This window comes from Azospirillum sp. TSH20 (assembly GCF_003115935.1).
Lineage (GTDB): Bacteria > Pseudomonadota > Alphaproteobacteria > Azospirillales > Azospirillaceae > Azospirillum.
Genome location: NZ_LGQU01000060.1, coordinates 1 through 40734, shown reverse-complemented (window position 1 = coordinate 40734; position 40734 = coordinate 1). Strand labels below are relative to the sequence as shown.

Annotated in this window: 34 protein-coding genes and 1 pseudogene; 24 read left to right on the top strand and 11 right to left on the bottom strand. The window is 68.7% G+C overall.

Annotation, left to right across the window (positions count from 1 at the left end):
- The first annotated feature begins 302 nt into the window (after window positions 1-302).
- From TSH20_RS17485 to TSH20_RS17455, 7 genes are all read left to right on the top strand, one after another.
- Window positions 303-1034, top strand: coding sequence for a FadR/GntR family transcriptional regulator (locus tag TSH20_RS17485; protein ID WP_247871714.1), 732 nt, complete (start codon window positions 303-305; stop codon window positions 1032-1034).
- 263 nt (window positions 1035-1297) lie between these two features.
- Window positions 1298-2209 (top strand): 5-dehydro-4-deoxyglucarate dehydratase, encoded by a 912-nt coding sequence (gene kdgD / locus TSH20_RS17480; RefSeq protein WP_109075907.1) that lies wholly within the window; start codon window positions 1298-1300, stop codon window positions 2207-2209.
- A gap of 163 nt (window positions 2210-2372) precedes the next feature.
- A complete protein-coding gene (locus TSH20_RS17475; RefSeq protein ID WP_109075906.1) occupies window positions 2373-3761 on the top strand; it encodes an MFS transporter in 1389 nt (462 codons plus the stop codon).
- A gap of 67 nt (window positions 3762-3828) precedes the next feature.
- The gene (locus TSH20_RS17470; protein ID WP_109075905.1) at window positions 3829-4917 is read left to right on the top strand and encodes a mannonate dehydratase; all 1089 of its coding nucleotides are present in this window, start codon (window positions 3829-3831) and stop codon (window positions 4915-4917) included.
- Window positions 4918-4958: 41 nt separating this feature from the next.
- Window positions 4959-6296 (top strand): glucarate dehydratase, encoded by a 1338-nt coding sequence (gene gudD, locus TSH20_RS17465; protein ID WP_109075904.1) that lies wholly within the window; start codon window positions 4959-4961, stop codon window positions 6294-6296.
- 205 nt (window positions 6297-6501) lie between these two features.
- Window positions 6502-8025, top strand: coding sequence for a galactarate dehydratase (gene garD / locus TSH20_RS17460; protein ID WP_109075903.1), 1524 nt, complete (start codon window positions 6502-6504; stop codon window positions 8023-8025).
- A gap of 90 nt (window positions 8026-8115) precedes the next feature.
- Window positions 8116-9216 (top strand): lactonase family protein, encoded by a 1101-nt coding sequence (locus TSH20_RS17455; RefSeq protein WP_109075902.1) that lies wholly within the window; start codon window positions 8116-8118, stop codon window positions 9214-9216.
- 30 nt (window positions 9217-9246) lie between these two features.
- Here TSH20_RS17455 and TSH20_RS17450 read toward each other — a convergent pair whose 3' ends face one another.
- Both TSH20_RS17450 and TSH20_RS17445 read right to left on the bottom strand, forming a co-directional pair.
- Window positions 9247-10941, bottom strand: a complete 1695-nt coding sequence (locus TSH20_RS17450) for a cache domain-containing protein (protein ID WP_109075901.1) — start codon at window positions 10939-10941, stop codon at window positions 9247-9249.
- 131 nt (window positions 10942-11072) lie between these two features.
- A complete protein-coding gene (locus tag TSH20_RS17445) occupies window positions 11073-12008 on the bottom strand; it encodes a LysR family transcriptional regulator (protein ID WP_109075900.1) in 936 nt (311 codons plus the stop codon).
- A 309-nt stretch (window positions 12009-12317) separates the two neighbouring features.
- On the opposite strand from TSH20_RS17445, the gene TSH20_RS17440 reads away from it, so the two are divergent.
- From TSH20_RS17440 to TSH20_RS17430, 3 genes are read left to right on the top strand one after another with little or no spacing between them, the layout of a single operon-like run.
- Entirely contained in the window at window positions 12318-13667 is a 1350-nt protein-coding gene (locus tag TSH20_RS17440; RefSeq protein ID WP_109075899.1) for a citrate:proton symporter, read from the top strand.
- A 34-nt stretch (window positions 13668-13701) separates the two neighbouring features.
- The gene (locus TSH20_RS17435) at window positions 13702-15045 is read left to right on the top strand and encodes an acyclic terpene utilization AtuA family protein (protein ID WP_109075898.1); all 1344 of its coding nucleotides are present in this window, start codon (window positions 13702-13704) and stop codon (window positions 15043-15045) included.
- Window position 15046: 1 nt separating this feature from the next.
- The gene (locus tag TSH20_RS17430) at window positions 15047-15361 is read left to right on the top strand and encodes a hypothetical protein (protein ID WP_109075897.1); all 315 of its coding nucleotides are present in this window, start codon (window positions 15047-15049) and stop codon (window positions 15359-15361) included.
- Between the two features lie 4 nt (window positions 15362-15365).
- Here the strand turns inward: TSH20_RS17430 and TSH20_RS17425 are convergent, their stop codons facing one another.
- Window positions 15366-16196 carry a molybdate ABC transporter substrate-binding protein gene (locus TSH20_RS17425; RefSeq protein ID WP_247871609.1) on the bottom strand — a complete coding sequence of 277 codons (831 nt, stop codon included), beginning with the start codon at window positions 16194-16196 and terminating at the stop codon, window positions 15366-15368.
- A 90-nt stretch (window positions 16197-16286) separates the two neighbouring features.
- Window positions 16287-17189, bottom strand: a complete 903-nt coding sequence (locus tag TSH20_RS17420; RefSeq protein WP_109075896.1) for an EamA family transporter — start codon at window positions 17187-17189, stop codon at window positions 16287-16289.
- 109 nt (window positions 17190-17298) lie between these two features.
- On the opposite strand from TSH20_RS17420, the gene TSH20_RS17415 reads away from it, so the two are divergent.
- On the top strand, window positions 17299-17796 hold the full coding sequence (locus TSH20_RS17415; RefSeq protein WP_109075895.1) for an Lrp/AsnC family transcriptional regulator: 498 nt from the start codon (window positions 17299-17301) through the stop codon (window positions 17794-17796).
- A gap of 12 nt (window positions 17797-17808) precedes the next feature.
- Here the strand turns inward: TSH20_RS17415 and TSH20_RS17410 are convergent, their stop codons facing one another.
- A complete protein-coding gene (locus TSH20_RS17410; protein ID WP_109075894.1) occupies window positions 17809-18915 on the bottom strand; it encodes a hypothetical protein in 1107 nt (368 codons plus the stop codon).
- 170 nt (window positions 18916-19085) lie between these two features.
- On the opposite strand from TSH20_RS17410, the gene TSH20_RS17405 reads away from it, so the two are divergent.
- Complete coding sequence (locus TSH20_RS17405; protein WP_109075893.1) at window positions 19086-20072, top strand: aldo/keto reductase; 987 nt, start codon at window positions 19086-19088, stop codon at window positions 20070-20072.
- Between the two features lie 6 nt (window positions 20073-20078).
- On the opposite strand, the gene TSH20_RS17400 is transcribed toward TSH20_RS17405, so the two are convergent.
- Complete coding sequence (locus TSH20_RS17400) at window positions 20079-21053, bottom strand: MBL fold metallo-hydrolase (RefSeq protein WP_109075910.1); 975 nt, start codon at window positions 21051-21053, stop codon at window positions 20079-20081.
- Window positions 21054-21182: 129 nt separating this feature from the next.
- Here TSH20_RS17400 and TSH20_RS17395 point away from each other — a divergent pair, with 129 nt between their 5' ends.
- From TSH20_RS17395 to TSH20_RS17355, 8 genes are all read left to right on the top strand, one after another.
- Window positions 21183-22385, top strand: coding sequence for an AAA family ATPase (locus TSH20_RS17395; protein WP_109075892.1), 1203 nt, complete (start codon window positions 21183-21185; stop codon window positions 22383-22385).
- A gap of 124 nt (window positions 22386-22509) precedes the next feature.
- The gene (locus TSH20_RS17390; RefSeq protein ID WP_109075891.1) at window positions 22510-23604 is read left to right on the top strand and encodes a putative sulfate exporter family transporter; all 1095 of its coding nucleotides are present in this window, start codon (window positions 22510-22512) and stop codon (window positions 23602-23604) included.
- Between the two features lie 211 nt (window positions 23605-23815).
- The gene (locus tag TSH20_RS17385) at window positions 23816-24145 is read left to right on the top strand and encodes an HPF/RaiA family ribosome-associated protein (RefSeq protein WP_109075909.1); all 330 of its coding nucleotides are present in this window, start codon (window positions 23816-23818) and stop codon (window positions 24143-24145) included.
- A 171-nt stretch (window positions 24146-24316) separates the two neighbouring features.
- Entirely contained in the window at window positions 24317-25123 is an 807-nt protein-coding gene (locus TSH20_RS17380) for an alpha/beta hydrolase (protein WP_158282012.1), read from the top strand.
- Window positions 25124-25338: 215 nt separating this feature from the next.
- Window positions 25339-26292, top strand: coding sequence for an AraC family transcriptional regulator (locus TSH20_RS17375; RefSeq protein WP_109075889.1), 954 nt, complete (start codon window positions 25339-25341; stop codon window positions 26290-26292).
- Window positions 26293-26514: 222 nt separating this feature from the next.
- Complete coding sequence (locus TSH20_RS17365) at window positions 26515-31575, top strand: AAA family ATPase (protein ID WP_109075888.1); 5061 nt, start codon at window positions 26515-26517, stop codon at window positions 31573-31575.
- Entirely contained in the window at window positions 31572-33083 is a 1512-nt protein-coding gene (locus TSH20_RS17360; protein WP_109075887.1) for a response regulator, read from the top strand. The genes TSH20_RS17365 and TSH20_RS17360 overlap by 4 nt, the downstream gene beginning before the upstream one ends.
- Window positions 33083-33733 carry a response regulator gene (locus tag TSH20_RS17355; protein WP_109075886.1) on the top strand — a complete coding sequence of 217 codons (651 nt, stop codon included), beginning with the start codon at window positions 33083-33085 and terminating at the stop codon, window positions 33731-33733. Before TSH20_RS17360 ends, TSH20_RS17355 begins: the two co-directional genes overlap by 1 nt.
- A gap of 151 nt (window positions 33734-33884) precedes the next feature.
- Here the strand turns inward: TSH20_RS17355 and TSH20_RS17350 are convergent, their stop codons facing one another.
- The gene (locus tag TSH20_RS17350) at window positions 33885-34322 is read right to left on the bottom strand and encodes an EamA family transporter (RefSeq protein ID WP_109075885.1); all 438 of its coding nucleotides are present in this window, start codon (window positions 34320-34322) and stop codon (window positions 33885-33887) included.
- Between the two features lie 37 nt (window positions 34323-34359).
- On the bottom strand, window positions 34360-34923 hold the full coding sequence (locus TSH20_RS17345) for a histidine phosphatase family protein (protein WP_109075884.1): 564 nt from the start codon (window positions 34921-34923) through the stop codon (window positions 34360-34362).
- A gap of 55 nt (window positions 34924-34978) precedes the next feature.
- On the opposite strand from TSH20_RS17345, the gene TSH20_RS36160 reads away from it, so the two are divergent.
- Window positions 34979-35104, top strand: a complete 126-nt coding sequence (locus tag TSH20_RS36160) for a hypothetical protein (RefSeq protein ID WP_282183575.1) — start codon at window positions 34979-34981, stop codon at window positions 35102-35104.
- A 9-nt stretch (window positions 35105-35113) separates the two neighbouring features.
- Here TSH20_RS36160 and TSH20_RS17340 read toward each other — a convergent pair whose 3' ends face one another.
- Window positions 35114-35944, bottom strand: coding sequence for an SDR family NAD(P)-dependent oxidoreductase (locus TSH20_RS17340; protein WP_109075883.1), 831 nt, complete (start codon window positions 35942-35944; stop codon window positions 35114-35116).
- Window positions 35945-36051: 107 nt separating this feature from the next.
- Here TSH20_RS17340 and TSH20_RS17335 point away from each other — a divergent pair, with 107 nt between their 5' ends.
- The 3 genes from TSH20_RS17335 to TSH20_RS17325 all read left to right on the top strand — a co-directional run bounded on the left by TSH20_RS17335 (window position 36052) and on the right by TSH20_RS17325 (window position 39929).
- Window positions 36052-37014, top strand: a complete 963-nt coding sequence (locus TSH20_RS17335) for a LysR family transcriptional regulator (RefSeq protein WP_109075882.1) — start codon at window positions 36052-36054, stop codon at window positions 37012-37014.
- Between the two features lie 60 nt (window positions 37015-37074).
- Window positions 37075-38718, top strand: coding sequence for a caspase family protein (locus tag TSH20_RS17330; RefSeq protein WP_247871608.1), 1644 nt, complete (start codon window positions 37075-37077; stop codon window positions 38716-38718).
- Between the two features lie 125 nt (window positions 38719-38843).
- Entirely contained in the window at window positions 38844-39929 is a 1086-nt protein-coding gene (locus tag TSH20_RS17325; protein ID WP_109075880.1) for an FUSC family protein, read from the top strand.
- A gap of 27 nt (window positions 39930-39956) precedes the next feature.
- Here TSH20_RS17325 and TSH20_RS17320 read toward each other — a convergent pair whose 3' ends face one another.
- Entirely contained in the window at window positions 39957-40202 is a 246-nt protein-coding gene (locus tag TSH20_RS17320; protein ID WP_109075879.1) for a hypothetical protein, read from the bottom strand.
- A 38-nt stretch (window positions 40203-40240) separates the two neighbouring features.
- A pseudogene (locus tag TSH20_RS17315) lies at window positions 40241-40734 on the bottom strand (glyceraldehyde-3-phosphate dehydrogenase); the annotation flags it as partial.

Genomic DNA, 40734 nt, shown 5'->3' with positions numbered 1-40734 from the left:
GCTCTCGCACAAAGCTATGCTTTGTGCTGACGCGGCAGGCGGACCGTAGGTCCGCTGAGAGCGGGGGAGGTTAGGTGGGGGTCTAACGATGCCGCAATCCGCGTTCATCTGCTGGGCATGCCATCTATCACGTCATCACTCATCATACAAGTCCGCAACCGCCAACCCGCCCATATGCGCCAATATCGTGCTGCCGCCCTGGTTTGCTTGTCTATTGTCGTATAGGTTTTGTGGGTGTTAACTTTCCGGGTGGCGTGGTGACGGGCGTTCGGCCCGGAGCCTCAGGTTGGGTGAGGATGGTGATGACAGCGCGCAGGCGCCGGGATCCGCTGGCGAAGCAACTGGTGGATGCCCTGGCCGAACGGATTTCCAGCGGACAGTTCAAGAGCGGCGACCGGCTGCCGAGCGAACAGGATCTGATCGACGAATTCGGCGTCAGCCGCACCGTGGTGCGCGAGGCGATCGCAAATCTGAAGGCGGTCGGCATGGTCTCCACCCGGCAGGGGCTGGGCGCCTTCGTCCTGCGCGACGCCGCGATCCTGCCCTTCCGCATCGAGGAATCGTCACTGGAGGCGGTGAACGAGGCGATTTCGGTGCTGGAGGTCCGCATCAGCCTGGAATCGGAAGCTGCCTATCTGGCCGCCATCCGCCGTGACGACAGCCAACTGGCCCGCATGCGCGAGGCGCTGGACACCATGACGGCGGCGGTGGAGGCGGGCGAGGATGCCATCGACGCCGATCTGGCCTTTCACAGCGCGATCGCCGCGGCGACCGGAAACAAGCATTTCCTGGCCCTGTTCTCCTATCTCGGTTCGCTGCTGATCCCGCGCGCCCGCGTGCGCTACGGCCATCTGGAAGGCGATTCGCGCCGGCAATATCTGCGGCGGATCAACGACGAGCACCAGACCATCTATTCCGCCATCGAACGCCAGGATCCGGAAGGCGCCCGCGCCGCCATCCGCCTGCATCTGAACGGCAGCCGCGACCGGCTGCGCGCCGGCGGCGATTTCAAGACGGCCGCCGCGGCGGGCTGAACGCCGGGCCAAGTTCGGTCCCCGACACAGCAGAAAAGCTGTCGCCTGTTGCGCCCGCTCCGGGGCCGGAGAGGGCGTTTACCGCCTGCCGATTGGTGGGAAGGCTGATTGCCTTGGCGCGCATCAAACCACTTGTATGATGACTGATATGATGGTAGTCGTCCTGTCATCGGACGCCGCCGGTGTCGAACGGATCGCCGCAACACCGGCCCGCGGCTTCGTCTCCGCGGACAGTCACCACCGTTTTTCCAAGGATGCCCCCGATGGAACCGCAAGCCCTGAAGGCCGTCGTCAGCGAAGGTCTTCTGTCGTTCCCGCTGACCGATTTCACCGCCGACGGCACCTTCGAGCCGGGCGGCTATGCCCGCCGCCTGGAATGGCTGAAGCCCTATGGCGCGTCCGCCCTGTTCGCCGCCGGCGGCACCGGGGAGCTGTTCTCCCTGACCCCGGACGAGCACAAGAGCATCGTGTCGCTGGCCGTCGAGGTCTGCGGCAAGGATGTGCCGATCATCGCCGGCGTCGGCTACTCCACCCGCATCGCGATCGAGATGGCGCAGGCCGCCGAGAAGTCCGGCGCCGCCGGCATCCTGGTGCTGCCGCATTATCTGACCGAAGCCGACCAGGAGGGCGTCGCCGCCCATGTCGAGGCGATCTGCAAGTCGGTCGGCATCGGCGTCATCATCTACAACCGCGCCACCTGCAAGCTGGGCGCCGACCGGCTGGCCCGGCTGGCGGAGCGCTGCCCCAACCTGATCGGCTTCAAGGACGGGTTGGGCGACATCGAGATGATGACGACCATCCGCCGCAAGATGGGCGACCGCTTCAGCTATCTGGGCGGCCTGCCGACCGCCGAGGTCTATGCCGCCGCCTACCGCGCCATCGGCGTGCCGGTCTATTCGTCGGCCGTCTTCAACTTCATCCCGCGCACGGCGATGGAGTTCTACCGCGCGGTCGCGTCGGGCGATACCGCCACCACCGACCGGCTGCTCGACCAGTTCTTCCTGCCCTATCTGGCGATCCGCAACCGCAAGGCCGGTTATGCCGTCAGCATCGTCAAGGCGGGCGCCGCCATCGTCGGCCGACCCGCCGGCCCGGTGCGCGCGCCGCTGACCGACTGTACGCCGGCCGAGGTCGAGGAACTGCGCGCCCTGATCGAGGCGCTGGGTCCCCAGTAACTCCAATAAGCCACGGCAACACGCCATCGCCGGTCGGGCAGGCGCCGGGCTTCAGTCCCCGACGCCGGACACAAGGTGCAGCCAATGACGCCGGATCCGTCGAACGGGTCCGGGAACGGACTGCCGCGCCTGCCCGCCCTCATGCCTTGAGGGAGGAAATTCCATGACATTCGAGAGCACCGCCGAGAACACCGCCGCCAACGGCGCGGCCGAACGGTCCGCCTTTTCCGCCGCAGCGGCCACGGCCAAGCGGACCAACGTCCGCTACCTCATCCTCGCGATGCTGTTCCTGGTCACGGTCGTCAATTACGCCGACCGCGCCACCCTGTCGATCACCGGCCCGGTGATCTCCAAGGAGCTGGGAATCAGCGCGACGGAAATGGGCTTCATCTTCTCCGCCTTCGGCTGGGCCTATGTGCTGGGCCAGCTGCCGGGCGGCTGGCTGCTCGACCGCTTCGGGTCGAAGATCGTCTATGGCTTGAGCATCTTCACCTGGTCGGTCTTCACCCTGATGCAGGGCACCATCGGCTTCCTGGCCGGCGGGGCCGCGGTCATGATGCTGTTCGCCCTGCGCTTCGCCGTCGGCTTCGCCGAGGCGCCGTCCTTCCCCGGCAACAGCCGCGTGGTGGCGGCATGGTTCCCGGGCAACGAGCGCGCCACCGCGTCGGCCGTCTTCAACTCCGCCCAGTATTTCGCGACGGTCATCTTCGCGCCGCTGATGGGCTGGCTGACCCATTCCTTCGGCTGGCACTGGGTGTTCGGCGTCATGGGCGGCCTCGGCATCGTCATGGCCGGCGTGTGGATGAAGACCGTCTATGCTCCCAAGGACCATCCCCGCATCAATCAGGCCGAGCTGGATTACATCGCCGCCGGCGGCGGTCTGGTCAACATGGATGACGGCAAGAAGACGGCGGTGGCCGAGAGCGGCGCGAAATGGGATTACATCCGCCAGCTCTTCGCCAGCCGCATGATGGTCGGCATCTTCCTCGGCCAGTTCTGCATCAACGCGATCACCTATTTCTTCATCACCTGGTTCCCGGTCTATCTGGTCCAGGCTCGCGGCATGTCGATCCTGAACGCCGGCTTCATCGCCTCCATCCCGGCGATCTGCGGCTTCGCCGGCGGCATCCTGGGCGGCGTGATGTCGGATGCCATGCTGCGCCGGGGCTATTCCCTGACCGCGGCCCGCAAGACGCCGATCGTGCTGGGCATGCTGATGTCGATGGCCATGATCGCCTGCAACTACACCGACCTGCAGTGGATCATCGTATCGCTGATGGCGCTGGCCTTCTTCGGCAAGGGCATCGGGGCGCTGGGCTGGGCGGTCATGTCGGACTGCGCGCCGAAGGAGATCACCGGTCTCAGCGGCGGTGTGTTCAACATGTGCGGCAACATCTCGTCGATCACCACGCCGATCATCATCGGCTACATCATCCAGACCACCGGCTCCTTCAACGGCGCGCTGGTCTTCGTCGGCGCCAACGCCCTGATCGCGGCGGTCAGCTATCTTGTCATCGTCGGCGAGATCAAGCGGATGGAACTGAGGACGTAACGGCCGGCGGGGCGGGGTTCCCGCCCCCGATCCGGTCCGTGTCGAACGGTTTGGCAGAGGTCATCCCATGTATATCGGCGAACAGCTCATCAACCCCACCGACAAGCGCCTGCGCCTGTCCGCCCAGCTCGGCGCCAGGGGCATCGTCATCGACAGCCGGCCGAACGCGCCGGTGATGGCCGACGGTGATGTCGAGGCCGGCCTGTGGGACGGCCGCAAGGTCGCCGCCCAGCGCAAGTGGGTGGAGGGCCATGGCCTGACGCTGGACTGTCTGGCGCTGGACGTCGGCTCCATCCTGCTCGACAGCCTGCGGGCGCCGGAGAAGGCGGCGGCGACGGCGGAGCGGCTGCGCCACAACATCCGCGCCGCGGCGGACGGCGGTGTCGATACGGTGAAATACACGGTCGCCATGGTCGGCATCACCCGCACCGGCGTGGTCGACGGCCGGGGCGGCATGAAGTGCAGCACCTTCCGCGCCGACGAGTACAAGGCGGAGAACGACGCCCGCTTCTCCTACTGGGGCACCGTGCTGCCGGAGGACGAGACGGGGACCAAGCCGTCGCCTTTGGAGACACGCGGTGCGCCGGAGACCTGCGGGCAGGTGATGGCGAGCGAGGCCGGCGGCGTCAGCGAGGCCGACGGCTGGCGCGCCATCGAATATCTGGTGGAGGCGATCCTGCCGACCGCCGAGAAGGCCGGCGTCAAGCTGGCCTGCCACCCGCACGACCCGGCCTATCCGCCGGGCGGACTGAACGGCGTGCACCATGTGCTGGGGTCGCTGGACGGCCTGCGGCGCTTCATCAATCTGGCGCCGGAAAGCAAGTCGCTCGGCTTCAATTTCTGCCAGGGCACCATCGCCGAGATGTCGCGCAACCCGACCGAGACGGTGCTGGAGGCGATCCGCGAGTTCGGGCCGCAGAACCGCATCTTCATGGTCCATTTCCGCAACATCAAGGGCGGTTACCTCGACTTCCGCGAGGCGATGCCGGATGAGGGGTCGGTCGACATGGCGGCCTGCATCCGCGCCTATCGCGAGGTCGGATACAAGGGCATCCTCTGCCCCGACCATGTGCCCTTCTCCGAGGTCGATCCCGATCGCGAGCGCTTCTTCGCCTTCGCGCTCGGCTATACCCAGGCGCTGCTGCAGGCCGCCTGATCCGCTCTTTCCCGCATTTCCCGCTTTCGAGACCCCGCACCATGGCCACTCAGATGTCCTCGCCCAAAGTCACCGAAATGCTGGTCGTGCCGGTCGCCGGCCAGGACAGCATGCTGCTGAACCTGTCGGGCGCCCATGCGCCCTACTTCACCCGCAACGTGGTGATCCTGAAGGACAGCGCCGGCCACACCGGCGTCGGCGAGGTGCCGGGCGGCGAGAAGATCCGCCAGACGCTGGAGGATGCCCGCGCCCTGGTGGTCGGCCAGCCGGTCGGCGCCTGGAACGCCATCCTGAACAGCGTGCGCCGCGGCTTCGCCGACCGCGATTCCGGCGGGCGCGGGCTGCAGACCTTCGACCTGCGCATCACCATCCATGCGGTGACGGCGCTGGAGGCGGCGCTGCTCGACCTGCTGGGCCAGTTCCTGGAGGTGCCGGTCGCCGCATTGCTGGGCGAGGGACAGCAGCGCGACGCGGTGGAGATGCTGGGCTACTTGTTTTACGTCGGCGACCGCAAGAAGACCGACCTGCCGTACCGGGCGGAGCCGGACGCCAAGGACGACTGGTTCCGCCTGCGCAACGAGGTGGCGTTGACCCCCGACGCGGTGGTGCGGCTGGCCGAGGCCGCCCATGACCGCTACGGCTTCAACGACTTCAAGCTGAAGGGCGGCGTGCTGCGCGGCGAGGAGGAGATCGAGGCGGTGACGGCGCTGGCGAAGCGCTTCCCGCAGGCCCGCGTCACGCTCGACCCGAATGGCGCGTGGTCGCTGGAGGAGGCGATCCGCCTGTGCAAGGGGAAGGGCGACGTGCTGGCCTATGCCGAGGATCCCTGCGGCGCCGAGCAGGGCTATTCCGGCCGCGAGGTGATGGCGGAGTTCCGCCGCGCCACCGGCCTGCCGACCGCCACCAACATGATCGCCACCGACTGGCGCCAGATGGGCCATGCGATCCAGCTGCAGTCGGTCGACATCCCGCTGGCCGACCCGCATTTCTGGACCATGCAAGGGTCCGTCCGCGTCGCCCAGATGTGCCATGAGTGGGGGCTGACCTGGGGGTCGCACTCCAACAACCATTTCGACATTTCGCTGGCGATGTTCACCCATGTCGCCGCCGCCGCGCCGGGCCGGATCACCGCCATCGACACCCACTGGATCTGGCAGGACGGCCAGCGCCTGACCAAGGAGCCGTTCCGCATCGAGGGCGGCCTGGTCGCCGTGCCGCAGAAGCCCGGCCTGGGCGTCGAGATCGACATGGACGAGCTGGCGAAGGCGCATGACCTCTACAAGCGCCATGGGCTGGGGGCGCGCGACGACGCCACGGCGATGCAGTATCTGATCGCCGGCTGGACGTTCGACAACAAGCGGCCGTGTCTGGTGCGGTGAGGGCTGATCCTCCCTCTCCCGTCCCGGGAGAGGGAAGGGGCCCACGAAGTGGGAAGGGTGAGGGGCAGTGCAAGGAGCCATGCGGTTCGGGTTCCTTGGATCACCCCTCACCCTCCCGCCTTCGGCGGGTCCCTCCCTCTCCCGGGGCGGGAGAGGGCGTTTAGCCCGCGAACTCCAACTCATCCCGACACACTCAGGGCAAGCCATGACCCAGAAGCCTCTCTATATCCTGGTCCATCCCGAGGACAACGTCGCCATCGTGGTGAATTCCGGCGGGCTGCCGCCGGGGACGGAGTTCGAGTGCGGGCTGGTCCTGACCGACTTCGTGCCGCAGGGCCATAAGGTGGCGCTCGCCGATCTGGATGAGGGGGCGTCGATCGTCCGCTACGGGCAGGTGATCGGCACCGCCGCCCGGCCGATCCGCCGCGGCGCCTGGATCGAGGAATCGCTGGTCCGCCTGCCGGATGCGCCGGAGCTGGACACACTGCCGCTGGCGACCGCCGTGCCGCCCGACGCCCCGGCGCTGGACGGCTATAGCTTCCAGGGCTACCGCAATCCCGACGGGACGGTCGGCACCAAGAATGTGCTGGGCATCAGCATCAGCGTGCAGTGCGTGGCCGGGGTGATGGATTTCGCCATCGACCGCATCAAGAAGGAGCTGCTGCCCAAATACCCCAACGTCGATGATGTGGTGGCGCTGAACCACACCTACGGCTGCGGCGTGGCGATCAACGCGCCGGGGGCGGTGGTGCCGATCCGCACGCTGCAGAACCTCGCCCGCAACCCCAACCTGGGCGGGGCGGTGATGGTGGTCGGGCTGGGCTGCGAGAAGCTCCAGCCGGAACGGCTGCTGCCGGCCGGGGTGGAGCCGAGCATCGTCACCCTGCAGGACGAACGCCACCAGGGCTTCGGCGACATGGTCGCGTCCATCCTGGAGATGGCCGACCGCCGGCTGGCGCAACTGAACGAGCGGCGGCGGGAGACCTGCCCAGCGTCCGATCTCGTCGTCGGGCTGCAATGCGGCGGCAGCGACGCCTTTTCCGGGGTGACCGCAAACCCGGCGGTGGGCTATGCCGCCGACCTGCTGGTGCGGGCCGGGGCGACGGTGATGTTCTCCGAAGTGACGGAGGTGCGCGACGCCATCCATCTGCTGACCCCGCGCGCCATCGACGAGGAGACCGGCCGCGCGCTGATCCGCGAGATGCGCTGGTACGACGATTACCTCCAGGTCGGGTCGGCCGACCGCAGCGCCAACCCGACCCCCGGCAACAAGAAGGGCGGCCTCGCCAACGTGGTGGAGAAGGCGCTGGGCTCCATCGCCAAGTCGGGCACCAGCCCGATCGTCGGCGTGCTGTCGCCGGGCGAGCGGGCGACGCGCAAGGGGCTGCTCTATGCCGCCACGCCGGCCAGCGACTTCATCTGCGGCACGCTGCAACTGGCGTCGGGCTGCAACATCGAGGTCTTCACCACCGGCCGCGGCACGCCCTATGGCCTCGCCATGGCGCCGGTCATCAAGGTGGCGACGCGGACGGAGCTGGCCTCGCGCTGGCACGACCTGATCGACGTCGACGCCGGCCGCATCGCCACCGGCGAGGCCACCATCGAGGATGTGGGCTGGGAGCTGTTCCGCCTGATCCTGGAGGTGGCGAGCGGCAGCAAGCAGACCTGGGCCGACCACTGGGGCCTGCGCAACGCGCTGACCCTGTTCAACCCGGCGCCAGTGACCTGATCGGGGGCTGGATCTCATGCCCCCTGCCGCGGAGATGATCGGAGCAACCGGCGCCCGCGGCGGGTGGACAACCACATAAGGGAGGAAATCATGGGACGCCGTTACGGCATCGCCCTGGCGATGCTGCTGTCTTCCGCTGCCTTCATCGCAGCCGTGCCGGCGCAAGCCGACAGCTTCGCGTATGTGTCGAATGCCGCCAGCAACGACATCAGCGTCTTTCGCCTGAACGGCGAGACCGGCGCCATGACCCCGATGGGGACGGTGCCCTTCGTCGGGGTCGACAAGCCCGGTTCCTCCACCCCCCTGGCGGTCAGCCCGGACCGGCGCTTCCTTTATGCCGGCGTGCGGTCGCAGCCCTATCAGGTGCAGGTCTTCGCCATCGATGCGGCGACCGGGATGCTGAGCCATCTCGGCAGCGGTCCGCTGGCCGACAGCATGGCGAACGTCGTCACCGACCGCAGCGGCAAGTATCTGCTGAGCGCATCCTATGGCGGCGACAAGGTGGCGGTGAATCCGATTGGGCCGGACGGCAAGGTGGGGGCGCCGCAGCAGGTGGTCGCGACCGGCAAGAACGCCCATTCGATCCAGCCGTCGCCCGACAACCGCTTCGCCTTCGCCACCAACCTGGGGTCCGACCGGCTGGTGCAGTTCCGCCTCGACGCGGCCACCGGAACGTTGAGCGAGAACGACCCGCCGTCGGTGGCGCTGCCGGCGAAGTCTGGGCCGCGCCACATCACCTTCCATCCCGACGCCCGCCATCTCTATCTGGTGGACGAGCTGGATGCCGCCGTCGCGGTGTTCGCGTACGATCCCAAGACCGGCACGCTGACGGAAAAACAGCGCCTGCCGTCCCTGCCGGCCGATTTCAAGGGTGAGCCCTGGGCTGCCGACATCCATGCGACGCCGGACGGCCGCTTCCTCTACATCTCCGAACGGCAGACCAGCACGATCCGCTCCTTCCGGATCGACCCGGAAAGCGGCCTGCTGACCCCGCTCGGCAGCGTGGCGACCGAAGAGCAGCCGCGCGGCTTCAACATCGACCCGACCGGCCGTTTCCTGGCGGCGGTGGGCGAGAAGTCCGACGGCATGACGGTCTACCACATCGACGGCGGCAGCGGCGCGCTGACCACGCTGGCCCGCTATCCGACCGGCAAGCAGCCGAACTGGGTGGAGTTCGTCACCGTGAAGTGAGGCGGCGCAGCCGCCTCGGTGAGGGGCCGGTCAGCCGGTCCGCACCTGGGTCAGGAAGCGGGTGACCTCGTCGCGTAGGCTGTCGGTCTGCACGGACAGCTGCCGGACATTCTCCAGCACCTCGTAGGCGACCTTGCCGCTGCGTCCGGCGGCACTGTTCACGCCGCCGATGCTGGAGGAAACCTCGTGGCTTCCCTGGGCGGCCTGCTGGATGTTGCGGCTGATCTCGCGGGTCGCCGCCCCCTGCTGTTCGACCGCCGACGCGATAGAGGTGGCGACGTCGTTGACCCGGCCGATGACCTGCGCCACGCCCTTGATCTCCTGAACCGCCCGGCCGGTCTCGGTCTGGATGCCGGCGACCTGGGCAGCGATTTCCTCGGTGGCCCTGGCGGTCTGGGTGGCGAGCGCCTTGACCTCCTGCGCCACCACGGCGAAGCCCTTGCCGGCCTCTCCGGCGCGGGCGGCCTCGATGGTGGCGTTCAGGGCCAGCAGGTTGGTCTGGCTGGCGATCGAGTTGATGAGTTCGACGACCGCGCCGATCCGCTCCACCGCGCCGGCCAGCCCCTCGACCTTGCCATTGGCGCGCTCAGCGCTTTCGACCGCTTCGCGGGCGATTTCGGCCGACTCGCCGACCTGCCGGCTGATCTCGTTGATCGAACTGGTCAGTTCCTCCGTCGCCGCGGCGACGGTCTGGACATTGGCCGAGGTCTGCTCGGTTGCCGTGGCGACGGCGCCGGCCAGCGTGCCGGTCTCGTCGGCGGCGCGCGTCATGTCCTGGGCGCGCCGTTCGATGCCGTCCGCCTCGCTGGCCACGTCGTGGATCAGGTTGCCGACGGTCTGCTCGAAATGGCTGGCGAGCGCCGTCATCGCCTCCCGCTTCTCGGCCGCGGCCCGCTCCGCCTGTTCGGCCTGGCTCGCCTCCAGGTTGGCCTTGGCGAGCGCATGCTCCTTGAACACCTGAAGCGCCTGCGCCATCCCGCCGATCTCGTTGCGGCGGGCCGCTTCCGGGAAGGTGACGGCGAGGTCGCCGGCGGCGAGCGCGGTCATCTTGTCCCGCAACCGGTGCAGCGAGCGCACGATGTCGCGGTTGACCAGGAACCCGATCAGCACCAGCGCGACGATCAGCGCGGCGGTGGCGGTGCCCGTCCGGCGGAGGAAGTCGTAATAGGCGGCGTCGATGTCGTCGGTATAGACGCCGGAGCCGACGATCAGCCCCAGCGGCTGGTAACGCTTCACATAATTGGTCTTCAGCAGCGGGACGTCCGACCCCAGCTTAGGCCAGACATAATGGATGATGGCGTTGTCCTGTTTGCGGAGCGTTTCGACGATCTCGCGGACGAAAAACTTGCCGACCTTGTCCTGCAGCCCGATGCGGTCGGTGCCGACCGCCTTGTGGTTGGAGGGGTTGGCGACGGCGATGCCGTTGAGATCGTAGGCGAAGAGATAGTCGGCGCCGTCATGGTAGGACATCGCATGCACCGCGTTGCGGAAGCGCGCCAATGCCTCCTCGCGGGGCAGGATTCCGGCCTCGACTTCGGCATTCAGTCCCTTGGCCATGCCGACCGCCAGTTCCACCGCGGAGCGGATGGTGTCGATGCGGTCGTCGACCATGCGCTGGTGGGTGAAGCTGCTGCTGATGGCGATCACGACGGCCGGGGCCAGAATGGACAAGGCGACCAGGGCGGTCAGCTTTGCTCGGATCGTCAGATTTTCCAGGATTTTCATGGGGACCTTCGTGTCGCGCGCATCAGGGGGCGGCAACTGATATACTACGAACAGAGGGGGCAGCTGAAATCGGATTGGCTGATTTCAGTAATAAAATAACACTATCGAGTTAAAAAATTCTTCCGCCCTGATTACGGCTTCGTGGCGGCACTCTCCATGCTGGAGAAGTGGGCCAGCGTCGGGCCGGCGACCTCGCGCAGCAGCAGGGCGAAGCGTTCCGCCGCCGGCGACAGCGACCGGCCGGCCTTGCGGATGAAGCCGATCCGTCGCACCAGACCGGCGGCGCGGATCGGTTCGACGACGATGCCGTCGCAGGAGGCGGCGTCGACAGCGGATTCCGGCAGCACCGAGACGCCCAGCCCGGCCCGCACCATCCCGACCGCCGTCGACATGTAGTTCGCCTCGCAGGACAGGCTGATTTCCAGGCCTTCCCTTTCCAGCGCGCGTTCGACCAGAGACCGCACGCTGGTGCCGCGCGCCGTCAGGATCAGCGGATAGGCGACGATGTCCTTCAGCAGCAGCGGACGCCGTCCGTTCAGCGGATGGTCGGCGGGGAAGAAGGCGCACATCCGGTCGCAGAGGAAATCGATCACCTCGACGTCGCGATCCGGGCCGACCCGGCTGCCGATCCCGAAATCGACCTCCTCCGCCTTGACCAGCTGGATGATCCGCTCGGCGACGACGTCGCTGACCTTCACGTCGATGTTCGGGTGATTGGCGGCGAAGCGGCGGATGGCGATCGGCAGCAGGCCGGCGGCCACCGACGGCAGGGTGGCGACCGACACCGACCCGCGCCGCAGCCCGGCCAGATCGTGGCTGACGCTCATCACCGCATCCAGTTCCGCCAGCACCCGCTGCAGGGCTGGCAGCAGGTCCCGCCCGGCCTGGGTCAGCACGACGTGGCGCTTGTTCCGGTCGAACAGCCGTACGCCCAAACTCTCTTCAAGCTGGCGGATTTGCACGGTCAGCGCCGGTTGCGACACGTTGACCTCCGCCGCCGCCTTCGTGAAGCTGCCGAGGCGGGCGACGGCGACGAACGCCTTGATGTGTCTCACGCCCTGGAGCATGGCGCGCCTCTTATAATCAAAACGGATTTCGGTGATACAACAAATTCATTTCTCTAATCTGATTGAGGGTCCGTACAGTGTCAATCAAGGACGCCGGCTCGGCGCGATCCGTCAAAAAGGCGGGGCGTTGACTATGCCACGCCGCCTGCCGGCGGGTGAAAAGAGCAAGTTTTAGGGAAATTTCCTCCGCGGTGTTACTCGGAGAGCGGCGCCGGCTGTCCGCAGTCGGCAGCCCTGTTTCTTTGCGCGCGGCGGAAGGATCGCAAAAACCGAATGAACAACAATAACAATGGTCTTAGAGGAGGTCACATGCTCGCGCTACTCGGCTTGGCCACCATCGTCGTTCTGCTGACGGCGATCATGACGAACCGGATGTCGCCCCTGGTCGCGCTGATCGCCGTGCCGATCGTCGCGGCGCTGGCGGGCGGCTTCGGTCTTGAAACCAGCAAGTTCATCATCGCCGGCATCCGCTCCATCGCGCCGACCGCCGGCATGTTCGTGTTCGCCATCATCTTCTTCGGCGTCGTCACCGATGCCGGCATGATGGATCCGATCATCGACCGCATCCTGCGCCTGGTCGGCACGCGGCCGGCGCGCATCACCGTCGGCACCACCCTGCTGGCGCTGCTGATCCATCTCGACGGGTCGGGCGCGGTCTGTTTCCTCATCGCCATTCCGGCAATGCTGCCGCTCTATGACCGGCTGGGCATGGACAAGCGCATCCTGGCGCTGTGCGTGTCGATGGCGGCGGGCGTCAACTTCCTGCCCTGGACCGGGCCGATGATCCGGTCGGCCGCCGCGCTGAAGGTGCCGGTGACCGACATCTTCAACCCGCTGATCGCGGTGCAGGGCGTCGGCCTGCTGTTCATCTTCACCGTCGCCTTCCTGCTGGGCAAGCGTGAGGAGCGGCGTCTCGGCCTGTCGTCCGGACGGCTCGCGGCGGGAGAGGCGCGTTCGGTCGGCGCCATGGGCGTGGAAGGCGGCGTTGCAGCCGGCCCGGCCCCGCGCGTGCTGACGCCGGAGCAGATCAAGATCCGCCGGCCGAAGCTGTTCTGGGTCAATCTGATCCTCACGCTTGCGATCATGGCGGTGATGATCGAGGGGGCTGTCGACCCGGTGGTGATGTTCATGATCGGCACCGTGCTGGCGCTGATGATCAATTACCCCGACGTCAAGATGCAGAAGGACCGCGTCGACGCCCATGCCAAGGCGGCGCTGATGATGGCGAGCATCCTGCTGGCGGCCGGCGTCTTCACCGGCATCATGAGCGGCACCAAGATGCTGAGCGCCATGGCGCAGTCGGCCGTCGCCTTCGTCCCGCCCGACATGGCGCAGCATGTGCCCTTCGCGCTGGGCATCCTGTCGATGCCGCTCAGCCTGCTGTTCGATCCGGACTCCTATTATTTCGGCATGATGCCGGTGATCGCCGAGGTCTACAAGACGCTGGGCGGCGACCCGATCCAGATCGCCCAGGCCTCCGTTCTCGGCCAGATGACCGTCGGCTTCCCGGTCAGCCCGCTGACCCCCGCCACCTTCCTCGTCGTCGGCCTGTGCGGCATCGGGCTGGGCGAGCACCAGAAATTCTCGATCCCCTACCTGTTCGCCGCCTCGGTGGTCATGACCATCGCCGCGGCCGTCCTGGGGGTCATCCCGTTCTGACGCGGCTCAAGGGAGCCGCAGACAGGAGCACGTCATGAAAACCATCCGCATCGGATCGGGCGCCGGCTATTCTGGCGACCGTATCGAGCCGGCCGTGGAACTGGCCGAAAAGGGTGACATCCAATATCTCGTCTTCGAATGCCTGGCGGAGCGCACCATCGCCATCGCCCAGGGCGCCAAGCTGAAGGATCCTTCGCAGGGCTATGACCCGCTGCTGGCCGAACGCATGCTGGCGGTGCTGCGGCCCTGCCATGACAAGGGCATCCGCATCATCACCAACATGGGGGCGGCCAACCCGGCCGCCGCCGCGGCTAGGGTGCGGGACATCGCCCGCTCGCTCGGTCTCGGCGGGCTGAAGATCGCCGCGGTGTCGGGCGACGACGTGCTGGAGACGCTGAAGTCCGGCGGCCACCGCATCGAGGAAACCGGCGCGCCGGTCGCGGCGATGGCCGACAGGCTGGTTTCGGCCAACGCCTATCTCGGAGCGGCAGCCATCGTCGAGGCGCTGAAGGCCGGGGCCGACATCGTCATCACCGGCCGCGTCGCCGACCCCGCCCTATTCCTCGCCCCGCAGATCTTCGAGTTCGGCTGGTCGATGGAGGATTGGGACCTGCTGGGCAAGGGGACGGTGGTCGGGCATCTGCTGGAATGCGCGGGCCAGATCACTGGCGGCTATTTCGCCGATCCGGGCGTGAAGGACGTGGCCGGGCTTGCCCGTCTCGGCTTTCCCATCGCCGAGGTGGGGGAGGACGGCGGCGCCGTCATCACCAAGGTGGCCGGTTCCGGTGGTGCTGTGACCACCGCCACCTGCAAGGAACAGCTGCTCTACGAAATCCACGACCCGGCCGCCTATTTCACGCCGGATGTCGTGGCCGATTTCTCGCAGGTGCGATTCGTGCAGGAGGGGCCGGATCGGGTGCGGGTTTCCGGCGCCACCGGGCGGCGGCGTCCGGAGACGCTGAAGGTCTCGGTCGGCTATGTCGACAGCTTCATCGGCGAGGGGCAGATCTCCTACGCCGGTCCCGGTGCCGTCGGGCGCGGCCGGCTGGCGCTGGACATCGTGCGCGAGCGGATGGCGCTGACCGGCGTCGAGGCGACGGAACTGCGCTTCGACCTGATCGGCGTCGATTCGATCCACGGTGACGCGCTGTCCACCGCCGGCGGGCGGGAGCCCTATGAGGTTCGGGTCCGCGTGGTCGGGCGCACCGGCAGCCTGAAGGAGGCGCAGCGCATCGGCAACGAGGTCGAAACCCTCTACACCAACGGCCCGGCCAGTGGCGGCGGCGCGACCAAATCGGCGAAGGACGTGGTCGCGATGCTGTCGGCCCTGCTGCCCCGCGGGCTGGCCAATCCGGCAATCGAGTTTATGGAGGCGTGACATGAAACTCCGCGACATCGCCCATTCCCGCACCGGCGACAAGGGCGACATCTCCAACATCTCCGTCATCGCCTTCGACGAGGCGGACTATCCGCTGATCGAGGCCCATGTCACCGCCGAGCGCGTGAAGGCGCTGTTCTACGAGATCGTCCATGGCGAGGTGGTGCGGTATGAAATCTCCAGCATCGGCGCCCTGAACTTCGTGATGCGGCAGGCGCTGGGCGGCGGCGTGACCCGCTCGCTGGCGCTCGACGCCCATGGCAAGTGTCTGGCGTCGGCGCTGCTCGACCTCGAGGTTCCCGACTCTGCAGTGTGAGGGATCAGCGCGCCGGCGGCTGGAAGCCGTGGCGTTGCAGGATCGTCTGTCCGGGCGGGGAGAGCACGAAGTCGACGAACCCCCGCCCGCGTGTGGCATCGTCCCTGGTCATCAAGGTGATGCCGTACTCCGCACCGACGCTCAACGGCTCCGGCACGGCGACCACGCCCAGCGCCGGAATCTCGCGGGTGGCGAGGCGGGCGTTGGTGCAGTAGGTGAGGATCAGGTCGGCCGCATCCCGCTCCATCAGCCAGGCATAGGCGTTGCGGCCTTCCGGCGGCTGAGGGGCTTGCGGTCCGCCGGTGACCTCGATCGCCTTGGCATCGAGTGCCGCACCGCTGCCCGGCAGCATCATGTCGGCCTTGGCGAAGAGTTCCCAGGCATAGTCGCCTGCCGGATCGTTCTTCGGAGTCGATGTGCCGAGCCGCACCGCAGGGTCGAGCATGCGGTCCAGCAGCGTGTCGGGGGTGATCGTCAGACCCGGCTTGGTCAGCGCGCACAGTGTGTTGCGCGCGAAGGCTCGGACTGGTTCGGCCAGTCCGGCGGCGTGGAGCGCGCGGGGATGCTCCATGTTGGCCGACGCGAAGACGTCCGCCGCCTCGCCCTTTTCCAGCCGCTCTTTCAACAGGCCGGAGGCGCCGAAGGTGCCGGCGACCGGAATGCCCTGCGCCGCTTCATAAGCCTTGGCGATCTTGCCCATAACCGCCCTCAGGCTGCCGGCGGCATAGACCCGCACCGGCTCGGCCGAGGCGGCTTGTGCCGGCAGGGAGGACAGCAACGCTGCGGGCAGCATCGCGGTGGCTGCCAGCAAGGCACGGCGGATCCGGAACGGCATGGACAATTTCCCCCCCCATTGTTATGATCGTTTCATCATAGCGAAAAGGGATGCAGCGCGAAGAAGGCCGTTCGATATGCATCCGGCCGCCTACGCCGCGTCGTGCCGGCTCTTTCCCTTGGCCAGCGCGCTGCCGGCCGACGCGAACATGATGCAGGCGATGGCGGCCCACTGCACGGCGCTCAGCCGCTCGCCCAGCATCAGGAAGCCGATCAGCGCCGCCACGGCGGGCGACGCGCTGACGGCGAGGCCGAAGACATGGCTGGGCAGGCGGCGCAGCGCCATCATCTCCAGCAGGTAGGGCACCATGCTGGACAGCACCGCAACGGCGAATCCTGTGAGCAGGACCGCTCGCACCAGCAGCCCGGCACCGGCGTGGGCGATCCCCAGCGGGACGGTGAAGCTGGCCGCCACCAGCATGCCCCAGGCCACCGCCTGCCCCCCCGGCAGCGCGGAGGCGCGCTTGCCGAAGACGATGTAGAGCGCCCAGCAGAAGGCCGCCGCCGCCGCATAGGCGATGCCGACGGGGTTCAGCGCGGCGGACGCCTCCCGCAGCGGCAGCAGCAGGACGAGGCCCACGGCAGCGCAGGCGATCCACAGGAAATCCTTCAGGCGGCGGGACCCCAGCAGCGCCACCGCCAGCGGCCCGGTCACCTCGATGGCGATGGCGATGCCGATGGGGATCAGCTCCATCGCCCGGTAGATCGACAGGTTCATCGCCCCCAGCGTGGCGCCGTAGACCAGCAGATTGCCAAGGTCCGCCCGTCCCGGCAGGCGGCGCCAGGGCCGCAGGATCGCCAGCAGCATCAGCGCCGACAGCCCGACGCGCAGGCCGGTCACCCCCTCCGCCCCAACCAGCGGGAACAGCGACTTCGCCGAGGCCGCTCCGACATATTGCGACAGCAGCGACGCCAGCAGAAGCAGCAGCGGCAGCGCCGCCGGCTCAGCCTGCGCGGCGGTTGCGGGTGTGGTGTCGATGGATGCGTTCGCCACGCGCCCGGCTCCTGGCAGAGGATGATCAGGCGAAAAGATACTGTGACGAAGGGGCGCCGGGCGCTTAAGTTTCGGGAGTTAGACGCACCGTTCTTTCGCGAAAGCCGCCATGCGCTCAACGATCGCTCGCCCGCCCGACCAGTTGGCCAATCAGCTCGACGACCAGGACCGCGCGATCCTGCGCATCCTGCAGCGCGACAACAAGACCTCGCAGCGCGAAATCGGCGAGGCGGTCCATCTCTCCGCCCCGGCGGTGCAGCGCCGCATCGCCCGCATGGAGGCGGCCGGAGTCATCCGCCGCAACGTGGCGGTGGTCGATCCGGCCGCGGTCGGGCAGGGCGTGACGGTGGTGGTGGAGGTCCAGACCGTCAACGACCGTTCGCCCACCATCGCCGCCGCCAAGCGGCTGTTCCGCGAGGCGCCGGAGGTGCAGCAGTGCTATTTCATCACCGGCAAGGCCAGTTTCGTCCTGATCCTGCTGGTCCCGGACATGGCGAGCTACGAGGTGCTGTCGCGCCGCCTGTTCGCCGACAACGAGCTGGTGCAGTCCTTCCAGACGATGGTCGTGCTCGACCCGGTGAAGGTGACGCTGGAGGTGGATTTGTAGGGTGGCCGGCTTTCAGTCCGGCCACTCCTCGTACCCCCAATCCTCCGCATCCGGGTCGGCGGTGCCCAGCGGGGCCACCGTGGCGCCGGCGTCGAGCGCCGCGGCCAGCCAGGGTTCGACACTGGTGACGGGGGAGGTGCGGCACCAGCGGCGGCGGCGGCCGTCCCAGCGGCAATGGCCCTGGCGCTTCATTTCCTCGCGCAACTCCCAGGAGGGGATGGCGGGGAAGCGCAGTTCCAGCCCGCGCTCGCTTTGGGCGATCTCCACGATTTCCCCGGCGACGGTGGTGTGGGTCAGGCCGTCTTCCAGGACTTGGCGCAAGGCAGCCGCCCGGTCCTCGCGGATGCGGGCCTCCGCCTCGCGCTGGCGGCGGCGGTCGGCCAGGGCGTCGGCGATCCAGTCCGGCGGCTCTTCCAGCACGCGGTAGCCGGCGCCGCCGCGCGGGCCGGGTGCCTCTTCCAGCAGGCCCTCGCGCAGAAGGTCGGCAAGCAGGGCCTTCAGCCGGTCGCGGTCGGCAGGGATGCCGGGCTGACGGTTCGCCGCGGCGTCGGCGACGGTGAAGCGGTCGCCGGCCGCCCATCCCTCGTAGAGCGCGGCGGCCAGGGCGTGCAACTCGGCGACTCGGCTGCGCTGGTCGATCAGGTGGGCGGCGACAATGGGGTTCGGCGGCAGATCGACCCGGCCGGCGAGGCCGCAGGTCCGGCACTGCCAGGTGGTTGGGTCGGACAGCAGCACATGGGGGTCGCAGCGGCGCTTGCGGCAATGCTCCTCGCTGCCCGGCTCCGGCAGGCCGCGCCCGCTGTCCAGCAGGGCGCGGATGGCGTCGAGCGGGGTGTCGGCGACGCTGCGCAGCCGGTCCAGAATGTCGGCAGGCAGCCAGACCTCGGTGCCGCCACTGTCGTCAGCGGCTGCGAAGCGGTTCTTCAGGGCGCGGCGGCGGGCGGGCGTCAGCAGGGCGAGCACCCGTTCGGCGGTGTAGCTCTCGTCGAAGGTATCGGCGAGCAGCGCTTCCAGATCGCCGAGCATTGCCGGGGGCGCCAGCGCGCTTTCGTCCCCGGCGGCGAGGATGCGGCGGGCCTCGCCGAGGATTTCCGTGCTGTCATCCGCTCCCATCGCCATCCGCGCCCTGGTCTCCATCCGTTCCGCGTAGCAAGCTGGGCATGGCCGGAATGGCAATCAAGCGCCGGCTGGACGGTCGGCAGTGGCCGTATGGGACCGGAACGGCCCGGCGAAGCGCGGTGTTGACCGGGTGCAACGATCAGGCGTCAGAGACGGAAAGGTTTTCCTCCATGTCCAACAGCACGCATTTCGCCCCGCCCGGCCCGCTCGGCTTCGGTGGCGCGCCCCTGGGCAACATGTTCGAGGAGGTGTCGGACGAGACGGCCGAGGCCACGCTTGATGCCGCCTGGGACGCCGGTATCCGCTATTTCGACACCGCCCCCGAATATGGGCCCGGCATTTCGGAGCATCGCTTCGGCCATGTCCTGCGCAACCGGCCGCGCGACGAATTCGTGCTGTCGACCAAGGTCGGCCGGCTGCTGCGCGCCGATTCCAGCAAGGGAGGAAAGCATGGTCCCTTCGTCAAGGGACAGCCGTTCCGCGTCGATTACGACTACACCGCCGACGGCGTGCGGCGGTCGATCGAGGACAGCCTGCAGCGGCTGGGCATGGCCCGCATCGACATCGCCTATATCCACGACTGCGCCGAGGATGCGCATGGCGACCGCTGGCTGGAGGTGTTCGACACCGCCATGAAAGGCGCCGCCGTGGCGCTGACCCGGCTGCGCGAAGAGGGGGTGATCCGCGCCTGGGGCCTTGGCGTCAACCGGGTGGAGCCCTGCGTGATGGCGCTGGAGCGGGCGGACCCGGACGTCTTCCTGCTGGCCGGGCGCTACAGCCTGCTGAACCAGCCGGCGCTGGACGAGCTTTTCCCGCGCTGCGGCGAGCGCGGCGTGCATGTGGTGGTCGGCGGCCCTTACAATTCCGGCCTGATCGCCGGGGGCAAGACTTTCGAGTATCAGGAGGCCCCGTCCGACAAGGTGGCGGCGCGTGATCGGCTGGCGGAGATCGCCAAACGCCACGGCGTCGATCTGCGCGCCGCCGCCCTGCAGTTCTGCGCCGCGCATCCGGTCGTCGCCTCGGTCATTCCCGGCACCAAGAACCCGGCGCGGGTGCGGGAGAATGTCGACCTGATGGGGCAGCCGATCCCCGGCGATTTCTGGCGGGAGTTGAAGGCGTCGGGCGTCCTGCCGGAACAGGCGCCGACGCCGGCTTAAGGAGCGTCAGCCCTCCACCACGGTTCCGGGATGGGCGGCCTCGAAGCGGGCGGGGGCGATGCCGTGGGCGGCCAGCGCCGTGCGCAGCCGCTGCGGCGGCTCCTCCCGCGCCTCGTCGGTCAGGGAGAAGGTGCCCCAGTGGATGCCGACGGCCTTCTTCGCCCCGACGTCCAGCATGATCCGCACCGCCTCGTCCGGGTCGCAATGCTGGGCGGACATGAACCAGCGCGGGTCATAGGCGCCGATGGGAATCAGCCCCAGATCGCAGGCCCCCAGCCGCTCGCCGATGGCGCGGAAGGCGGCGCCGGTGCCATAGCCGGTGTCGCCGGCGAAATAGACCGAGCCGGCGGGCGTGCGCAGGACGAAGCCGCCCCACAGAGCCATCCGGCGGTCGCGCCCGGTGCGCGACGACCAGTGGTTGGCCGGTACGATGTGGACCTCCGCTTGCCCCCCCAGCTCGAACCGGCTCCACCAGTCGCCCGCCGCCGTCCGTACGCCGGGGATATGCTTGCGCAGGATGGTGTCGTTGCCGAGCGGCGTGACCATCAGCGGCGCGTCGCGTTGGTGCAGGCGTTTCAGGGTCGCCACGTCCAGATGGTCGTAATGGTTGTGCGACAGCAGAACGGCGTCGATCTTCGGCAGGTCGTGGAAGCGGATGGCCGGCGCGGTCACCCGCTTCGGCCCGGCGAAGCGGACCGGGCTGGCGCGGTCGGACCAGACCGGATCGGTCAGGACGTTCAGCCCGGCACCCTGGATCAGGGTCGTCACATGGCCGACCACCGTCACGCGCAGCCCATCGACGTGCCGGGCCGGTATCACCGGCGCGACCGGCACCCGCCGCGGCCATTTGGCCGCCTTCCGGCCCCATTGCCAGCGGAGCAGCTGGCGCAGGCTGCGGTCGGTCTCCGGCTCGCCCGGATTGAAGAAGCGCAGCCCGTCGAAGTTCGACGTGGCGGGACCCTGCCAATAGGGATTGCGCATGCGCATCGGTTCCTTTGCAACGATGGTCCCGGAGGAGATGGTGTCGCTGCGGCGAAGTTCTATGGACCATCGGTGCGTGCTCGGGCTACTGTGCCGTCTTCATTCATGGTTTGATCCCGGTTCGATCCAATGCAGTCCGATACCCCGACCGACGAGCAGCATCGCGCCATCCAGGCGATCGACGCCTGGTACAAGGACGATGACGCCCAGCAGGTCTTCTGGCTGGCCGGGGAGGCCGGGACCGGCAAGACCAAGACCACCGCCTTCGTGCTGGAGCATCTGCTGGAGCGCCGCCGGCTGACCGACTATGTGGTGGGCGCCCCCACCGGCAAGGCGGCGCAGGTGCTGCGCCAGAAAGGCATCGAGGGGGCGGCGACCCTGCATTCGCTGCTCTACGCCCCGCGCAAGGACGGCGACACCGGCGAGCTGTTCTTCGCCCGCCGCAGCGACGGGCCGGTGGCCGACGCCGACCTGATCGTCTGCGACGAGGGGTCGATGATCGGCGACGATCTGGCGCGCGACCTGATGCGGACCGGCAAGAAGATCCTGGTCATCGCCGACGATTACCAGCTGCCGCCGGTCTCCGGCCAGGGGCTGTTCACCAGCGGCGAACCCGATTTCCGCCTGACCGAGCCGCACCGCACCGCCCGCGAAAGCCCGGTGATCCGGCTGGCCCATCTGCTGCGCCGGCAGGAGATGCCCCGGCGCTTCGGTTCCGTCGGCAAGGTGCATGTGCTGCCGCTGGAAAACCGCACCCAGTCGCTGGTGATGCGGACGTCGGCGCAGGCGATCTGCGGCACCCACCGCGTCCGCACCACCTACACCAAGCGGATGCGCAAGCTGCTGGGCCACGATTCGGTGATGCCGCAGGCGGGGGAGCGGGTCATCTGCCGGCGCAACCAGAAGGACGAGGGGCTGTACAACGGCATGATCGGCGCGCTGACCCGTCCGGCCGCCGAGGCGCAGGGCCGCGAGGCCGGCCTGTGGTCGCTGGGCGTGCAGATGGAGGACGAGGTGCGGTCGCGCGGCAAGCTGATCGTCCATCCCTGGATGTTCCAGGCCCATTACAGCGAAGGCATGGTGCAGCCGCGGGTGGGCAAGGACATCCAGCTCTATGACTGGGCGTGGCTGATCACCTGCCATGCCTCGCAGGGGTCGGAGTTCCCGTCGGTCACCGTGGTCGACGATTCCGCCGCCTTCCGCGAGCACCGCTGGCGCTGGCTCTACACCGCCGTCACCCGCTCGCGCGAGGAGCTGGTGCTTCTGCTGCGCAACGCCGACCTCGGCGGGCCGTGGCAGGTTCCCGAATTCGACGACTGCCTGCCGGCCTGAACCAATAAATCCAGTTTATCGAACGCATCACTTCTTTGCGTTGGATGTGATCGGAAGTGGTCTCCATATTTCACGTGTCGGGACGGTATTTTCCGCTCCCGACCGCTTCCGGAGACTTCTTCCCATGGTTCGTGATACCGCAGCACCGGGAAGCCCCGTGCTTTCCCGCGCCGGCGGCCTTCTGCCCGGCCTTGCCCTGTGCGTCGCCGTGACCGCCCTGGCCTTCGCGGCGTCGGCGGCGGAGGTGGCGCTGTTCGGCCAAGCCTGGATCGAGGCGCTGGTCCTGGCGATCCTGATCGGCACCGTGATCCGCACCGCCTGGACGCCATCGGCGCGCTGGCATCCCGGCATCGGCTTTTCCGCCAAGATCCTGCTGGAGGTGGCGGTCGTCCTGCTCGGCGCGTCGGTCAGCGCCGCCACCATCCTGTCGGCGGGGCCGGCCCTTCTGTTGGGCATCGCGGCGGTGGTGGCGATGGCGCTGCTGGCCGGCTTCGGCATCGGGCGGCTGCTCGGATTGCCGGTGCGCATGGCGGTGCTGGTGGCCTGCGGCAACGCGATCTGCGGCAATTCGGCCATCGCCGCGGTGGCGCCGGTGATCGACGCGCACAGCGACGATGTCGCCGCCTCCATCGCCTTCACCGCCGTGCTGGGCGTCGCCGTCGTGCTCGGCCTGCCGCTGCTCGGCATCGGGCTGCAGCTGAGCGGCGTGCAGTACGGCGCGCTGGCCGGGCTGACCGTCTATGCCGTGCCGCAGGTGATCGCCGCCGCCGCGCCGCTGGGCGCCACCGCCGTGCAGATCGGCACATTGGTGAAGCTGGTGCGGGTGCTGATGCTGGGGCCGGTCTGCCTGCTGCTGTCGCTGCTGGCGCCGCGGCTGGGCGGGGAGGGGGCGGGGGGCGATACCGGCGCCGGCGCCGACATGGCGGAGCGTCCGCGCCGGACCCATCCGCCGGTCCACCATCTGGTGCCGTGGTTCATCCAGGGCTTCCTGGCGATGATCGTCCTGCGCTCGCTGGGGCTCATTCCCCCGGCCGCCCTGCCGGCGATGGAGCATGCGGCGACCCTGCTGACGGTGGTGTCGATGGCGGCGCTGGGGCTGGGGGTCGATGTGCGGACGGTGGCGCGGGCCGGCGGGCGGGTCACCGCGGCGGTCGTCCTGTCGCTGCTGGTGCTGGGCGGCATCAGCCTGACGCTGATCCGGTTGATCGGGCTGGCCTGAGATCCGCCTGGGCCTGAAACGGGCGGGAGTCTACATCCAGCAACCAGGGAGCGCATTGATTCAGATTAATGCAGGATTCCGCCACTGTGCGATCCTGAGATTACCAACCCCTCCCGCCGGCCCCCCAAACCAATCGGCCGGGCGGCGGGGCGGGCCCCGCGGGGGAGACGCCTTGCAGGTGCCGCTCCCGCGCAGAACAAGGAGTATGGTCATGCGTCAACCGCTGCAGATCGCCTTCCGCAACATCGACCCCTCTCCCGCCCTGGAGCATCTGATCCGCGAACATGCCGACAAGCTCGACCGCTTCTTCGGCGGCATCATGGCCAAGCGCGTGGTCTTCGAGGTGCCGCACCGCCACCAGCATCAGGGCAAGCATTACACCGTCCAGGTCGCGCTGATCGTTCCCGGTGACGAGTTGGTCGTGCACAGCGACAAGTCCGGCAACCATGCCCACGAAAGCGCCGATGCGGCCATCCGCGATGCCTTCGACGCCGCCCGCCGCTCGCTGGAGCGCTTCGCCGAGAAACAGCGCGGCGAGTGAAGGCCGGCGCCTTCCAGCAGACCTACCCTGAACCTTCCCTTCCGCGCCCGTCCGGTCCGTCCGGACGGGCGCATTGCATTTCTGCGTCGGGACTGTGCCGGACCGATCCTGCTTGCGGGTGCGCTGCACACTATGGTTGTATCACCCAATGCCCATCGTCAGGGTCCTGAAATGATCGAAAACAGTTCCTCGATTCTGGAGAGCCACAATGTCTCCGTGGTCGGATCGGGGGCGGAGACGCTGGTCCTGATACCCGGCTTCGGCACCGAACAGGTGGCCTGGCGCCATGTGGTGGCGGCATTCCGGGGCGGTTATCGCATCGTGCTGCTGGATCTGGCGGGAGTCGGGCCGGGAAGCCAATCCCACTTCGACCATGTCCACTATGGCTCCCTGGACGCCTATGCCCGCGACGTGACGGCCGTCCTTGAAGCGCTGAGGATCGAGAATTGCGTGTGCGTCGGGCATTCGGTGGCGGGGATGGTGGCGGCGCTGGCCTCGATCAGGGCGCCGTACCAGTTCCGCAAGCTCATCATGCTGGGTGCGTCGGCCTGCTACGGCAATGTCGGCGACTATCGCGGCGGGTTCGACGGCGGCGACATCAACGGACTGATCGACAGCGCGACCCAGGACTATATGCAGTGGACCGCGCGTTTCGGGCAAATGGTCGTCGACCGTCCGGCGGAGGACCCGACGGTGCGGGAGTTCGTCGCCAGCATGCGGGCGATGCGCCCGGACATGGCGCTGTCGCTGCTGCTGACCGTGCTGCGCAGCGATCTGCGCAGTCGCCTGGGCGATGTCACGGTGCCGGTGGTCATCCTGCAGACCCGGCAGGATCCCGCGGTGACCATTGAGGCGGCGGAGTTTCTGCGCGACCATCTGGCGGACAGCGTACTGGAGATCCTCGACGCATCGGGCCATCTGCCCCACCTGTCGGCGCCCGACACGGTGATCGCCGCGCTTGCCCGCCATCTCTCCTGAGTTTGCTAATTTAGTGATGGTGTTACGGAAATCCTGCGCCGAACATTTAGAACCTAAACCAAGGTATAGGGTGGTTCGACCTAAACACTGCCGTGGTTAATCTGCGTCTAGTGGTTCGCGGCATATGGTCGCGTTTACCCTGTGTGGGCAAGTCGGGCGGGCGGTTTTCCGGAAGACGGAGACGCCGGGCCGCGAGCAAACGCACGGAGACGCACATGGCCTCGGCCCATCAGACCAATCTGCATCTGCACTATGTTCCGACGCCGGACGAGCCGGAGGTGCTGGTCGTCGGATCGGGCGGCGGCATGGTCGGGGTTTCGCGCATCCGCTGCGCGTCCGGCGGCGTCGGCTATTTCAGTCCGGCATCGGAAGATGCGTTCCTGGTCAGCCATCATCTCTCCAACTTCCAGTCCGACGTCTGGGTCGACGGACGGCTGGTGGAGAAACCGGCCGACATCACCGGGCTGACCTCGATCCACGACTACCGCCGCAAGATCGACTGCCACATGCGCACGGCCTTCGACACGCTGACCTTCCATCTGCCCCGCGCGGTGCTGGAAGGCGCCTGTTCCGAGTCCCGCGGCGGGCGTCTGGCCGACCTCTCGATCCCGCCCAGCACCCCGATGAACGATCCGACGGTGCGGGCGCTGGCATCGGCCATCCTGCCGACGCTGGAGTTTCCGGAGCGGATCAGCCTCTTGTATCTGGACCATGTCTGCTCGGCGCTGGCGACCCACATCGTCACCGCCTATGGCCGGGTGAGCGCGCCCAAGCCCGGCGGGACTCTGGCACCCTGGCAGGAAAGGCGTGTGAAGGAGATGATCGCCGCCAATCTCGACGGCGACATCCGGCTGGCCGACCTCGCCGCCGAATGCCGGCTGTCGGTTGGGCATTTCGTCCGCGCCTTCCGCCGCACCGCCAACACCACGCCCTACCAGTGGTTGCTGCACCAGCGGATCGACCATGCCAAGACGCTGATGCGGGACGGGTCGCAGACGCTGGCCGACGTGGCGCTGGCCTGCGGCTTCGCCGATCAGAGCCACTTCACCCGCACCTTCAGCCGGCTGGTCGGCATTTCGCCGCGCAGCTGGCGGCGACGCAACGTTGGAGCAGACACGCCGATGCCGGTGGGCCGACCGCCCTGCGCGCCTGCCGAACTTTCCTTTTGAGGCGAAATGATTCCCTCTCCCCCCCGCTCTCGCGCAAACTTCGTTTGCGCTGACGCGGCAGGCGGACCTCCGGTCCGCCGAAAGCGGGGAGAGGGTTAGGGTGAGGGGGATGCACTGCGTGGCTATCCCGAGAATCCTCGCCGCGTACCCCCCTCACCCCGACCCTCTCCCCGGGGGGGAGAGGGGGAGCTTACCGATGCTGCGCTGGGGAAAGGCCGTTTCATGGAGTCCAGTCTAGACCATCTGACGGAGGCGGGATCCGGCACCCATGCGCTGGGCGGCGACGGGGAGACGCGGCTGCTGCGGGTGACGCGGCCGGGGCAGCCCTTTCCCATCCTCGCGCGGATGGCCGATGCGGCCGCGCCGGCCGATGCGGTGCTCGCCCGGTTCCGGCGGGAGCATGAGCTGTCCCGCCGGCTCGACCCGGCTTGGGCGGTCAAGCCGCTCGATCTGCTGCGCCATGGCGCCGTGCCGGTGCTGACGCTTGCCGATCCGGGCGGGCAGCCGCTGTCGGTGCTGGCGGTCTCCACGCCGTCCTTTTCCGGCCCGTCATTTTTCATCGGGGCTTTCCGCCAGAGGCTGACCCTGGCGATCCGCATCGCCGGGGCGGTGGCGCAGTTGCATCGCCGCGGGCTTCTGCATGGCGATCTGCGGCCCTTCAACCTGCTGGTGGCGGAGGACGGAGCGGTGCGCCTGACCGGTTTCGGCCGCGCCGCCGACCTGTCGGACCCGCAGCGGCAGGAGGTCGAGCGGCCGGCGGCGCTGCTGCCCTACATGGCGCCGGAACAGTCGGGGCGGATGAACCGCCCGGTCGACCGCCGCAGCGACCTCTATGCCCTGGGCGTCACGCTGTACGAGCTGTTCACCGGCGAACTGCCCTTCGCCGCCCGCGATCCGATCGAGTGGGTGCACAGCCATCTCGCCCGCGCGCCGATCCCGCCGGCCAGCCACGCCCCCGACCTGCCGCCGGCCATCGCCGACATCCTGCTGCGGCTTCTCGCCAAGGTGGCGGAGGATCGTTACCAGACCGCTGACGGCCTTGTCCGCGACCTCGCCCATGCCCTTCAGCTGTGGGACGCGCAAGGCGTCATCCCCGCCTTTCCGGCCGGCCGGCGCGACCTGCCGGAGGGGTTGGAGCCGCCGCCGTCGCTCTATGGGCGGGAGGAGCCGGTCGCTGTGCTTCAGGCCGCCTTCGACCGCGTCGCCGGCCGTGGCCGGATGGGCATCGTCCTGATCTCCGGCCGCTCCGGTGTCGGCAAGTCGGCGGTCGTCCATGCGCTGGAGGAACAGCTGGTGCCGCCGCGCGGCTTGTTCGCCGCCGGCAAGTTCGACCAGGGCCGGCGCGACCTGCCCTATGCCAGCCTTGCCGAGGCCTTTCGCGGGCTGGTCACCCGCATCCTGGCCCTGCCGGTCCCCCACCGCGACCAGTGGTGCCGCGGGCTGGCGGAGGCGGTGGGCGACGGCGGCGCGCTGATGACCGCCCTGATCCCCAACCTCGCCCTGCTGATCGGTGAACAGCCGGCGGTGCCGCCGCTGCCGCCGCAGGAGGCGCAGAACCGCTTCGACCTGCTGTTCCGCCGGGTGCTGCAGCTGTTCGCCCGTCCCGACCACCCGCTGGTCCTGTTCCTCGACGATCTGCAATGGCTGGACCGCGCGACGCTGGACCTGCTGGACCGGCTGGTCGCCGACGGCGGCATCGGCCATCTGCTGCTGGTCGGCGCCTATCGCAGCGACGAGGTGGGGGCCGACCACCCGCTGGCCGCCCTGCTGGACCGGATCAGGGGCTCGGCTTCTGGGCCTGCGGGTGCGGAAATCGTTTGCCGCGAGATCGCGCTGGGGCCGCTGTCGTCCGGCGATCTGCGCCGGATGGTCGCCGACAGCCTGGGCCGCAAGCCCGAGGAGGTGGCGGCGCTGGCCGCCCTGCTGGAGGAGCGGACCGGCGGCAACGCCTTCTTCGCCGTGCAGCTTCTGACCGCGCTGGAGCGGTCCGGCCGGCTGTGGTTCGACCGCGAGGCCAGGCGCTGGGACTGGGATATGGCGGCGGTGGAAACGGCGCGGTCGGGCGCCGGCATCGCCACGCTGATGACCGAGCGGCTGGGCGCCTTTCCCGCCGGGGCGCGCGACCTGCTGGCCCGGCTCGCCGCGCTCGGCGCCAGCGCGCCGCTGGCCACCCTGGCGCTGGCCGCCGGCCTGACCGAGGCGGAGGCCGAGCGGAACCTGGAACCGGTGCTGGCCGAAGGGCTGATCCTGCGCATCGACGGGGGGTACCGTTTCCTCCACGACCGGGTGCAGGAGGGGGCCTATGCCCTGGTGCCGGCGGAGGGGCGCGGCAGGCTGCATCTCGACATCGCCCGCGCCCTGCACCGCGGATTCGCGGCCGATCTGTCGGGGGAGCGGCTGTTCGCGCTGGTCGGCCAGTATGACCGCTGCCTGTCGCTGATCCAGGAGGGGCGCGAGCGGGAGGAGGTGGCGACCCTCCACCTCGCCGCCGGGCATCAGGCCAAGGCCGCCAGCGCCCACGGTTCCGCCCTCGCCTATGCCCTGGCGGGGTTGCGCCTGCTGGAGGGTGGCCAGTGGGAGCGGCGGCACCGGCTGGCCTTCGCGCTGGAGCATCTCCAGGCCGAATGCGAATTCCTCAGCGGTGATCTGCGGCGGGCGGAGCTGCGGCTTCAGGGGCTGGCCGGGCGGGCCGAATGTCCGGCCGACCGCGCCGCCATCACCGCGCTGCTGGTCACCGTCTACACCGCCATCGACCGCAGCGACCGCGCCATCGACGCCTGTCTGGCCTATCTGCACGGCGCCGGGATCGACTGGCCGGCCCATCCGCCGGCCGCGCTGGCGCAGGAGGAATATGCGGACCTGCGCGCGGCCATCGGCGACCGGCCCGTCGCCTCGCTGGCGGCGCTGTCGGCGGTGAGCGACCCCGACAGCCGGGCGACCATGGACGTGCTGGCCGCGGCACTGCCGCCCGCCTTCTTCAGCGACCGCAATCTGGTCTGCCTGATCCTGTGCCGGATGGCGAACCTGACGCTGCGGCATGGGCGCAGCGACGCCTCCGCGCTGGGATTCGCCTATCTCGGCATGATGGCCGGGCCTTACTTCGGCGATTACGCCGCCGGATACGAGTTCGGCCGGCTCGGCTACGATCTGGCGGAGCGGCAGGGGCGGACCCGCTACCGGGCGCGCGTGCTGATGACCTTCGCCTATCATGTCGTGCCCTGGACCCGCGACATCCGCAGCGAGCGCCCCCTGCTTCTGCGCGCGTTCGAGGAGGCGCGGGAGGCCGGCGACGTCACCTATGGCGGATTCACCAGCGTGACGCTGGTCACCAGCATGCTGGCGTCCGGCGATCCCCTGGCGACGGTGCAGCGCACGGCGGAGGCGCGGCTCGCCTATGTGCGGCAGGTGAAGTTCGGGCTGTGCGCCGACATCCTGACCACGCAGCTGCAACTCGTGCGCGCCCTGCGCGGGCGGACCGATGCACTGGGGTCCTTCGACGGCAAGGGCTTCGACAATGCCGCGTTCGAGGCGCGGCTGCTGGCCAACCCCAGCCTGGACATCGCCACCTGCTGGCACTGGATTCGCACGCTTCAGCTCCGCTGCATCGCCGGCGAGATGGCGGCTGCGGTCGAAGCGGCCGAGCGGGCCGAAGGGCTGCTGTGGACCACGTCGGGCCATTGGGAAATGGCGGAGTTCCATTTCCACGCCGCGCTCGCCAGGGCTGGCGCGATGGATGGCGCGGAGCCCGAAGAGCGCGCCCGTCACAACGTCGCATTGTCCCGCCACCTTGGCCAGCTGCGCGAATGGGCCGGCCACAGCCGCGACAGCTTCGACGCGCGCTTCGCCTTGGTGGAGGCGGAGGCGGCCCGCAGCCAGGGGCGGACCGAAGACGCCATGCGCGGCTATGACCGCGCGGTCCAGGCCGCCCGCCGCACCGCGCTGCCGCATGTGGAGGCGCTGGCCCAGGAATGCGCCGCCGGCCTTTACCGTCGCATGGGCCTGCCGACGCTGGAGCTGGCCTGCATCCGCGAGGCGGCGGACCGCTATGGCCACTGGGGGGCGACGGCCAAGGTCCGGCAGCTCGCCCAGCGCTATCCGTCGCTCGCCCTGGAGCCGGCCGAGGCCGCGGTGCAGGAGGCGCCGCGCGGCTTCGACGGCGTCGATCTGGCCTCCCTGCTGGAGACGCTGCGCGCCGTCTCCGACCAGTCGGGGGTGGAGCAACTGACCACCACCCTGCTGACCCTGGTGCTGGAACATGCCGGGGCCAGCCGCGGCCTGCTGATCCTCGCCCGCGGCGAACGCCTGCGGGTGGAGGCGGAGGCGACCACCGGGCTTTACGGCGTGTCGGTCCGGCTGGTGCAGGAGGATGCCGACCGCTTCCCGCTGCCCCATGCCATCATCCACGGCGCCATCCGCGACCAGGAGGCGGTGATCGTCGACGACACGCGCGCCGCCGGCCCGCTGTCCGCCGACCCCTATTTCCACGAGACGGAGGCGCGCTCCATCCTGTGCCTGCCGCTGGTCCGCCGCCGCCGGGTCGTCGGGCTGCTGCATCTGGAGAACGCGCTGGCGACCTACGCCTTCACCCCGCAGCGGGTCAATGTGCTGACCCTGCTGGGCGCCCAGGCGGCGGCGTCGCTGGAGACGGCGACGCTGGAGGAGAAGGACGCACTGTTGAAGGAAATCCACCACCGGGTGAAGAACAACCTGCAGCTCGTCACCAGCCTGCTGAACCTCCAGGCGCGCCGGATCGAGGACAAGGCGGTGGCCGCCCTGTTCGCCGACAGCCGCGACCGCGTGCGGTCGATGGCGTTGGTCCATGAAAGCCTCTATCGCCTCGGCAACTTCGCCCGCGTGCCGATGCGCGAGCATCTGGACTCGGTCTGCGCCCATCTGCTGCGCGCCTATTCCCGCCAAGCCGGGGCGGTGCGGCTGGAAACCGAGCTGGACGACCTGAAGCTGGACCTCGACCGCGCGGTGCCCTGCGGGCTGATCGTCAACGAACTGGTCTCCAACGCGCTGAAGCATGCCTATCCGGGCGGGCAGGGCGGGGTGCTGCGCGTGGTGCTGACGACGGACGGCCGGGATTGCCGGCTATCCGTTCGGGACGATGGCGTGGGCTTGCCCGAAGGTTGCGATCCCGATAGGATGGACTCCGTAGGTTTCCAGCTTGTTTCGGATTTGAGCAGTCAGTTGCACGGAACTCTGAAATACAGCTTCAACACAGGCGCCGAATTCATCGTCACCTTTCCTTTGAAGGGGCGCAATCGGGGAAGTGAATGATCGCGGCACGCATCCTGATCGTCGAAGACGACCGCATCGTTGCGCGCGATATTCAGCATCAACTGTCCCGCATGGGCCATGTGGTGGTCGGCATGTCGGCCAGCGGCGAGGATGCCGTCCGGCAGGCGTGCAGCCAGCAGCCCGACCTCGTCCTGATGGACATCCGGCTGGAAGGGGAGATGGACGGCATCGAGGCGGCGCGCCGGATCCGCGATGCCCACCGCATCCCCATCGTCTTCCTGACCGCCTACGCCAATGACGAGGTGGTGCATCGCGCCAGCCTGACGGAGCCGTTCGGCTATCTGCTGAAGCCCTTCGAAGAGCCGCAGATGCGCACCGTCATCCAGATGGCGCTGTACAAGCATGCCAGCGATACCCGGCTGCGGCTCAGCGAACGGCGCTATGCCGCCACGCTGGCCAGCATCCGCGACGGCGTCATCCTGAGCAACCGCGACGGCCGGGTCGATTTCATGAACCGGGCGGCGGAGACGATGACCGGCTGGACCGCCGCGGAGGCCACCGGGCAGCCGCTGTCCGCCGTCTTCGTCGCGGTGGACGAGGAAACGCTGGAGCCGCTGGAGGATTTCTCCGCCGTCGTCCTGCGCAGCGGCGATTTCGCCCCGCCGGAACGCCAGTCCCGGCTGTTGCCTCGCGACGGGGGGGATCCGGCCGGACTGGTGGTGGAGGAGCGATGCTCCGCCATCATCGATGACCGCGGCGAGCTGGTCGGCTCGATCCTGGTGTTCCGCGACCTGACCCAGCGCCGGCGGATCGCCGAGGCCCTGCGGACGGCCCAGGCCGACCTTGCCCATATCGGCCGGCTGACCATGATGGGCGAACTGGCCGCGGCGGTCGCGCATGAGGTGAACCAGCCGCTGATGGCCATCGTCACCAATGCCGGCACCTGTCTGCAGCATCTGTCGCAGCCACAGCCCGACCTCGACAAGACGCGCGTGATGGTGGAGCGGATCGTGCGCGACGCCCAGCGGGCCGGCGACGTCGTCCGCAGCATCCGCGCGCTGGCCCGCCGCACCCCGGCCGATCCCGGCTGGGTCGACATCAGCGCGCTGGTCGCCGACACGCTGGAGCTGGTGCGGGCGGAGCTGCGCCGCGCCCGCGTCATCGTGGAAACCGACCTGCAGGCCGAACCGCCCTGGGTCCATGGCGACCGGGTGCAGCTGCAGCAGCTGGTGCTCAATCTGGTGATGAACGCCATCGAGGCGATGTCGGCGGAGGATTTGCCGGAACGGCGCCTGCGCATCGTCACCGGCAGTGCCGACGGCTGGTTCCGCGTCCGGGTCGAGGACAGCGGGCCGGGGCTTGGCGAAACCGATGTCGACGCCATCTTCCGCGCGCTATACACCACCAAGCCCGACGGGCTGGGCATGGGCCTGTCGATCAGCCGGTCGATCGTCGAGCTGCATGGCGGACGGCTGACCGCGACGCCCGGCGCGTCCGGCGGAAGCGTGTTCGAATTCGTGCTGCCCGTATCGCCCGGAGGCAAGTGATGGGGAGGAAGGCGGAAGCCGTGGCGGTGGTCGAGACCGTCGTCATCATCGACGATGACGAAGCCGTCCGCGAAGCGCTGGAGGGGCTGCTCGAGTCCGTCGGGCTGCAGGTGAAGAGCTATGGCTCGGTGCAGCAGTATGTCGACCAGCGCCCGGCCATCGACGTCGGCTGCATGGTCCTCGACGTGCGGCTGCCGGGGCGCAGCGGCCTGGATTTCCAGGCGGAGCTTGCGCGGTCCGGCAACAGCCTGCCGGTGATCTTCATCAGCGGGCACGCCGACGTGCCGATGTCGGTGCGTGCGATGAAGGCGGGGGCCTTCGAGTTCCTGACCAAGCCCGTCCATCACCAGGAATTGCTGGACGCCATCCACGCCGCCATCGCCGCCCATGGCGAGCGCCGCTGCCAGGAGCGCGGGCTGACCACCCAGCGCGCCCGCTTCGAGACGCTGACCCCGCGCGAACGCGAGATCACGCTGATGGTGGTGTCCGGCCTGCGCAACAAGCAGATCGCCGACGACCTCGGCCTCAGCGAGGCGACGGTGAAGCTGCACCGCGGGCAGGCCATGCGCAAGATGGAGGCCCGCTCCGTCGTCGAACTGGTGCGGATGGTCGACGGGCTGACGACGACGGTCGAAGGGCGAGGTCAGTAAGGTCGGCGTCACGTGACCATTGGCGGGGTCGGTCGGCAGGCGCTGTCCCTGCGCGATCAGGCGGAGGAGTTCCTTCGCCATGTGCGGGCGGCCTGAGAGCGCCTGAAGGCCGAAGACCACCGGTCCGCCGGGTCCGCTATGGGTCCGGCGCTCACTTGAACGCCAGCAGGATCACCCCGGCGGCGATCAGCACCACGCCCAGCCAGTTCGGACCCGACAGCTTCTCGCCCAGGAACAGCACGCCGAACAGGGCGACCAGCACGACGCTGAGCTTGTCGACCGGGGCCACCTGGGACGCCGGGCCGAGCTTCAGCGCGCGGAAATAGCACAGCCAGGATGCCCCGGTGGCGAGACCGGACAGCAGCAGGAACAGCCATGTCCTGCCCGACACCGCCGACGGCGACAGCGATTGGCCGGAGGCCACGACGATGCCGATCAGCATCACGAAGATGACGGCGGTTCGGATCAGCGTTGCCATGTCGGAACCGACGCCCTCGACGCCGACCTTGGCGAAGACGGCGGTCAGCGCGGCGAAGCAGGCCGACAACAGCGCCCACAGCATCCAGGATGGAAGCAGGCCATCGGTCATTCTCTTGGTTTCCTTCAGCTTTCCAATTCCCTGGATATCAGGGCACGCGCACCCGGTCGATCTGCTCCGGATTTGGAGTGCCGTTCGCCCGCAGCAGAACCGCCTCGCCCGATGCCGGAAAGATGCCGGTCAGGGCGGTGACGGTGACCTGATGGGTGACCAGCACCACCGGCTTGCCGTCGCGCGGCAGGTCGGCCAGGAACTGGCGCAGCTGGGTGGTTCTGTCCTTCTCCTCCTCCTGCCGGCCGAAGAAGGAGTTGAGGGCCGGCATCTCCTTCACCGGGCCGAGGTCGAGCAGGCGGGCGGTCTCCAGGCAGCGGCACCATTGGCTGGACAGGACCCGCGCCTGAGCGATGCCGAGCTGCCGCAGCCGCTCGCCGATCCGCGCCGCCTGGGCCCGGCCGCCGTCGCCGAGGTTGCGCTGGGTGGCGCAGTCGTCCAGCTTGAAATCGGGCGGATCGCCGGTTCCGGGCGCCTCCGCATGGCGCATCAGCACGACGAGGCCGGCCGTCTCCATGGCCGCAGCGGGTGCCGCCGTCAGGACCGGCAGCAGGACGGCGGCGGACAGGGCCAGCAGGGTGCGGCGAAACACGGTGGGCATTGGCATCTCCATCGGGGAGCGGTGCTGCGCCTCCTTTTGCCGGGAGAGCGTCATCATGGCCCGCAACCGCCTGCTCAACACCCGATCCCGTGTCCTTGTTGCCGCCAGCTTCGCCGTCACGGCGGCGGTCGCCCTCCTGCGGTGGGTGGGCCTGCCGGCGTCGGGACGGCTGATCGCCTAGACTGTAGCCTCAGCCCTGTTCGACGAAGTCGGTGCCGCGGGTCACGCTTTCCCAGGCGTCGATTTCCGCGATCACGGCGTCGAGCTTGGCGCGGGCTCGGTGGAGGGCGTCGGACCCAAGCAGCAGATGGAGCGGTGGGCTGTCGGAACGGACGGCGGCCAGGATGGCCTGCGCCGCGCGATCCGGGTCGCCGACCTGACGGCCGGCCATGCCGTCGAAAGCGGACGACATCCGCCCGACGCTGTCGGCGTAGGCCGCGTCTTCGGCAGCGCTCTTGCGGATCGAATGGGTCGACAGGAAATCGGTGCGGAAGGCGCCGGGCGCCACGGCCGTCACTTTGATGCCGAGCGGGCCGACCTCCTGCGCAAGACTGGAGGACAATCCCTCCAGGGCGTGTTTGGCCGCTGCGTAGAGACCGGAACCGGCGCCGGGTGCCCGTCCGGCGATGGAGGTGATGTTGACGATGTGCCCTGTCCCCTGGGCGCGCAGGCGGGGCAGGGCGGCGCGGATGATGCGGAAGGGGGCGAACACGTCGACCGCGAACAGGCGGGCGACCTCGTCGTCGCTCGCCTGTTCGACCGCCCCCAGCAGGCCGTAGCCCGCATTGTTGACGATCACGTCGATGCGGCCGGCGAGCGCGAAGGCCCGGCCGACGGCGGCCTCGGCGGCATCGCCGTCGGCGAGATCGGCGGTCAGGACATGCAGGGTGCCGTGCTCGACGGAGAGGTCCGGCCTGCCGCTGCGGACGGTGCCGATGACGGTGTCGCCCTCCGCAAGGGCCGCCTTGGCGAGTGCCAGCCCAAGGCCGCGCGAGATGCCGGTGATGAACCATGTGGTCATGGGAAGTCTCCTTTCGCGGCCAGAGATACATCCGGTGACTGGCTTACAGAATGACCGGATTTCTGATGAAACTTGTAAGCCTTGCTAAAAAGATGTTTCCTTGCGGTATGGATCCCTTGCTCTCCGGCAGCGACTACAACCAGCTTCGCGCGTTTCTCGCCGTCGGCGAGACGCTGAGTTTCAGCCGCGCGGCGGAGCGGCTGGGCGTTTCCCCATCGGCGCTCAGCCAGCTGGTGCGCGGGTTCGAGGAGCGGGTGGGAGTGCGGCTGCTCAACCGGACCACGCGCAGTGTCGCGCTGACCGACGCCGGTGAAAATCTGTTCCGGCGCGTCCAGCCGGCCGTCTCCGAACTCGGCGACGCCATCGGGCAGGTGCGCCGGTATCGCGAACGCCCGTCCGGCATTGTGCGCGTCCACAGTTTCCGCGCGGCGGCGGAACTCTACATCGAGCCGATGCTGGCGGCCTTCGCCCGGGACTTTCCGGATGTCGTGCTGGACATCACGCTGGACGACGCGGTGGTGGATCTGGTGGCCGGCGGCTTCGATGCGGCCATCCGGATCGGCGAAGTGATCGACCGCGACATGGTCGCCGTGCGTCTCGGTCCGGACCTGCGGCAGATCGCCGTGGCGTCGCCCGAATATCTCGATCTTCATGGCCGGCCGGCTCATCCGCGCGATCTGGTCGGCCATCGCTGCATCCGCTGGCGCTGGCCGGGCCATGTGATGCCCTATGCCTGGGAGTTCTTCGGAAACGGATCCTGGTTCGAGGTCGCGGTCGAGGGGCCGCTGATCTTCAACGACAAGGACATGGCGTTGCGCGCGACCCTGCGGGGAATCGGGATCGGCTTCTGTATCGAGGATGCGGTTGCCGGCCATATCGCGGCGGGAGAGCTGGTTCCGCTGCTGGAGGACTGGTCCGCCGCCTTTCCCGGCCGGTTCCTGTGCTATCCGCGCCAGCGGCAGATGGCCCCGGCCTTGCGGGCCTTCATCGACGCGGTTCGCGCGGTAGAGTCCAGGGTGGACGACGATGTGGATGCCCGGCCGCGGCAGGATGATCGTCGCCGTTCTTGAAACCCGTGCTGTTGCGCGGGCAGAGTGGCGGCAACGCTTCCGACCCGAAGGACATCGGCCTTGAACACCCTGGGACGCACCATCGCGCTCGCCCTGTCCCTTTTCGTCTGGGTGGCCGGATCGGGAGAGGCCGCGGCGGACAAGCGGGTGGCGCTGGTGATGGGCAACAGCAGCTATCACCATGCGCCGAGGCTGCCCAACCCGGTGAATGATGCCAAGGCGATGGCAGAGTCCCTGCGCGCGGTCGGGTTCGAGCTGATCGGCGGGGCGCCGCAACTCGACCTCGACCGGGCAGGGACCGAGAAGGCGATCCGCAGCTTCGGCGCGAAGCTGGGCGGCGCCGATGTCGGGCTGTTCTTCTATGCCGGACACGGCATGCAGGCCCGCGGCACCAACTATCTTCTGCCGGTCTCCGCCAATCTGGAGAAGGAGGCCGATGTCCGGTACGAGCTGATCGACGTCGCCATGGTGCTGGACGAGATGGCGCTGGCGGAAAGCCGGCTGAACATCGTCATCCTGGACGCCTGCCGCAACAACCCGTTCGGCGGGCGCGGCCTGCGCGCGGCGTCGCCCGGTCTGGCCCAGATGCAGGCGCCGGCCGGCACGATCATCGCCTATGCGACCCAGCCCGGCGCGGTGGCGGCCGACGGCGCCGGGGCCAACAGCCCTTATACCGAGGCGCTGTCGAAGGCCATGCTGAAACCGGGGGAGGCGGTGTTCGACGTCTTCAACGACGTCGGCATCACGGTGAAGCGCAACTCCGGCGGCGTGCAGCAGCCTTGGGTCTCGGCCTCCCCCATAGAGGGGCGGTTCTATTTCCTGGGGCCGACCACGGTGGTGACGGCGCCCCCGGCCGATGCGCCGGCCGCCGGGGCCGCCGCGGCTGCCGACAAGGAAACGCTGTTCTGGGACAGCATCAAGGGCAGTTCCAACCGCGGCCTGTTCGAAGCCTATCTGAAGCAGTTCCCGCAAGGCACCTTCGCCCCGATCGCCGAGGCGCGGGTCGCCGAACTGGGCGGTGCGGCGAGCGCAGCCGCTGCGACGGAGCGGGCGCCGGTGTCGGTCGCCGCGCTTGCCGCCCCGCCGGTGCCGGCACCAGCCCCGGTTCCGGCCCCGGTCCCGGCTCCTGCAACCGCGCCGATGGATGTGTCGGCGATCCCCTATCTCAGCGGCAAGTCGCGGGCCGCGCTGGCCATGTATCCGGGACTGCCGTCGCCCAAGGCGCTGGCGATCTCGGCGAAGGGGAACTACGCCTACTTCTCCAACAAGTCCAACAGCCGGACCGAGGAGGACGTGAAGCGCAGCGCCCTGCAATATTGCCAGTACCGGGCGGAGGAACCCTGCACCCTCTATGCGGTCGGCAACGCGGTGGTGATGGAGGGCAAGCGCTTCGTCCCGATGCCGGTGGAGATCCTGGGCTCCGGCCGCTTCGATCCGGCGCGCGTGCCCTTCGTCAGCGAACACACGCGCAAGGTCGGCATGGTGAACTACCAGCGCAATCCCGGACACAAGGCTCTTGCCCTGACGCTGACCGGCCGCTGGGCGTCGGTGTGGGACCGCGACAGCGAGGAGGAGGCCGGCACCGCGGCGGTGGAGAAATGCGAACAGGCCGGCGGCAAGGAGGAGTGCATGCTCTACGCCGTCGGCGACACGGTCGTCCTCGACGAACTGCCGGGCGAGCAGGAGGACGAGGAGGAGGACTGAGCGGAAAGGCCGGAACGCCGCGCCGCGGACTGCGGCGGCCGACCGCCGCATCGCACTGTCTCTGGTGATTTGCGTCGTAATGCCCGACACTGAGCATCAGTCGGAGATGGACCGGGATTGACGGGATGAGCGGGTGGCGGAGCGTGCCGGCGTCGTGGATGGCGCGGAACCGGTCAAAGCTGGTGCATGCCCTGCGGATGACCGTCTCCACCCTGGCGACCTTCCTGCTGGCGGAGGCGCTGGACCTGCCGCAGGGCTTCTGGGCGGTGATCACGGCGCTGATCGTCACCCAGAGCAATGTCGGCGGATCGCTGAAGGCGGCGCTGGACCGTTTCGTCGGATCGCTGGTCGGCGTGGCCTATGGCGGGGTGATCGGGCTGCTGATCCCGCACACCGACGGGCTGATGCGTGCCGTGGCGCTTCTGGCGGCGGTGGCGCCGCTGTCCTATCTCGCCGCCATGTCGGCCGGCTTCCGCATCGCGCCGATCACCGCGATCATCGTGCTGCTGGGCACCGCCGGGGCGAACCTCGGCCCGCTCAGCTTCGCCACCGACCGGATGCTGGAGGTCGGGCTCGGCTGCGTCGTCGCCATCCTGGTGTCGCTGCTGGTGGCGCCGGCCCGCGCCTCCCGCTCCGTGCTGGACACGGCGGCTGAGGTGGCGCGGCTGATGGCCGACCAGCTCGACGCGCTGGCCGTCGCCGACGACGCCTCCCAGGCGACCATGAACCGGCTGGTTGTGCGCACCCGGCAGTCCCTGACCCGGTTGGAAACCCTGGTGGGGGAAGCGGCGCGGGAGCGGCGGAGCCGGCTGGCCGACATGCCCGATCCCGATCCGCTGCTGCGCACGCTGATGCGCCTGCGGCATGACGTGGTGATGCTGCGCCGGGCGGTGGGGGAGCCGCGGCAGGACATCCCCGACCGCGACGTCTGCCCCGACTGGACTCCGGTCGCCGCGGCGGGAGCGGCCATTCTGCGTGGTCTGGCCGATGCACTGGCCACCGGTCAGCCGCCCGACCGTTCCACCGCACTCGCCGATGCGCTGGCGGCCTACCGCAGCGGAATCGACCGCACGCGGGCCGCAAGGCAGACTCGCCACATGCCGACCGACTGGCTGTGGCGGATGTTCGGCACCGGCTTCGCGCTGGAGCAGTTCCGCCGCAATCTGGACGACCTCGTCGAACGGACCGCCGACTTCGCCGCCCATGGGTAGGCGGTGGTGAAAGCCGGAACCGGCCGCTTAGCGGTCGCCCAGATCGTGCTCGATCTCGGTCACCAGCCGTTCGGCGCATTTCAAGGCCTGCTGGCGGTCGTCGTCGCTCATGCCCTGCATCGGGTCGGACTGGGCCGGGAAGGACTCCGACCGGCAGAGCCGGCGGCCCGAGGCGCAGACCATCACTTCGTACTGGCGGCTGTCCTCGTTGAACAGGCACTCTGACTCGAAGCCCTTGGCGTCGGTCTCGGTCCACATGATCGTCTTGCTCATCGTCCGGCTCCTTTTGGTCTTGGGTCGGCGTGGTTGATTTATTTGGCGTTCGCCATGGCGACCGCGGTGTCGGCCATCCGGTTGGAGAAGCCCCACTCGTTATCGTACCATGCCATGACGCGAACGAAATTGCCGTCCACAACCTTCGTCTCCCTGCTGGCGAAGGTCGAGCTGTGCGGGTCGTGGTTGAAGTCCGACGACACCAGATCCTCGTCATAGGCGGCCAGGATGCCCTTCAGCGGGCCGTTGGCGGCCTCACCGATCGCCTTGACGATCTCCTCGACCGAGGTGGCGCGCCTGGCGGTGAACTTGAAGTCGACGACCGACACGTTCGGGGTCGGCACGCGCATGGCGGTGCCGTCCAGCTTGCCCTTCAGCTCCGGCAGCACCTTGCCGACGGCCTTGGCGGCGCCGGTGGAGGTCGGGATCATGTTCAGGGCCGCGGCGCGGGCGCGGTGCAGGTCCTTGTGGTTGGTGTCGACGATCCGCTGGTCACCCGTGTAGGAGTGGATCGTGGTCATGAAGCCCTTCT

What these genes read in the sequence shown, in the direction of transcription:
- TSH20_RS17390 (WP_109075891.1), top strand. Translation starts at nt 22,510, where the DNA reads ATGGTTCGTGATACCGCAGCACCGGGAAGCCCCGTGCTTTCCCGCGCC.
- TSH20_RS17350 (WP_109075885.1), bottom strand. Translation starts at nt 34,322, where the DNA reads ATGACCGATGGCCTGCTTCCATCCTGGATGCTGTGGGCGCTGTTGTCG.
- TSH20_RS36160 (WP_282183575.1), top strand. Translation starts at nt 34,979, where the DNA reads ATGGCCCGCAACCGCCTGCTCAACACCCGATCCCGTGTCCTTGTTGCC.
- TSH20_RS17320 (WP_109075879.1), bottom strand. Translation starts at nt 40,202, where the DNA reads ATGAGCAAGACGATCATGTGGACCGAGACCGACGCCAAGGGCTTCGAG.
- TSH20_RS17375 (WP_109075889.1), top strand. Translation starts at nt 25,339, where the DNA reads ATGGCCTCGGCCCATCAGACCAATCTGCATCTGCACTATGTTCCGACG.
- TSH20_RS17385 (WP_109075909.1), top strand. Translation starts at nt 23,816, where the DNA reads ATGCGTCAACCGCTGCAGATCGCCTTCCGCAACATCGACCCCTCTCCC.
- TSH20_RS17360 (WP_109075887.1), top strand. Translation starts at nt 31,572, where the DNA reads ATGATCGCGGCACGCATCCTGATCGTCGAAGACGACCGCATCGTTGCG.
- TSH20_RS17355 (WP_109075886.1), top strand. Translation starts at nt 33,083, where the DNA reads ATGGGGAGGAAGGCGGAAGCCGTGGCGGTGGTCGAGACCGTCGTCATC.
- TSH20_RS17365 (WP_109075888.1), top strand. Translation starts at nt 26,515, where the DNA reads ATGGAGTCCAGTCTAGACCATCTGACGGAGGCGGGATCCGGCACCCAT.
- TSH20_RS17345 (WP_109075884.1), bottom strand. Translation starts at nt 34,923, where the DNA reads ATGCCCACCGTGTTTCGCCGCACCCTGCTGGCCCTGTCCGCCGCCGTC.
- TSH20_RS17335 (WP_109075882.1), top strand. Translation starts at nt 36,052, where the DNA reads ATGGATCCCTTGCTCTCCGGCAGCGACTACAACCAGCTTCGCGCGTTT.
- TSH20_RS17470 (WP_109075905.1), top strand. Translation starts at nt 3,829, where the DNA reads ATGTATATCGGCGAACAGCTCATCAACCCCACCGACAAGCGCCTGCGC.
- kdgD (WP_109075907.1), top strand. Translation starts at nt 1,298, where the DNA reads ATGGAACCGCAAGCCCTGAAGGCCGTCGTCAGCGAAGGTCTTCTGTCG.
- TSH20_RS17425 (WP_247871609.1), bottom strand. Translation starts at nt 16,196, where the DNA reads ATGCCGTTCCGGATCCGCCGTGCCTTGCTGGCAGCCACCGCGATGCTG.
- TSH20_RS17380 (WP_158282012.1), top strand. Translation starts at nt 24,317, where the DNA reads ATGATCGAAAACAGTTCCTCGATTCTGGAGAGCCACAATGTCTCCGTG.
- TSH20_RS17340 (WP_109075883.1), bottom strand. Translation starts at nt 35,944, where the DNA reads ATGACCACATGGTTCATCACCGGCATCTCGCGCGGCCTTGGGCTGGCA.
- TSH20_RS17455 (WP_109075902.1), top strand. Translation starts at nt 8,116, where the DNA reads ATGGGACGCCGTTACGGCATCGCCCTGGCGATGCTGCTGTCTTCCGCT.
- TSH20_RS17410 (WP_109075894.1), bottom strand. Translation starts at nt 18,915, where the DNA reads ATGGCGATGGGAGCGGATGACAGCACGGAAATCCTCGGCGAGGCCCGC.
- TSH20_RS17475 (WP_109075906.1), top strand. Translation starts at nt 2,373, where the DNA reads ATGACATTCGAGAGCACCGCCGAGAACACCGCCGCCAACGGCGCGGCC.
- TSH20_RS17485 (WP_247871714.1), top strand. Translation starts at nt 303, where the DNA reads ATGACAGCGCGCAGGCGCCGGGATCCGCTGGCGAAGCAACTGGTGGAT.
- TSH20_RS17325 (WP_109075880.1), top strand. Translation starts at nt 38,844, where the DNA reads ATGAGCGGGTGGCGGAGCGTGCCGGCGTCGTGGATGGCGCGGAACCGG.
- TSH20_RS17400 (WP_109075910.1), bottom strand. Translation starts at nt 21,053, where the DNA reads ATGCGCAATCCCTATTGGCAGGGTCCCGCCACGTCGAACTTCGACGGG.
- TSH20_RS17450 (WP_109075901.1), bottom strand. Translation starts at nt 10,941, where the DNA reads ATGAAAATCCTGGAAAATCTGACGATCCGAGCAAAGCTGACCGCCCTG.
- TSH20_RS17440 (WP_109075899.1), top strand. Translation starts at nt 12,318, where the DNA reads ATGCTCGCGCTACTCGGCTTGGCCACCATCGTCGTTCTGCTGACGGCG.
- gudD (WP_109075904.1), top strand. Translation starts at nt 4,959, where the DNA reads ATGGCCACTCAGATGTCCTCGCCCAAAGTCACCGAAATGCTGGTCGTG.
- TSH20_RS17415 (WP_109075895.1), top strand. Translation starts at nt 17,299, where the DNA reads ATGCGCTCAACGATCGCTCGCCCGCCCGACCAGTTGGCCAATCAGCTC.
- TSH20_RS17435 (WP_109075898.1), top strand. Translation starts at nt 13,702, where the DNA reads ATGAAAACCATCCGCATCGGATCGGGCGCCGGCTATTCTGGCGACCGT.
- garD (WP_109075903.1), top strand. Translation starts at nt 6,502, where the DNA reads ATGACCCAGAAGCCTCTCTATATCCTGGTCCATCCCGAGGACAACGTC.
- TSH20_RS17430 (WP_109075897.1), top strand. Translation starts at nt 15,047, where the DNA reads ATGAAACTCCGCGACATCGCCCATTCCCGCACCGGCGACAAGGGCGAC.
- TSH20_RS17445 (WP_109075900.1), bottom strand. Translation starts at nt 12,008, where the DNA reads ATGCTCCAGGGCGTGAGACACATCAAGGCGTTCGTCGCCGTCGCCCGC.
- TSH20_RS17395 (WP_109075892.1), top strand. Translation starts at nt 21,183, where the DNA reads ATGCAGTCCGATACCCCGACCGACGAGCAGCATCGCGCCATCCAGGCG.
- TSH20_RS17405 (WP_109075893.1), top strand. Translation starts at nt 19,086, where the DNA reads ATGTCCAACAGCACGCATTTCGCCCCGCCCGGCCCGCTCGGCTTCGGT.